Source organism: Pseudomonas sp. GW822-FHT01E03 (assembly GCF_058802985.1).
Genome location: NZ_JBXAOQ010000003.1, coordinates 460086 through 517615, shown reverse-complemented (window position 1 = coordinate 517615; position 57530 = coordinate 460086). Strand labels below are relative to the sequence as shown.

51 protein-coding genes (2 of these 51 cut by a window edge) are annotated in these 57530 nt (G+C 59.8%); 29 read left to right on the top strand and 22 right to left on the bottom strand.

Annotated features, from left to right (window positions below):
• The 12 genes from AC1RP7_RS08385 to ureC all read left to right on the top strand — a co-directional run.
• On the top strand, window positions 1-651 hold the 3' portion of the coding sequence (locus AC1RP7_RS08385; protein ID WP_493181595.1) for a FecCD family ABC transporter permease. It extends 360 nt beyond the left edge of the window; only the last 651 of its 1011 coding nucleotides appear in the window; its start codon lies off the left edge, out of view; the stop codon is at window positions 649-651.
• Window positions 652-963: 312 nt separating this feature from the next.
• Complete coding sequence (gene urtA, locus AC1RP7_RS08380) at window positions 964-2229, top strand: urea ABC transporter substrate-binding protein (RefSeq protein ID WP_057712186.1); 1266 nt, start codon at window positions 964-966, stop codon at window positions 2227-2229.
• Between the two features lie 163 nt (window positions 2230-2392).
• The gene (gene urtB / locus AC1RP7_RS08375) at window positions 2393-3895 is read left to right on the top strand and encodes an urea ABC transporter permease subunit UrtB (protein ID WP_493181594.1); all 1503 of its coding nucleotides are present in this window, start codon (window positions 2393-2395) and stop codon (window positions 3893-3895) included.
• Entirely contained in the window at window positions 3895-4974 is a 1080-nt protein-coding gene (gene urtC, locus AC1RP7_RS08370) for an urea ABC transporter permease subunit UrtC (RefSeq protein ID WP_218495163.1), read from the top strand. The genes urtB and urtC overlap by 1 nt, the downstream gene beginning before the upstream one ends.
• Complete coding sequence (urtD, locus tag AC1RP7_RS08365) at window positions 4971-5843, top strand: urea ABC transporter ATP-binding protein UrtD (protein ID WP_493181593.1); 873 nt, start codon at window positions 4971-4973, stop codon at window positions 5841-5843. The genes urtC and urtD overlap by 4 nt, the downstream gene beginning before the upstream one ends.
• 134 nt (window positions 5844-5977) lie before the next feature.
• Window positions 5978-6676, top strand: coding sequence for an urea ABC transporter ATP-binding subunit UrtE (gene urtE, locus AC1RP7_RS08360; RefSeq protein WP_090452880.1), 699 nt, complete (start codon window positions 5978-5980; stop codon window positions 6674-6676).
• 161 nt (window positions 6677-6837) lie between these two features.
• Window positions 6838-7677: an urease accessory protein UreD gene (locus AC1RP7_RS08355; RefSeq protein WP_493181592.1), complete on the top strand. Its 840-nt coding sequence runs from the start codon at window positions 6838-6840 to the stop codon at window positions 7675-7677.
• 156 nt (window positions 7678-7833) lie between these two features.
• On the top strand, window positions 7834-8136 hold the full coding sequence (locus AC1RP7_RS08350) for an urease subunit gamma (RefSeq protein WP_057712192.1): 303 nt from the start codon (window positions 7834-7836) through the stop codon (window positions 8134-8136).
• Window positions 8137-8145: 9 nt separating this feature from the next.
• Complete coding sequence (locus AC1RP7_RS08345) at window positions 8146-8679, top strand: GNAT family N-acetyltransferase (RefSeq protein ID WP_057712193.1); 534 nt, start codon at window positions 8146-8148, stop codon at window positions 8677-8679.
• A gap of 6 nt (window positions 8680-8685) precedes the next feature.
• Window positions 8686-9219 carry a GNAT family N-acetyltransferase gene (locus AC1RP7_RS08340; RefSeq protein ID WP_090452874.1) on the top strand — a complete coding sequence of 178 codons (534 nt, stop codon included), beginning with the start codon at window positions 8686-8688 and terminating at the stop codon, window positions 9217-9219.
• Complete coding sequence (locus AC1RP7_RS08335; RefSeq protein WP_493181591.1) at window positions 9219-9524, top strand: urease subunit beta; 306 nt, start codon at window positions 9219-9221, stop codon at window positions 9522-9524. The genes AC1RP7_RS08340 and AC1RP7_RS08335 overlap by 1 nt, the downstream gene beginning before the upstream one ends.
• A 139-nt stretch (window positions 9525-9663) precedes the next feature.
• On the top strand, window positions 9664-11364 hold the full coding sequence (ureC, locus tag AC1RP7_RS08330) for an urease subunit alpha (protein WP_407514971.1): 1701 nt from the start codon (window positions 9664-9666) through the stop codon (window positions 11362-11364).
• A gap of 66 nt (window positions 11365-11430) precedes the next feature.
• Here ureC and AC1RP7_RS08325 read toward each other — a convergent pair whose 3' ends face one another.
• On the bottom strand, window positions 11431-16689 hold the full coding sequence (locus AC1RP7_RS08325) for an NEL-type E3 ubiquitin ligase domain-containing protein (RefSeq protein WP_493181590.1): 5259 nt from the start codon (window positions 16687-16689) through the stop codon (window positions 11431-11433).
• Between the two features lie 246 nt (window positions 16690-16935).
• Here AC1RP7_RS08325 and AC1RP7_RS08320 point away from each other — a divergent pair, with 246 nt between their 5' ends.
• Window positions 16936-18063, top strand: a complete 1128-nt coding sequence (locus AC1RP7_RS08320; RefSeq protein WP_493181589.1) for a sensor histidine kinase — start codon at window positions 16936-16938, stop codon at window positions 18061-18063.
• 182 nt (window positions 18064-18245) lie between these two features.
• Here the strand turns inward: AC1RP7_RS08320 and AC1RP7_RS08315 are convergent, their stop codons facing one another.
• Both AC1RP7_RS08315 and AC1RP7_RS08310 read right to left on the bottom strand, forming a co-directional pair.
• Window positions 18246-18551 (bottom strand): chaperone modulator CbpM, encoded by a 306-nt coding sequence (locus AC1RP7_RS08315; RefSeq protein ID WP_489847471.1) that lies wholly within the window; start codon window positions 18549-18551, stop codon window positions 18246-18248.
• Window positions 18552-18578: 27 nt separating this feature from the next.
• Window positions 18579-19526 carry a DnaJ C-terminal domain-containing protein gene (locus AC1RP7_RS08310; protein ID WP_057712200.1) on the bottom strand — a complete coding sequence of 316 codons (948 nt, stop codon included), beginning with the start codon at window positions 19524-19526 and terminating at the stop codon, window positions 18579-18581.
• A gap of 298 nt (window positions 19527-19824) precedes the next feature.
• Between AC1RP7_RS08310 and AC1RP7_RS08305 the strand changes: the two genes are divergently transcribed.
• Window positions 19825-21099, top strand: a complete 1275-nt coding sequence (locus AC1RP7_RS08305) for an Hsp70 family protein (RefSeq protein WP_057712201.1) — start codon at window positions 19825-19827, stop codon at window positions 21097-21099.
• A gap of 124 nt (window positions 21100-21223) precedes the next feature.
• Here AC1RP7_RS08305 and AC1RP7_RS08300 read toward each other — a convergent pair whose 3' ends face one another.
• From AC1RP7_RS08300 to AC1RP7_RS08285, 4 genes are all read right to left on the bottom strand, one after another.
• Entirely contained in the window at window positions 21224-22237 is a 1014-nt protein-coding gene (locus AC1RP7_RS08300; RefSeq protein ID WP_056725372.1) for an AI-2E family transporter, read from the bottom strand.
• A gap of 249 nt (window positions 22238-22486) precedes the next feature.
• Window positions 22487-22795: a PsiF family protein gene (locus AC1RP7_RS08295; protein ID WP_340312286.1), complete on the bottom strand. Its 309-nt coding sequence runs from the start codon at window positions 22793-22795 to the stop codon at window positions 22487-22489.
• Between the two features lie 90 nt (window positions 22796-22885).
• The gene (locus AC1RP7_RS08290) at window positions 22886-27313 is read right to left on the bottom strand and encodes a dermonecrotic toxin domain-containing protein (RefSeq protein ID WP_493183966.1); all 4428 of its coding nucleotides are present in this window, start codon (window positions 27311-27313) and stop codon (window positions 22886-22888) included.
• 102 nt (window positions 27314-27415) lie between these two features.
• Window positions 27416-28198: an AraC family transcriptional regulator gene (locus tag AC1RP7_RS08285; RefSeq protein WP_057712203.1), complete on the bottom strand. Its 783-nt coding sequence runs from the start codon at window positions 28196-28198 to the stop codon at window positions 27416-27418.
• Between the two features lie 97 nt (window positions 28199-28295).
• On the opposite strand from AC1RP7_RS08285, the gene AC1RP7_RS08280 reads away from it, so the two are divergent.
• Window positions 28296-29183 (top strand): DMT family transporter, encoded by an 888-nt coding sequence (locus tag AC1RP7_RS08280; protein WP_493181587.1) that lies wholly within the window; start codon window positions 28296-28298, stop codon window positions 29181-29183.
• 113 nt (window positions 29184-29296) lie between these two features.
• Here AC1RP7_RS08280 and AC1RP7_RS08275 read toward each other — a convergent pair whose 3' ends face one another.
• The 3 genes from AC1RP7_RS08275 to AC1RP7_RS08265 form a co-directional block, all read right to left on the bottom strand.
• A complete protein-coding gene (locus tag AC1RP7_RS08275; RefSeq protein WP_340312290.1) occupies window positions 29297-30187 on the bottom strand; it encodes an alpha/beta fold hydrolase in 891 nt (296 codons plus the stop codon).
• 96 nt (window positions 30188-30283) lie between these two features.
• Window positions 30284-30589 carry a DMT family transporter gene (locus AC1RP7_RS08270; protein WP_046039891.1) on the bottom strand — a complete coding sequence of 102 codons (306 nt, stop codon included), beginning with the start codon at window positions 30587-30589 and terminating at the stop codon, window positions 30284-30286.
• Window positions 30590-31228 (bottom strand): FMN-dependent NADH-azoreductase, encoded by a 639-nt coding sequence (locus tag AC1RP7_RS08265; RefSeq protein ID WP_493181586.1) that lies wholly within the window; start codon window positions 31226-31228, stop codon window positions 30590-30592.
• Window positions 31229-31337: 109 nt separating this feature from the next.
• Between AC1RP7_RS08265 and AC1RP7_RS08260 the strand changes: the two genes are divergently transcribed.
• The 3 genes from AC1RP7_RS08260 to AC1RP7_RS08250 all read left to right on the top strand — a co-directional run bounded on the left by AC1RP7_RS08260 (window position 31338) and on the right by AC1RP7_RS08250 (window position 33997).
• Window positions 31338-32252 carry a LysR substrate-binding domain-containing protein gene (locus tag AC1RP7_RS08260; RefSeq protein WP_167362848.1) on the top strand — a complete coding sequence of 305 codons (915 nt, stop codon included), beginning with the start codon at window positions 31338-31340 and terminating at the stop codon, window positions 32250-32252.
• 205 nt (window positions 32253-32457) lie between these two features.
• Window positions 32458-33228: a hypothetical protein gene (locus AC1RP7_RS08255; protein WP_218495173.1), complete on the top strand. Its 771-nt coding sequence runs from the start codon at window positions 32458-32460 to the stop codon at window positions 33226-33228.
• Between the two features lie 79 nt (window positions 33229-33307).
• Entirely contained in the window at window positions 33308-33997 is a 690-nt protein-coding gene (locus AC1RP7_RS08250; RefSeq protein ID WP_493181585.1) for a hypothetical protein, read from the top strand.
• Window positions 33998-34067: 70 nt separating this feature from the next.
• Here the strand turns inward: AC1RP7_RS08250 and AC1RP7_RS08245 are convergent, their stop codons facing one another.
• Entirely contained in the window at window positions 34068-36137 is a 2070-nt protein-coding gene (locus AC1RP7_RS08245; RefSeq protein WP_493181584.1) for an AsmA family protein, read from the bottom strand.
• 387 nt (window positions 36138-36524) lie between these two features.
• On the opposite strand from AC1RP7_RS08245, the gene AC1RP7_RS08240 reads away from it, so the two are divergent.
• The 7 genes from AC1RP7_RS08240 to AC1RP7_RS08210 all read left to right on the top strand — a co-directional run bounded on the left by AC1RP7_RS08240 (window position 36525) and on the right by AC1RP7_RS08210 (window position 41804).
• Window positions 36525-36995: a hypothetical protein gene (locus AC1RP7_RS08240; protein WP_057712211.1), complete on the top strand. Its 471-nt coding sequence runs from the start codon at window positions 36525-36527 to the stop codon at window positions 36993-36995.
• 172 nt (window positions 36996-37167) lie between these two features.
• Window positions 37168-37800 carry a TetR family transcriptional regulator gene (locus AC1RP7_RS08235; protein ID WP_057712212.1) on the top strand — a complete coding sequence of 211 codons (633 nt, stop codon included), beginning with the start codon at window positions 37168-37170 and terminating at the stop codon, window positions 37798-37800.
• A 285-nt stretch (window positions 37801-38085) separates the two neighbouring features.
• The gene (gene ureE, locus AC1RP7_RS08230) at window positions 38086-38586 is read left to right on the top strand and encodes an urease accessory protein UreE (RefSeq protein ID WP_057712213.1); all 501 of its coding nucleotides are present in this window, start codon (window positions 38086-38088) and stop codon (window positions 38584-38586) included.
• Window positions 38583-39257, top strand: a complete 675-nt coding sequence (locus AC1RP7_RS08225; RefSeq protein ID WP_090452852.1) for an urease accessory protein UreF — start codon at window positions 38583-38585, stop codon at window positions 39255-39257. Before ureE ends, AC1RP7_RS08225 begins: the two co-directional genes overlap by 4 nt.
• A gap of 23 nt (window positions 39258-39280) precedes the next feature.
• Window positions 39281-39895 carry an urease accessory protein UreG gene (gene ureG / locus AC1RP7_RS08220; RefSeq protein ID WP_090452850.1) on the top strand — a complete coding sequence of 205 codons (615 nt, stop codon included), beginning with the start codon at window positions 39281-39283 and terminating at the stop codon, window positions 39893-39895.
• A 29-nt stretch (window positions 39896-39924) separates the two neighbouring features.
• On the top strand, window positions 39925-40497 hold the full coding sequence (locus tag AC1RP7_RS08215; RefSeq protein ID WP_493181583.1) for a HupE/UreJ family protein: 573 nt from the start codon (window positions 39925-39927) through the stop codon (window positions 40495-40497).
• A gap of 173 nt (window positions 40498-40670) precedes the next feature.
• Window positions 40671-41804 (top strand): AGE family epimerase/isomerase, encoded by a 1134-nt coding sequence (locus tag AC1RP7_RS08210; protein WP_493181582.1) that lies wholly within the window; start codon window positions 40671-40673, stop codon window positions 41802-41804.
• Window positions 41805-41903: 99 nt separating this feature from the next.
• Here the strand turns inward: AC1RP7_RS08210 and AC1RP7_RS08205 are convergent, their stop codons facing one another.
• The 10 genes from AC1RP7_RS08205 to amaB form a co-directional block, all read right to left on the bottom strand.
• Entirely contained in the window at window positions 41904-42809 is a 906-nt protein-coding gene (locus AC1RP7_RS08205) for a cation diffusion facilitator family transporter (protein ID WP_154861115.1), read from the bottom strand.
• Window positions 42810-42981: 172 nt separating this feature from the next.
• On the bottom strand, window positions 42982-43752 hold the full coding sequence (locus tag AC1RP7_RS08200) for an SDR family oxidoreductase (RefSeq protein WP_150813602.1): 771 nt from the start codon (window positions 43750-43752) through the stop codon (window positions 42982-42984).
• Between the two features lie 297 nt (window positions 43753-44049).
• Window positions 44050-44298 carry a hypothetical protein gene (locus tag AC1RP7_RS08195; protein WP_057712219.1) on the bottom strand — a complete coding sequence of 83 codons (249 nt, stop codon included), beginning with the start codon at window positions 44296-44298 and terminating at the stop codon, window positions 44050-44052.
• 293 nt (window positions 44299-44591) lie between these two features.
• Window positions 44592-45308: an ABC transporter ATP-binding protein gene (locus AC1RP7_RS08190; RefSeq protein ID WP_057712220.1), complete on the bottom strand. Its 717-nt coding sequence runs from the start codon at window positions 45306-45308 to the stop codon at window positions 44592-44594.
• Entirely contained in the window at window positions 45305-46177 is an 873-nt protein-coding gene (locus AC1RP7_RS08185; protein WP_095945441.1) for an ABC transporter ATP-binding protein, read from the bottom strand. Before AC1RP7_RS08185 ends, AC1RP7_RS08190 begins: the two co-directional genes overlap by 4 nt.
• The gene (gene livM / locus AC1RP7_RS08180) at window positions 46174-47457 is read right to left on the bottom strand and encodes a high-affinity branched-chain amino acid ABC transporter permease LivM (protein ID WP_218495179.1); all 1284 of its coding nucleotides are present in this window, start codon (window positions 47455-47457) and stop codon (window positions 46174-46176) included. Before livM ends, AC1RP7_RS08185 begins: the two co-directional genes overlap by 4 nt.
• 3 nt (window positions 47458-47460) lie before the next feature.
• A complete protein-coding gene (locus tag AC1RP7_RS08175; protein WP_007979705.1) occupies window positions 47461-48375 on the bottom strand; it encodes an ABC transporter permease subunit in 915 nt (304 codons plus the stop codon).
• Between the two features lie 240 nt (window positions 48376-48615).
• Window positions 48616-49749, bottom strand: a complete 1134-nt coding sequence (locus AC1RP7_RS08170; RefSeq protein ID WP_008048115.1) for an ABC transporter substrate-binding protein — start codon at window positions 49747-49749, stop codon at window positions 48616-48618.
• Window positions 49750-50111: 362 nt separating this feature from the next.
• Window positions 50112-51395 carry an L-pipecolate oxidase gene (gene amaA / locus AC1RP7_RS08165; RefSeq protein ID WP_057712223.1) on the bottom strand — a complete coding sequence of 428 codons (1284 nt, stop codon included), beginning with the start codon at window positions 51393-51395 and terminating at the stop codon, window positions 50112-50114.
• Window positions 51396-51550: 155 nt separating this feature from the next.
• The gene (gene amaB / locus AC1RP7_RS08160) at window positions 51551-53041 is read right to left on the bottom strand and encodes an L-piperidine-6-carboxylate dehydrogenase (RefSeq protein WP_493181581.1); all 1491 of its coding nucleotides are present in this window, start codon (window positions 53039-53041) and stop codon (window positions 51551-51553) included.
• A 174-nt stretch (window positions 53042-53215) separates the two neighbouring features.
• On the opposite strand from amaB, the gene AC1RP7_RS08155 reads away from it, so the two are divergent.
• From AC1RP7_RS08155 to nadE, 3 genes are all read left to right on the top strand, one after another.
• Entirely contained in the window at window positions 53216-54127 is a 912-nt protein-coding gene (locus AC1RP7_RS08155) for a LysR family transcriptional regulator (RefSeq protein ID WP_057712225.1), read from the top strand.
• Between the two features lie 206 nt (window positions 54128-54333).
• Window positions 54334-55560 carry a nicotinate phosphoribosyltransferase gene (gene pncB, locus AC1RP7_RS08150; protein ID WP_057712226.1) on the top strand — a complete coding sequence of 409 codons (1227 nt, stop codon included), beginning with the start codon at window positions 54334-54336 and terminating at the stop codon, window positions 55558-55560.
• Window positions 55561-55564: 4 nt separating this feature from the next.
• On the top strand, window positions 55565-56392 hold the full coding sequence (nadE, locus tag AC1RP7_RS08145) for an NAD(+) synthase (RefSeq protein WP_090452833.1): 828 nt from the start codon (window positions 55565-55567) through the stop codon (window positions 56390-56392).
• A gap of 176 nt (window positions 56393-56568) precedes the next feature.
• On the opposite strand, the gene azu is transcribed toward nadE, so the two are convergent.
• Window positions 56569-57015, bottom strand: coding sequence for an azurin (azu, locus tag AC1RP7_RS08140; protein WP_223502848.1), 447 nt, complete (start codon window positions 57013-57015; stop codon window positions 56569-56571).
• Window positions 57016-57359: 344 nt separating this feature from the next.
• Between azu and AC1RP7_RS08135 the strand changes: the two genes are divergently transcribed.
• Window positions 57360-57530, top strand: partial view of a cytokinin riboside 5'-monophosphate phosphoribohydrolase gene (locus tag AC1RP7_RS08135; RefSeq protein ID WP_057397746.1) — the 5' end (the start) only. The gene runs 417 nt beyond the window's last position; 171 of the gene's 588 nt are visible here — the first part of the coding sequence; the start codon lies at window positions 57360-57362; the stop codon falls past the right edge of the window.

Here is a 57530-nt window from a genome sequence, read left to right as displayed (position 1 = left end):
ATTGGCCTGTTGACCTTGCCGATCGCGGCATTCATCGGGGCATTGCTGAGCATGCTGGTGGTGCTGATGATTGCCAGTCGTCATGGACGCCTGGACAGTGACCGCTTGCTGCTGTGCGGCGTGGCGGTGTCGTTCGTGATGATGGCGATTGCCAATTTGCTGCTGTTCATGGGCGACCATCGAGCCAGTTCGGCGGTGATGTTCTGGATGCTCGGCGGGCTCGGGTTGGCACGCTGGGAATTGCTGGCGGTACCGACAGCCAGTGTGTTGTTCGGGCTGATATTGCTGCTGGGTATGGCGCGACCGCTGAATGCACTGATGGCCGGTGAACAGACAGCGGTGACCCTGGGCCTGAATGCACGCACCGTGCGCCTGCGGGTGTTTTTGATTGCCTCGTTGATGACCGGAGTGCTGGTGTCGATCAGCGGCTCGATTGGTTTTGTCGGGTTGATGGTGCCGCATATTGCGCGGCGCCTGGTCGGGGCTGAACACCGACGATTGCTGCCGGTGTGCGTGTTGCTTGGCAGCGTGTTTCTGGTTTGGGTCGACGTCGCCGCCCGAACCATGATCGCCCCGGAAGATCTTCCCATCGGCGTCGCAACCGCCGCGATTGGCGGACTGTTCTTCATCGGCCTGATGCGCCGTCGCTGATCCCTGTGGGAGCGAGCTTGCTCGCGATGGCGGCGGCACATCCAACATGACGGTGTCTGACCCACCGCTATCGCGAGCAAGCTCGCTCCCACAGTTGATTGGGGTTGCCCACAAGATCTGCGCTCCAATCTGGCGCACCTCTTCGCACCAACACGCCTGTCGCGATCCTTCATGGTGCGCCATCAAACCGCACGACCGCTCTAAACCGACATTTCCCTGCCTTTGCCGACCGGGCACAGCCCTTGCAAAACACACCTTCAGTAGTCCGCATCTGCCAACCAAGAAAACTCATAAGTTCATGGAGATCGCACAATGAAGCGTCGCAGTTTGATCAAGGCTTTCACACTCTCGGCATCCATTGCCGCGATGGGCATGACCTGGACTGTCCAGGCCGCCGAGACCATCAAGGTCGGTATTCTGCATTCGTTGTCCGGAACCATGGCGATCTCCGAAACGTCGTTGAAAGACATGGCGCTGATGACCATCGACGAGATCAACGCCAAGGGCGGCGTGAACGGCAAGATGCTCGAGCCGGTAGTGGTCGACCCTGCCTCGAACTGGCCGCTGTTCGCCGAGAAGGGTCGTCAATTGCTGACCCAGGACAAGGTCGCCGTGGTGTTCGGTTGCTGGACCTCGGTGTCGCGTAAATCGGTGCTGCCGGTGTTCGAAGAACTCAACGGCTTGCTGTTCTACCCGGTGCAATACGAAGGCGAAGAGATGTCGCCGAACGTCTTCTACACCGGCGCTGCGCCGAACCAGCAGGCGATCCCTGCCGTTGAATACCTGATGAGCGAAGAAGGCGGCAGCGCCAAGCGCTACTTCCTGCTCGGCACCGACTACGTCTACCCGCGAACCACCAACAAGATCCTGCGTTCGTTCCTGCACTCCAAAGGCGTGGCCGACAAGGACATCGAAGAGGTCTACACCCCGTTCGGTCACAGCGACTACCAGACCATCGTCGCCAACATCAAGAAGTTCTCGGCAGGCGGCAAGACGGCGGTCATCTCCACCGTCAACGGCGACTCCAACGTGCCGTTCTATAAAGAACTGGCCAACCAGGGCCTGAAGGCTACCGACGTGCCGGTCGTGGCGTTCTCGGTGGGCGAAGAAGAACTACGTGGCATCGACACCAAGCCATTGGTGGGCAACCTCGCGGCGTGGAACTACTTCGAGTCGGTTGAGAACCCGGCGAACAAGAAATTCGTCGCCGACTGGAAAGCCTACGCGAAGAAACACAACCTGCCGGGCGCCGACAAAGCGGTGACCAACGATCCGATGGAAGCCACCTACGTCGGCATCCACATGTGGGCGCAAGCGGCTGAAAAAGCCAAGTCCACCGACGTCGACAAAGTTCGCGAAGCCCTGGGCGGCCAGACCTTTGCCGCGCCGTCCGGATACACCCTGACCATGGACAAGACCAACCACCACCTGCACAAGCCGGTGATGATCGGCGAGATCCAGGCCGACGGTCAGTTCAATGTGGTGTGGCAGACCGAAGGCCCGATCCGCGCCCAGCCGTGGAGCCCGTTCATTCCGGGTAACGACAAGAAACCGGACTACGCGATGAAGAGCAACTAAGCCACTGGATGTCGGCGCCAGGCTCAGTGCCTGAGGCCGACACAACTCCCTGTGGGAGCGAGCTTGCTCGCGATGAGGTCGGCACATTCGACATCTCTTTGACTGGGCCACCGCTATCGCGAGCAAGCCCGCTCCCACAATGTCCGCGTCAAGGCGACTCTCTATGCCCACCGCCCTTTACCGCATCATTTTCGCCATTGCACTCTTGCTGCCGATGGCCACTTTCGCCGGCGACGCCGAAGACTTCGTCGCCGCCAATCCCGTGCAGCAAGCCAGGCTGCTGGAAGCCTGGGCCGCGCAGCCCGATCCGGCCCGCATCGAATTGATCAACGCCCTGCAACAAGGCGAACTGACCGTCGACGGCCAGCCGAAAACCTTGCGCCTGAACAATCGCTTGCGGGGCTTGATCGACACCGCCCTGGCCAGCCACCAACTGCTCGCCGCCGACGCCAAACTGCGTCTGGCCGCTGCGCAGCAACTACAGAAAAGTGCCAAACCGGCGCAGTTAAAATTCCTCGACCAGCAGCTGGCGGGCGAAAAGGACGAAGGCGTCCACAGTGCCCTGAGTCTCGCCCTGGCCAACCTGCAATTGGTCGACAGCGACCCGGCCGTGCGCCTCGCAGCCGTCCGCCTGCTCGGTGAAACCGGTGACCCGCTGGCCCACACCCGTCTCGAAGGCTTGCTCGAGCCTGGCGTTGAAATCGATGCCACCGTACGTACTGCGGCTGAAACCAGCCTCGCTCAAGTCAAACGCAAACTGCTGGTCGGCGAGATGCTCGGCCAGGCATTCAGCGGCATGTCCCTGGGCTCGATTCTGCTGCTCGCGGCCCTGGGACTTGCGATCACCTTCGGCCTGCTCGGCGTGATCAACATGGCCCACGGCGAGATGCTGATGCTCGGCGCCTACTCGACCTACGTCGTGCAACTGATGTTCCAGCGCTTCGCCCCGCAGGCCATCGAGTTCTATCCGCTGATGGCGCTACCGGTGGCGTTTTTCGTCACCGCGGCCATCGGCATGGCGCTGGAGCGCACGGTGATTCGCCACCTCTATGGCCGCCCACTGGAAACCCTGCTCGCCACCTGGGGCATCAGCCTCATGCTGATTCAACTGGTTCGTCTGGTGTTCGGCGCGCAGAACGTCGAAGTGGCCAACCCCGCGTGGCTGTCGGGCGGCATTCAAGTGCTGCCGAACCTGGTGCTGCCGTACAACCGCATCGTCATCATTGCCTTTGCGCTGTTTGTGGTGGTGCTGACCTGGCTGCTGCTGAACAAGACTCGCCTGGGCCTGAATGTTCGCGCCGTCACCCAGAACCGCAACATGGCCGCCTGCTGCGGCGTGCCCACCGGACGCGTGGACATGCTCGCCTTCGGTCTCGGTTCGGGCATCGCCGGCCTTGGCGGCGTGGCCCTGAGCCAGATCGGCAACGTCGGCCCGGACCTCGGCCAGAGCTACATCATCGACTCGTTCCTGGTGGTGGTGCTCGGCGGTGTCGGTCAGTTGGCCGGTAGCGTGCTGGCGGCGTTTGGCCTGGGGATCGCCAACAAGATTCTCGAACCGCAGATCGGTGCCGTACTCGGCAAGATCCTCATCCTCGCGCTGATCATTCTGTTCATCCAGAAACGTCCGCAAGGCCTCTTCGCACTCAAAGGACGGGTGATCGACTGATGAACCAGCCCCTGCTCGTTACCGCGACCCAAAAAGCCGGCCCTAAAGCCTCGATTGCCGTCGGTGCAGTGATTCTCGCTCTGCTGTTGGCGCTGCCGCTCCTGTCGTTGTTACCGGTGGACAGCACGCTGCATGTTTCAGCCTATACGCTGACGCTGGTGGGCAAGATTCTTTGCTACGCCATCGTCGCACTGGCGCTGGATCTGGTGTGGGGTTACGCCGGCCTGCTGTCCTTGGGGCACGGCCTGTTCTTCGCCCTCGGCGGCTATGCCATGGGTATGTACCTGATGCGCCAGGCCGCGGGTGATGGCTTGCCGGCCTTCATGACGTTCCTGTCATGGACCGAAATGCCGTGGTTCTGGACCGGTACCAGCAGCTTCCTCTGGACCCTGTGCCTGGTGGTTTTGGCGCCGGGGTTGCTGGCCTTGGTGTTCGGCTTCTTTGCCTTCCGCTCGCGGATCAAGGGCGTGTATTTCTCGATCATGACCCAGGCCCTGACCTTCGCCGGGATGCTGCTGTTTTTCCGCAACGAAACCGGCTTCGGCGGCAACAACGGCTTCACCAACTTCCGCACGATTCTCGGCTTCGGCATCACCGAGCCGGGCACCCGCGCGGTGCTGTTTTTCGCCACGGTGCTGTTGCTGGTGGCGAGCCTGTTTATCGGCTGGCGCCTGGCGCAAAGCAAATTCGGACGGGTACTGACTGCGCTGCGCGATGCAGAAAACCGCCTGATGTTCTGTGGCTACGACCCGCGCGGGTTCAAGTTGTTTGTCTGGGTATTGAGCGCGGTGTTGTGTGGCCTGGCCGGTGCGCTGTACGTGCCGCAAGTGGGGATCATCAACCCGAGTGAGATGTCGCCGACCAACTCTATCGAAGCAGCGGTGTGGGTGGCCCTTGGCGGTCGCGGCACCTTGATCGGTCCGTTGCTCGGTGCCGGTGTGGTCAACGGCATGAAGAGCTGGTTCACCGTGGCATTCCCCGAATACTGGCTGTTCTTCCTTGGTGCGCTGTTCATCGTCGTGACCCTGTACCTGCCCAAGGGCGTGATCGGTCTGTTGAAGAAAAGAGGTGAGCAATGAGGGTCACTGCAACCGCTGCATTCATGCTCGAACCGGCGTTCTTTCCGCCACTGGAACCCAACCGCGACGCCGGCAGCAGCCGCGATGCCATCGGTCTCGGCCAACGTGCCGGCAAAGGGCTGAACACGCGCCACGGCACCATCCTGACCCTGGAAGACATCAGCGTCAGCTTCGATGGCTTCCGCGCGTTGAACAATCTGAACCTGTACATCGGCGTCGGCGAACTGCGCTGCATCATCGGCCCCAACGGCGCGGGCAAGACCACCCTGATGGACGTGATCACCGGCAAGACCCGCCCCAGTCACGGCAAGGCCTGGTTCGGCGAAACCCTGGACCTGACGCAAATGAGCGAAGTACAGATCGCCCAGGCCGGTATCGGCCGCAAGTTCCAGAAGCCCACGGTGTTCGAAGCCTTGAGCGTGTTTGAAAACCTTGAGCTGGCGCAGAAAACCGACAAATCCGTTTGGGCCAGCCTGCGGGCGCGCTTGAGCGGCGAGCAGAAAGACCGCATCGCCCAAGTACTGGATACCATTCGCCTGACCTCGTCGGTCAATCGCCCGGCCGGCCTGTTGTCCCACGGCCAGAAACAATTCCTGGAGATCGGCATGCTGCTGATGCAGGACCCGCAATTGCTGCTGCTCGACGAACCGGTCGCGGGCATGACCGACGCCGAAACCGAATTCACCGCCGAGCTGTTCAAGAGCCTGGCCGGCAAGCACTCGCTGATGGTGGTGGAACACGACATGGGCTTCGTCGGCTCGATTGCCGACCACGTCACGGTGTTGCATCAGGGCAGCGTGCTGGCCGAAGGGTCGCTGGAGCAGGTGCAGGACAACGAGCGGGTGATCGAGGTGTATCTCGGTCGCTAAACCTGCAAACACCTATCCAACTGTGGGAGCGAGCTTGCTCGCGATAGCGGTGTATCAGTCAACAACAATATTGAGTGTGCCGACGCCATCGCGAGCAAGCTCGCTCCCACAGGGGATCTGAGGAGAATCTGGAAATGCTGCAAGTCGAAAAGCTGCACCAGTACTACGGCGGAAGCCACATCCTGCGCGGCCTGACGTTTGACGTGAAGGTCGGCGAAGTCACCTGCCTGCTCGGCCGAAATGGCGTGGGCAAGACCACCCTGCTCAAATGCCTGATGGGTCTGCTGCCAGCGAAGGAAGGCTCCGTGAACTGGGAAGGCAAGCCGATCACCACGTTCAAGCCACACCAGCGTGTGCATGCCGGCATCGCCTACGTGCCACAGGGCCGGGAAATCTTCGGCCGCCTCACCGTGGAAGAGAACCTGCTGATGGGCCTGTCGCGGTTTCCCGGCAGCGAAGCGAAGGAAGTGCCGGCGTTCATCTACGAGCTGTTCCCGGTACTGCTGCAAATGAAACAACGCCGAGGGGGTGACCTGTCCGGAGGCCAGCAACAACAACTGGCCATCGGCCGTGCACTGGCCAGCCGCCCTCGCCTGCTGATCCTCGATGAGCCCACCGAAGGCATCCAACCCTCGGTGATCAAGGAGATCGGTGCCGTGATCAAAAAACTCGCGGCCCGGGGCGACATGGCGATTCTACTGGTCGAGCAGTTCTACGATTTCGCCGCCGAACTGGCCGATCAATACCTGGTGATGTCCCGGGGCGAAATCGTGCAACAGGGTCGCGGCGAGAATATGGAAGCTGAAGGGGTGCGCGGGCTGGTCACGATCTGAGCTTCTGTCCACAGCGGGCTCGAAGCACCATTTTGTCGCACCATCTTCCACGCCGCGCCCTCAACTGGTGCGCGGCGACGTTCAACGGCGCTCTCCTTCCAGTGATGCCCTGCGGCACAGCCTTTGCAACCCTCCTGAGGACCTCTCGATAAGCACTGACCATGACTCTTCCTGCATCCGGCGTTTTGTTTACCCCCAGTTGGCATGCCGAACTGGAACTGGGCTACGCCCGATTCGACAACACCACCCGCCCGGTCCAGCGCCGTCACAAAGGTCCGTTGCGGGTGCAAAAGCACCTGTATGCAGAGGGGCCAGAGGTCTGCCAGCACATCATCGTCCACCCTCCCGGCGGAATAGCCGGCGGTGATCGGCTGGACATTTCGGCCAGCGTCGAGCGTGATGCCTGGGCACAAATCACCAGCCCCGGCGCGGCCAAGTGGTATCGCGCCGCTGGCCCCGCCTATCAGCAGCTGAAGTTGAAGGTGGCGGCCGGTGCGACACTGGAATGGTTGCCCCAGGAGACGATCATTTTCAGTGCGGCGCAGGCTGAACTCAGCACCGGGATTGAGCTTGAAGGCGATGCCCGTTTGTTCTACTGGGACGTCGTGGCCCTGGGCCGTCCGGCCAGTGGCGAACGCTTCGACCTCGGGCATTTTCAGGCACAACTGGATATCCGCCGCGACGGCCAGTTGCTCTGGCACGAACGCCAGCGCATTGTCGGGGCGGACGGTTTGCTCGATTCGCCGATTGGGATGGATGGGCAACCGGTGTTTGCGACATTGCTGGTGACGGGTGAAATTGATAGCGAACTGCTGGAGCGCTGCCGCTCGCTGAGCCATGACGTGCGCGGGGATCTGACGCAGTTGCCGGGGTTGTTGGTTGCCCGATGCCTGGCCAGTGAGGCGCTGTTGGCGCGAGGGTGGTTGATTGAACTCTGGAAGTTGTTGCGTCCAGTCTTGCTTGGCCGTGAAGCCTTGCCACCCAGAATATGGAACACCTGAATTGCTTTTCTGTAGGAGCGAGCCTGCTCGCGATAGCGGTGTATCAGGCGCCATTTATGTTGAATGTGCCGACGCCATCGCGAGCAGGCTCGCTCCTACAGGGGTTCTGTGCAAGCAGATCCCACTCTTTTTAATCTGCCCGGATGGATGTCTACGATGGACCTGACCCCACGCGAAAAAGACAAGTTGCTGATCTTCACCGCCGGCCTGGTGGCCGAGCGACGTTTGGCTCGAGGCGTGAAACTCAATTACCCGGAGGCCATGGCCTACATTTCCGCCGCGCTGCTTGAAGGCGCCCGCGATGGCCAGACCGTGGCCGACCTGATGCACCTGGGCACCACCCTGCTGAGCCGCGAACAAGTGATGGAAGGCATCCCGGAAATGATCCCGGAAATCCAGGTCGAGGCCACGTTCCCCGACGGCACCAAACTGGTCACCGTCCACCAACCCATCGCCTGAGGCCGCGCCATGACCTACCACATCCGCGATGCCGTGCATGCAGACCTGCCAGCCATCCGTGACATTTACAACGACGCGGTACTCAACACCACGGCGATCTGGAACGAGCAGGCGGTCGACCTCGGCAACCGCCAGGCCTGGTTCAGCGCCCGGCAATCCCAGGCTTATCCGATTCTGGTGATTGTCGATGCCGACGACACAGTGCTCGGGTACGCCTCGTTCGGCGACTGGCGCCCGTTCGACGGCTTCCGCCACACCGTCGAGCATTCGGTCTACGTGCGCAGCGATCAACGCGGCAATGGCCTCGGTCCAAAGCTGATGGACGTGCTGATCGAGCGCGCCAGAGACTGTGGCAAACACGTCATGGTCGCGGCCATCGAAAGTGGCAACGCCGCCTCGATTCGCCTGCATGAGCGCATCGGTTTTATTACCACCGGGCAGATGCCACAGGTGGGCACCAAGTTCGGTCGCTGGCTGGACCTGACCTTCATGCAACTGACCCTCAATCCTGGCGCACAGCCACCTGCCGCCAACAAGGAGTGATTGCCCATGAACCCCGCCCAACTGCGACGCGTCAATGTAGAAAGTTTCGCGCACTACCGTCAGGGCCTGATTGATCTGCTACTCGACGCCGTCGGCTATGGCGCTAGCGTTGGCTTCATGGCCGATCTCGATGCGACGCAGGCACACGCCTATTTCGATGAGGTTCAGGACAATCTGATCAAGGGCAATGTGTTGCTGTGGGTAGTGGTCAAGGACGAACAGGTGCAAGCCAGCGTGCAATTGGGGTTGTGCCGCAAAGCCAACGGTTTGAACCGCGCCGAAGTGCAGAAACTGCTGGTGCGCGAGCATGCCCGGCGGCGTGGTCTAGGCCAACAGTTGATGAGTGCGCTGGAACAGGCCGCCCTGCAACACAAGCGCGGCATGCTCTTCCTCGATACTGAAGCAGGCTCGCCCGCCGAAGATTTCTACAAAGCCCTGGGTTACACCCGCGCCGGGGAAATTCCCGATTACGCCTGCGACCCGAGCGGCCGCTACAAGCCCACTGCCTTCTTCTACAAGATTCTCCAAGGAGCCCATTGATGATTCCCGGTGAATACCAGATCCAGCCCGGCGACATCGAACTTAACGTCGGCCGCCGCACGATCAGCCTGACGGTGGCCAACAGCGGTGACCGGCCGATCCAGGTCGGTTCGCATTACCACTTTTTCGAAACCAATGACGCCCTGAACTTCGACCGCGCCGCCAGCCGCGGCATGCGCCTGAACATCCCCGCCGGCACCGCCGTGCGTTTCGAGCCGGGGCAGAGTCGCCAGGTCGAACTGGTCGATCTGGAGGGGCATCGTCGGGTGTTCGGGTTTGCCGGGCGGATCATGGGCGATCTCTGATTAATGCGTTGTCAGTACCGCCCCCATCGCGAACAAGCTCGCTCCCACAGGGGAACGCGATCAACTGTGGGAGCGAGCCTGCTCGCGAAAGTGAGCGCAGCGAACGGTTTCAAATTCAATTGAATCTCAAGGCGAACACATGAAGATTTCCCGTCAAGCCTACGCCGACATGTTCGGTCCCACCGTCGGCGACAAGGTGCGCCTGGCAGACACCGAGTTGTGGATCGAAGTGGAACAGGACTTCACCACCTACGGCGAAGAAGTGAAATTCGGCGGCGGCAAAGTCATCCGTGACGGCCAGGGCCAAAGCCAGCTGCTCGCCGCCGAAGTGGTCGACACGGTGATTACCAACGCACTGATCATCGATCACTGGGGCATCGTCAAAGCTGACGTCGGCCTCAAGGACGGACGGGTCGCCGGCATCGGCAAGGCGGGCAATCCGGACGTGCAACCGAACGTGACCATCGCCATTGGCGCCAGCACCGAAGTCATCGCTGGCGAAGGCATGATCCTCACCGCCGGCGGCATCGACACCCACATCCACTTCATTTGCCCGCAGCAGATCGAAGAGGCATTGATGAGCGGCGTCACCACCATGATCGGTGGCGGCACCGGACCGGCCACCGGCACCAATGCGACCACATGCACCTCCGGACCATGGCACCTGGCGCGCATGCTCCAGGCCGCCGATGCCTTCCCAATGAACATCGGCCTCACCGGCAAAGGTAACGCCAGCCTGCCCGAACCGTTAATCGAACAGGTCAAGGCCGGTGCCATCGGCCTCAAGTTGCATGAGGACTGGGGCACCACGCCGGCGAGTATCGACAACTGCCTGAGCGTGGCCGACCGGTTCGACGTGCAGGTGGCGATCCACACCGACACCCTCAACGAATCCGGTTTCGTCGAGACCACCATTGCCGCCTTCAAGGGCCGCACCATTCACACCTATCACACCGAAGGTGCCGGTGGCGGTCACGCGCCGGACATCATCAAGGCCTGCGGTCTTGCCAACGTGCTGCCAAGCTCCACCAACCCGACCCGGCCGTTCACCCGCAACACTATTGATGAACACCTCGACATGCTGATGGTCTGCCATCACCTTGACCCGAGCATTGCCGAGGATGTGGCCTTCGCCGAAAGCCGAATCCGCCGCGAGACGATTGCCGCCGAAGACATCCTCCACGACCTCGGTGCGTTCTCGATGATCAGCTCAGACAGCCAGGCCATGGGGCGGGTCGGCGAAGTCATCACCCGCACCTGGCAGACTGCCGACAAGATGAAAAGACAACGCGGGCCGCTACCCGGCGATGGTGCAGGCAACGACAACTTCCGAGCCAAACGCTACATCGCCAAGTACACCATCAACCCGGCGATCACCCACGGCATCAGCCATGAAGTGGGCTCGGTCGAAGTGGGTAAATGGGCCGACCTGGTGCTCTGGCGCCCGGCGTTTTTTGGCGTGAAACCGACGCTGATTCTCAAGGGTGGTGCCATCGCGGCCAGCCTGATGGGCGACGCCAATGCCTCGATCCCGACGCCACAACCGGTGCACTACCGCCCGATGTTCGCCAGCTACGGAGGTTCGCTGCACGCCACCAGCCTGACCTTCATCAGCCAGGCGGCGCAGGATGCAGGCTTGCCCGAAGCCCTGGGTTTGAAAAAGAAAATCGCAGTGGTCAAAGGTTGCCGCGACGTGCAGAAAACCGACCTGATCCACAACGACTACCTGCCGAACATCGACGTCGATCCGCAGACCTATCAGGTCAAGGCCGACGGTGTGTTGCTGTGGTGTGAGCCAGCGCAAACCTTGCCGATGGCCCAGCGTTACTTCCTGTTCTGAGCCGTTTGTTGCACCCCACACAAAGGCCTCGCACCCAGGGTGTCGAGGCCTTTGTTTTTTCCGTGATTATTGATCGGCCCCAATCCGCAGCCGGTCCAGCCTGGCCCGCGTCATCGCTTCTCGGGTCAGGTTTTTCAGCTGCTGCGTGATCTGTCGGTCGATGTCATTCAAGGCTTGACCATACGCCTCTTCAGTCATCAGCCGGCCATCCGCAAAGTCAGTTTCAGGTTTGTCCAATTCGCTGCACAGCCCCTTGATTTCCAACTCCACTGCAGCCTTTTCCTCGGTGGTGAGCCGCGTACCTTCAGCCCTGCGCTGCAACGCGTCCTGCAAATCGGTGGTGGCGTCGATCCGGCGTTTCAAGCCATTCAATTCCTCGCGGTAAGTCGACTCCAGCCAGGACTTCCAGAGCGGTTGCTCAAAGACCCGGTCGATCAGCAGATCACCCTCCTCCAGCGCCTTGATCCGCTGGAGCGCTGCCTCGATCATCTCTTTGCTGACCTCGGCGATGCTGCGAAACTGCATGCCCCGTGCCTGCCACGGCAAATCCAGGCGCTGCGCCAGATCGGTCATGTAGGCCAGGTGTACTTCCACTTCATCGATAGTGCCGGTCACTTCGCCATCGGCACCGGTCCGACGGAGCTGTTCTCCCTTCGCCAATCGCTCAGACACCCGGTGACGGGCGATGGCGCCGAGTTCATCGAGCCGGGATTTACCCAGGGCCAGCTCAAGCAATTGCGTCTCGATCAGATCCGCGCGCACGAGGGCGTAGGCCTCGTGAACCATCACCTGCACGCCCATGGCATTGAACAGTTGCGTCCCGCCATCCACGCATTCGGTGGGGGTTGCGGCTTCGTTGAACAACTTGATGCGCAGTTCAGTGTCGCTGGCCATGGCCTCAAGCATGCGCCAGACCTTGGCCGTCAGTTCCGTCTGATAGGTATCGCCGGCCTTGAAGTCGGCGGATTGGGTGAGTTTGCGGACTTCGTTGAAAAACGGCACCGAATCGAATTCATCCTCGACCGCGTTCCAGACTTCCTGTTTTTCCTGCCATTGCCGCTCGGTCATGCCCGCCGCCCATTCCGAGCTGTCGAGCAGGCCTCGGGGTGGGTAAGGGCGGTCCGGGTCCATGCCGACCGACTCGATGTAAAACTTGAGGGTGTCGAGGTTTTCCGGCGAGATCCAGTGCGGCCCCCGACTGATCACCGTGCGCGCCAGCAACTCGGCGCGAAACGATCCGGGTGCGACTTCCGGTATCCGGCTGATCGGATTGCGGCTCAGATCAATGAAAATACTGCGAGGCCGCGATTGGGAAAACAGTCCGACAGGCCAACTGTCCAGACCGGCGTCACTCAGCATCAGCACCTGCAAATGCGGCATCCGGCTGACATCAGGAATGAGCTTCAGCGGGTTGCCGCGCAGCCCCAACGACCTCAAGCGTGTCAGATTCTTCAGGCGATCCACCGCCAGCACATCCATCTCAATGCGGTTGTCGTTGAGGAACAGGTCGGTGAGATGACGCATGTCCTTCAGCCCTTGCGGAATGGCCGTCAGCAGATTGTCTTGCAGATTGAGGTAGCGCACCTGATGGAACGAGTCGAGGAACGACATGTTCCCGGAACGCAACTGCCCACCGCGCAGGCTCAGGCTGGTGACATGATCGAAGTTGGCCTCGAGCCTCGGCAGGGTTTCAAGCAGCTGGCTCAACTTGGGAATGTTGTCCAGTTTCAACGCTTGGGGCCGCACGATGCCGGAAGCCTCGATTCCCTCCGGCCCGGTGCGCTGCCAGCATTGCCTGAGCGCTTTGTAGATGTTGTTTCGCGCATGCCACTGCGCCACGCCCGCCGGGCTAAAACGAAAGGACTCGGTCGGCGAGTTCATCCAGCGTTGCATGGCGCGGTTCAACTGATTGAGCTCGGCCTCCAGCGCGGCCAGGCCTTCATGGACCGAACCACCGTTTTGGCTGAACCCGGTCAACAGCGTTTCGATTTCCTCCGGGGTGAAGGCCGGATACAGCGAGCGAGCCCGCCGGCGCAACCCCATGCCGCGCGGGACCTGTTGCGCATAACCCGGCATGCCGCCGCGCAAGCGCATGACGGTCGGGTCGTAGGACGGTTTGAGCACCGGGTTGTCGCGCAGGATCGGCTCGAGCACAGCTCGATCCAGTGGCTTTGTCTTTACTGCCTGCTCAAGGCCTGCCGCGTCATGAATTTCAAAACCCAGGGCGACACGCTGGGAGTCGGGCAATGCGTGCAGCACGGCGGCATACAAATTGTCCAACCCGTGCAGGTGTTGATCGTCCGCGTCCCGTGCTTCATATCGGAGATCCGAACTCTGGATCAACACTCTGCGGATGGGCGCGTCCTGCGGGCCGAGGCTGTCTAGCAGCGTCCCTGAAAAAGAACGTTCACGGATTTCCAGGCGCAGGTCCGAGGGCCAGCCCGGCAGGGCTGCCAGTGAGTGCAGCTCCAGGCGCTCGGTGTCGGTGTTGTGCAGCTCGCCGAGGTACAGGCCTTCATACGCTCGCGCCACTCGCAGCTGGTGCGCCGCTTCCCAGGCCTGTTGGGACAACCTCAAGGGCACGCGCTGTTTCTCGGCCCAATGTTGCAGGTCCGAGGGGTGTGCGTGTTCCACAAGCGCTTGCGCCACACTGGTCGAAAGCGACGACTCGTGCCCCTTGAGCAAGCTCACACGGGGATCGTCTGCACGCTCCCGACGCTCGTACAACTTGTCGAACAAACGCCTTTTGCTGCCCCGCGCCTGCTCGGCCAGGCGATCGCGCAAGGCCTTGGTGCGCGCCGTTTTGTCTCCGGAAAACCACTGCCCCAGCATCTCGCGAAGGGCCTGTTCATCCAGGAACCCGACCACACGTGCAGGCAGCGCACCGGCGAGCAAATCCTGCCAGGTCATCTGCAAGGTATCGGCGGGCAACGCGCCGGCATAGCCCTCCTTGAACGCCGCCCCCGACAGGCCCGGCCCCTGGAACACTTCGATGGCCTTGCCCTCGGGCCAGCCCGGCAACTCAGTCATGAAGCGCACGGCAAGATCGGCCCACTCCTGGCCGACCCGGTCGGCCAGGATCTGCTCTGCGCAAGCTTCGGCGTCGGCGTACGCCTTGAAGCGCTTGAGGGTATCGGTCAGCAGCGCGGGTGGGGTTTCGTGCTCCACGTGGAGCCGGCGCAACGCATTTTCGTTAACGCCACTGACGGTCAGGATCTGCTCCAGTGTTTCATCGCTGAACCCATCCACCGAGGCGCCCAGACGCTGGAGCAATTGACGCCGATCCCATTCCAGCGGTTGATCGAGTTCAGTTTTCCACAGGCCGGTGCCGTTGTGCTCCAGCAAGGGCTGATAGGCATCGGCTCGCGAGGGGTGTTGCAGGCGATGCTGGCCAGTGTTCGGGTCCTGTTTGACTTCGTAGCATTTGTCGTCGAGATGCAGCAGGTCCTGATCCTGGTGCCGGTACAAGCCTTTTTCACCGACGACGCCATCCCTGGGCAAGGTGACCGATTGTTGATATGACGTCAGGTCCGGATTCCACAAACGCTGCTTGCCGGCGACCTCCACAGGCTTGAGCCCTTCGACAAAGGGCGAGACCTTGATCAGCGTCAGCTGGCCGCCTGGCAACCCGTGACCGGCGCCCATGAGCGCCAACTGCGCAAAGTTGATCAGCACGCCATTGAAATAGGCAGAGGCCTCTTCCTTGTCGCCTTTGCTCCAGTCTTCGATGCCTTCGGCAACCTCGGCGAGCATCTGCGCAATCATGATGCCCAGCATCGCTTCGCCCAGACCGGGCACCAGCATCGCGGCGAAATTGAACAGGTTCCAGCCAATGCTCAGGTAACTGGTCAGGCGCGTGAAGCGGGCGCTGGCGTCCTCGTCGCCGGTCGGCACCGCGATGCGTCGGGCATCGGCGATGGCCTTGTCGCGGCGTTCAACGAACAATGTCGCCCACAGGTCGCCCGTGATCTGATTGGTAATGGGCTCTGCATCGGGATTCTCAACCGCTGTTTCACGCCACCATGGCCCCATGTCCAATGGCTCGCGTTGCTGCCAGGTAAACGTCTTCAGACGTTCGTTGACCCGGCTGAAAAACAGCCCCTTGTCCTTTTGCGCCACGAACCGGCTGAAAAACGCCTGGTATTGCGTGTCTCGCAGCTGACCGATCAGGGTTTTCATGAACGCGGCCAGCGAAGGGTATTCCTTGAGCGGATGTTGCGGATCATCCGGTACATAGGCGATCACGTGGCCGGACAAACGACTCTGATGGTAGATGTCGTCGCGGCGCAAAAGCTCATCGTTGAGCCCCTGCGGCCCATTGGCGAAAAACGCCTGCAGCAATTTGAACCGCTCGTACTCCGCACCAGGCAATATCGAGAGGCGCTGCGACCATTCGCTCCAGAACTTCACCGAGTCGGGGGTCAAGGCATCGATCGCCTGCTTGATCTGCGACGGATCGCTGACGGCACTGAACAGCACGATGCCCGTCAAACGAAAGCCCATCAGCGACAATCGATGACCATGCAGCGGCCGGTCGTACAGCGTGGTATCGGCCTGGCTCTCGCGTATCTGCCCGAGTTTGCCGTAGGCATGGTCGCTGATATCGCCTTTCAATCGGGCGACCAGTGACGCCACCTGGAAAGCGGCTTTTTCACTGGCCACCGACTCGTCCTCCAAGGCGCGTCGCGCTTCTGCTGTGGACGGCAGCAGGATGGATTTGATATGCCGCTGGTACTGTCCGCCAATGTCGAGGCTGCGGCACATCGATGCAAACCTGGGCAAGGAAATCGCGGTCTCAAGCGCAAGGCTGCCGCGCTCATCCTTGCGATAGATACCGGAGCTGCTGCGCCAGGCGTCTTCGGTAGTTTCTGCCTCCTCGAAATTGTGCAACGCCGCTTCCAGCAACGTGGACTGTCGAACGCGACTGGCCCCGGTATCAATGACAAAGGCAATTTTACTGGGTACTTCAAGTTGCACGCTGAGTGCGTCGAAGTTCTCCACAGTATTGAAGTTCGCCTGCATCGACGCACTGAGTAGCGGTTTGGCGAAGGCATTGATGTCGTGTTGCAAGTTGCCCAGGGTCTTGTCCAGAGTGCCTTGCAAGCGTCCCTGCTCTTCAATCAACTCCTTCAGGTATTGACGGTCGATTTCCCGTGCAGCGCTGTACCACTCGGGGATCTCGGGCCTTAGTGTTTCGAGGGTTTTCATTCTCGACATCGACGCCTTTTTTATCGCGTCGGGTATGGCGCCCAGTACACGCTCGTAATGAACGCCGTTGTTTGGGGCGGGCGTTTCCAGCGAGTTGCTTCCATGCAAATCAGACACTGTTTTTTCACCTTGATGGCTGGGTTGGAGCTAACAGACTTATCCACCCGCGCCTGAAACAAAAGTCCAAATTACTGTTGGGCCAAGGCTGAAAAAAGGCCCGCAAGGTTCGAAAATCAAGGAGCCATCGATAGATATGTACCACCAGAAATGCCTGCGGTTATGCCGCTGCATGAGCGGTCGTGTTTTTTCCGGCAAAGGGACTACTATTCGAATCGCTGTCCCCGATTTGCTCAGGTAACCGCCATGCGTCTTTCCGAATTCATCGTGTTACATGTTGATCGCATCGTCGATGAGTGGGAGCAGTTCGCCATGACCATCACCCCGGCCGCCGAAACCATGGACAGCGCTGCCTTGCGCGACCATGCCCGGTCGATCCTGCTGGCCTCGGCGCGGGACATGTGCAAGCCCCAGACACCTGCCGAACAGGCGGCCAAGTCGCGCGGCGAAGGACCGGAGAAAACCCCCAGCCTCGACGTGGCCGGTGCCAGCCACGGCGAACTGCGCCATACCGTGGGTTTTGATCTGGTGCAAATGACCAGTGAGTTCCGTCACTTGCGCGCCTGTGTCATCCGCCTGTGGGTCAACAGCCTGCAATCGCCTGACCTGACCTACTTCCAGGACATGATCCGCTTCAACGAAGCCATCGACGAAGCCCTGGCGGAGTCCACGGCCACTTATGCCGAGCAGGTCAATCGCTCTCGGGACATTTTTCTGGCGATCCTCGGCCACGACCTGCGCGCGCCCCTGCAGGCGGTGAGCATGTCCACCGAACTACTGCTGCGCAAAGCCGTGCTCGAAGGTGATGCGCTCAAGTGCGCGGTCAATATCCAGCGCAGTACCGGGCACCTGGCGGTGATGGTCGGGGACTTGCTTGAACTGGTGCGCAGCCGCCTGGGCAAGCGTCTGCCGATCGAGCCGGCGCCCATGGACCTGGCCGAAGCGGCGCGCGAAGCGATTGCCCGGGCCAGTGCCGGTCAACCGGAATGCGAACCGACCCTGGATGTACAGGGTGACACACGTGGCACCTGGGACCTGCGCCGGCTCGATCAGATGCTGCAGAACCTGATCGGCAATGCCTTGCAGCATGGTTCAAGCAAACGCGAGGTGAAGTTGACTCTCAAGGGTGAGACCGACAGTGTCCGACTGACAGTGCACAACGACGGAGACCCGATCCCCTCCGATGCGATCCCGACCATTTTCGACCCGCTGGTGCGCAGCGCCTGTGAAGAGCTCGGCGAGCCTACTACCAGCCTTGGGTTGGGGTTGTTTATCGTCAAGGAAGTGGTCGACGCCCATGAGGGGACGATTGAAGTCAGCTCCCATGAGCTTGATGGCACGACGTTTACCGTGGTGTTGCCTAGAAAGGTCTGATGCTTTTGTGGCGAGGGGGCTTGCCCCCGTTCGAGCGCGAAGCGGTCGCAGAATCGGCGAATGCAGTGTGTCAGGCAATTGGCCGTGATTGGCTTTTGGGGCTGCTTCGCAACCCAACGGGGCGGTGCGGCGGTCCGACAAGCCCCCTCGCCACAAAATCAGTGTTTGTCCTTAGTTGGAAATCATTCGACCACCAAGCGCCCCAATCGCTGCTTGAGCATGCGGTTCTCGGACCGCAGTTGCTGAACCTCTTCCAACAGGTCCAACGCCAGGGCAACACCTTCCCATTCCAGGTCCAGATCGCGCCGCAGCTTGGCGGCGCGCTTGGCCAGGGTCAGCTCGTAGTCGTTGAAAACCCAGTCCTTGGGCTGAGCGCCCTGAGGTTCGAGGATGCCGTGCTCGACGATTTCGATCACGTAGACGTCCGACAACTCGGTCGCCTCACAGAATTCGGCCATGTCCAGTTGAACGATCAGGGGACTGCTCATAGTCAGTGACTCCTCGGTTCCAAGGGATCAGAAATGCTCTCGCGGGTCGAACGCGGCTTTTTTCGCCAGCTCCTGCCACAGGGCCTTGATGTCATCGTCGGATTTCTTCGGCATCACAGCCTTCAACTGCACGAACAGGTAACCGCGCTCACCGGCCTTGTTCATCAGGCCATGGCCCTTGGCGCGCATGCGCTGGCCGTTCTGGCTGCCGGCCGGGACCTTGAGGTTGATCTTGCCGGTCAGGGTCGGCACGGCGACTTCGGCGCCCAGCGCCAGCTCCCACGGTGCCAGTGGCAAGGTGATGATCAGGTTCTCGCCTTCGACGTCGAACTTCGGGTGCGGCGCAAAACGGATCGTCAGGTACAGGTCGCCATTGGCCCCGCCACCCACGCCCGGAGCACCCTGCCCCTTGAGGCGAATGCGCTCACCGTCGCTCACACCGGCCGGAATCTTCACGTTCAGGCTTTTGCTGGTGTTGCTCACATGCTGGCCGGCCGCGTTGTACTGAGGTACCTGGAAGGTCACCTTCTTCGACTCGGTCGACAGCGTTTCTTCGAGAAAGACACCAAGCTCCATTTCCACGTCCTGCCCTCGACGTCCGGTGCTGCGACGCGACTGTCCACCACCACCAAAACCTGGCCCACGGTTACCGAAGATCGAACTGAAGAAGTCCGAGAAATCGCCCGTGTCCTGGCCACCGCCACCGAAGCCACCACGGCTCTGCCAGCCCGGAGGTCCCTGGAACGGTTGGCCGTGCTGGCCATAGCGACGCAAGTCATCATATTCGGCACGTTTGTCGGCGCTTTTCAGCGCTTCATAGGCTTCCGAGGCATCCTTGAACCTGGACTCGGCATCCTTTTCCTTGCTGACGTCGGGGTGGTATTTGCGCGCCAGCTTGCGATAGGCGGCCTTGATCGCCTTGTCGTCTGCGGTCGGCTCCACACCGAGAATCTTGTAATAGTCTTTGAAGTCCATCGAGGGAATCACCATCCGTTATCAGAATCGCGCCACAGGCCACAGCATGCGCTTGTTTGCAGCCATTGGTTTGACCGATCTCAAGTTTGTGACCGGGTGGCGCAGCAGAAGTTTATCGGCAGCAGGCGGGGCTTCTTGCGAGCACTCCCGCGGCTGTCCGGTTGATGCAGGGTAGTTTGGGGGGGATGCCCCATCTTTCAAGGCATTGTCTGCGAAGAATTAGCAGATAACCGGCCTTCGAATCTGGCGCGCTCTGACATACACTGCGCGGCCGTTTTTTAACCGGAACCTGAAAGACATGAACAACGCATCTCCAGCCCGTGCCTTGGGTATCGACTTTGGCACGTCCAACTCCACTGTCGGCTGGCTGCGCCCCGGCGTGGAAACGCTGATCGCGCTGGAGGACGACAAGATCACCCTGCCGTCGGTGGTCTTCTTCAACATCGAAGAACGTCGCCCGGTGTACGGCCGGCTGGCGCTGCACGAGTACCTGGAAGGCTACGAAGGCCGCCTGATGCGCTCGCTCAAGAGCCTGCTGGGTTCCAAGCTGATCAAGCACGACACCAGCGTCTTGGGCACGGCGATGCCGTTCAAGGACCTGCTCGGGCTGTTCATCGGTCAACTCAAGAGCCGCGCCGAAGCCGCCGCTGGTCGGGAATTCGAAGAGGTGGTACTGGGTCGGCCAGTGTTCTTCGTCGACGATGACCCGATGGCCGACAAAGAAGCCGAAGACACCCTGGTAGACGTGGCGCGCAAGATCGGCTTCAAGGAAGTCTCGTTCCAGTACGAACCGATTGCCGCCGCGTTCGACTACGAGTCGACCATCGAGAAAGAAGAGCTTGTCCTGATTGTGGACATCGGCGGTGGTACATCAGACTTCTCGCTGGTGCGTCTGTCGCCGGAGCGTCGGGGTGTGGATAACCGCCACGAGGACATCCTCGCCACCGGCGGTGTGCACATCGGCGGAACCGACTTCGACAAACAGCTCAGCCTGCAAGGCCTGATGCCGCTGTTCGGCTACGGCAGCCGCATGAAGAGCGGCGCCTACATGCCGACCAGTCACCACATGAACCTGGCGACCTGGCACACCATCAACTCGGTGTACTCGCAAAAGTCGCAACTGGCCCTGGGCAGCATGCGCTATGACATCGAGGACACCGGCGGCATCGATCGCCTGTTCAAGTTGATCGAACAGCGCGCCGGACACTGGCTGGCCATGGAAGTGGAAGAAACCAAGATCCAGCTGACCCACGCCGACAATCGCCACGTGCCGCTGGATCGCATTGAAGCGGGCTTGAGCGTGGACCTGAGCCGTGCGCTGTTCGAGTCAGCCATCGAGAGCTTGCTGGAGCGGGTGCGCAACAGCGTCACCCAACTGCTGGCAGACGCCGATGTGCGGGTCGATCAGGTCGATACGGTGTTTTTCACCGGTGGCTCGAGCGGGATTCCGGCACTGCGCAACAGTGTTTCGGCGATGTTGCCGAATGCACGGCATGTGGAAGGGAACATCTTTGGCAGTATCGGTAGCGGTCTGGCGATTGAAGCGGCCAAGCGTTACGGCTCTATGGACTGATCCAAAACCGAGGCGCCTCTATCGCGAGCAAGCTCGCTCCCACATTAGTCCTGCGAGCACAGGTCCATTGTGGGAGCGAGCTTGCTCGCGATGGGGCCAGATCAGCCAACAAAGATCCAGCGGATCAAACCATCCCCACCTGCTTCAACTCACTCTTCAGATACGCGTAGTAAATCGGCCCCGCCACCACCCCCGGCAGGCCGAACGCGGCCTCGAACACCAGCATCGCCAGCAGCAACTCCCACGACTTGGCACTGATCTGCCCGCCAACGATGCGCGCGTTGAGGAAATATTCGAGCTTGTGGATAACAATCAGGTAACCCAGCGCCGCCACAGCGACCCAGATCGACAACGACAAACCGACGATGGTGATCAGGGTGTTCGACATCAGGTTGCCGATCACCGGCAGCAGGCCGAGCAGGAACGTCAGCACGATCAGGGTTTTGGTCAGCGGCAGCTTGATACCGAACATCGGCAAGATTACCGCCAGGAAAATCCCGGTGAAGACGGTGTTGAGCAGGGAAATCTTGATCTGAGCGAACACGATGTTGCGAAACGCCTGAACCAGCAGGTGCAGACGTTCGAACAACGCCGCGGCCAGCGGTTTGCGCTTGGTCAGGTCCGGAACGCGCTGCAAGGCAATGATCGCCCCCAGCACCATGCCGATCAGCAAGGTCACGAACATGTGCGCCGCGTCCTTGCCCACCAGTTGCAAATCACTGAGGTGTTTGCTGACCCATTCGCCAATCGCCACGCGGAACTCCGCGGCACTGGCCGGCAGATAGGCGTCGATGAACGGCGGCAATTGCCCGCGCGCGCGGTCGACCACTCCCATGAACTTGTCGAGGGACGCGCCGGGGTTTTCCGCCTCGTGCAGCAGGAAGCTGAAGGCACCGGCAAAGATCAGCGACAGCACGCTGACAATCAGAGTCCCCAGCAACGCCACCGCCAGCCAGCGCGCACGCCGGCCTTCGATCAGCCGTTGCAGTTGCGGGGTGAGCATGTTGACCAGTTCGAACACGAGCAACCCGGCGAGCAGACTGGGCAGCAACCGCAGCGGCAGGACCAGCAGCAGTCCGCCAAAAATGATGACCCAGCTGATGACCAGCAAGACTTGACGCTGAGAAAACGTTGGCATACAGCCTCAAAAACGAACGGCGTAAAAAGGATTGGCAGTCTGCCAGCGATCCGGTGCGAGCACTAGGGATTGTGTGGGGCGACCTTAGTGGTGGTTCAGGATTTCTTGCAGCGCCTTCTGCGGCCCCATCGTCGGAGCGCCGCCCGGAGCAAGCTCGCTCCCACAGTGGAACTGAGTACACCGGACAAATGTGGGAGCGAGCCTGCTCGCGATGGAGCCAGCACAGCCACCACTGTCCTTGAGCCGATCTTATTTCTTCTTCAGGCAATCACTCATGAATGCCTTGCGCTCGTCACCCTTGAGGGCTTTGGTGGCGGCGTCGGCGTTGCAGGTCTTCATCTTCTCTTGCTGTGGGGTCAAGGCTTTGCCGGCATCGTTGGCCGCCGGGGTGGCCTTGAGGCAATTGCTCATGAAGGCTTTGCGCTCATCGCCCTTGAGGGTTTTTGCAGTCGCCTCGGCGTTGCAGGTGGTCATCTTGTTCTGTTGGTCTGTGGCGGCGAAGCTTTGGGAACAGAGCAGCAAACCGATCATCAACAAAGGGGCACGCATTATCTTCATGGAGTTTTCTCCGTGTCGCCGCATCGAGAGATGCGGCCTCCACGAGGAGTGTAGTCAAGCCTTGTTACACCTTCCTCCAGCCACAGATGATCATTCGCCCGGTGAGGTACCAGCGGACTGTTGCTCCAGCAGGTTCTTGAAGGCGTGTTGATAGTCTCGCCAGGCTGACAGGCGCTTTTCGATCACGGAACCCGGCAACCGCTCAAACGACACCCAGGCTTCCCCAGGCACACTGTATCGTGTCGCCAACGTCTTCAATGACGTGAATTGAGCATAAGCCCCCGACTGGTACAGTTTGTTTATGGTTATCTGCCTGATGGTGTTGTCCCGGGAAACCTCCGGCAGCATCGCCGGGCCTGCAGGCACATCGTTGATAAAGGCAAAATCCGCGTTGGCGGGTCCCGGTTCAAGGGTTGCAATGGGGGGCAGTTCAAACTCGAAACGACCATTATCCGCCATATGGGCGGCAGGGAACTCCGGCCACGAATCGGCAACCACCAGTTGCTTGAGATCGGTCAAGTCATCGCCAATGACCACGTACTGATGATCGAATGCGGTGGCTCTGACGAGGTGGATCCGCGAGGTTCTCGGTTGGCTGGCCAGCAGCGCGAAGGTCACCTTGGAGTTTTCCGAACAATTGCCTCCCTTGATTTCAATGGCTTTACGCGCATGTTCGGCGAGAGACATCCGTGCTGTGAATTGACCTTCCTGCAGATCCAGTCCTCGCAGCCCCTTGATTTTCGCGATCGCTGAACCGCCGTTTTCCCAGATGCTCGGCAGCTGGTTGCCCGACAGAGGCAACAGCTCCTTGGATCGATGGATGGCACGCTGTGCCTGTCGCAGATTGGCCATGACCTGGGGTGTCACTTCAATTGGCTGCGCGGCCGTCGTGACGTCGCTTTCAAGGTCAGCGGCATACTTCTGCAACGGCACCCATCGGTCGCTGGACACCGGGAGGTTTTCCCTCACGGCGCGCTGCAGCGCCTGATATTCATCGAGACGCCCGGTTTGCTCGAGATCGCGCGCGCGGGCGCCCAGATTGCGCTCGGACTCCGTGAGCTCCACCAACCCCTGTACGGTGAACAACCGCTCGACCAATGCATCGAACTGCTCAGGCGACATCAGCTTTTGCAGATCGGGCAATACTTCAATACTTTGTACCGTTCGCAGATTGGCCTCGGAGCCCTCGGCATTCGCCTTCCTGAGCCCATACCAGAGTGCGCTCCAGCAATCGTCGGACAAGCTTTCGTCCATCAACTTGAGTCCGCGCAGATAGTTATATCGTTCAAACGAGGGGACGCTCGGATGGAATGCACCGTCGACAAAAGCCACGCTGCGTTGCTCGACGTCCTGCAGTTGCGCAATCTCACCGGTCACGGTAGGAGCCCCCCCACGCAGGCGCATGATCGCAGGATCAAACGTCGGAATTTTCAACTCCGGCAAACCGGAAAGAACACTTAACAGCCTGTAGGGTTTCAGGGCATGGTCGCGCAATGCAGCCTTCAGGACCGGGCCCTGACCGATATGAATCCGCAACGCATCACGCTCGGCATCGGGTAATGCCTGCAGGATCGAGGTAAACATATCACCGCCCGAATGCAGGGCATTGCCTTGCTCGTCGCAAGCCTGGAACACCCCGTTTTCGCTTAAGACGAGCGTACGCCGGATGGCGGCATCCTCGGGGCCGATGCTGTCCAGTTGTTGGCCATCGAAACGGTAGTGACGCAGCTCGATCCTCACATTGGCATTCCAGCCCGGCAGGTTTTCCAGGGAATGCAACGCCAGGGCGTCGAAGTCCGGATTGTCGACCGACTCCAGATAAAAACCCTCGTACGCACGGCTGATCCGCACGTCCCTGAGCGCCCAATCGGCGCACCCTTGCAGTCGCTCGGGAAGCCTGCGCAGCTTGAGCGCCTGCAACTCCTCCGGGCGCGCCAGCGCGACCAGCTCTTGTGCAACGACACCAGGCATTCCTGGAACCTCGCCCTGGATGAACCTTGCCTCGGCACTGACGGCTTGCCCGACATCTCGGTAACGTTTTTCGAACAACGAGGCCTTGCGCCGCTCTGCCAATTGCGCGAGTTGCCCCCTCAAACGCATGGCATTTTGTGTGCGGCTGCCGATCGGTGCATCAGGCTCATCACCCAGCAGTTGCCGGGTCTCGGCATCATCGAGAAACAACAGCAAGGTGTCGATCAGGTCGGTATCCGCCAGTTGGTTCACAGAGAAAGAGACAGGTTCGTCATCGACCCCGATGGCGTACAGCACTCGTCCATCGGCCCCCTTGAGTTCAATCGCTCTGCCGGGCCACAAGCCGTCCAGCAATTGAAACTGCCAGAGCGGGTCGGCCTGCAAATAATCCTGTGCACGGGCGCTGCCGATGTTTTGGATGAAGGTGTGGATATCCCGGTCGATCCGGAACCGGGTCACCGTATCGCTGAGCAAAGGGATCGCCCGCTCGTTATCGGCGTACATGCGTACCAGCGCACCGACATCGGCACGGCTGACAGTGCGAATGTCGCCGAACTTGTCGGTCAACCCCTCCACCGACGGACCGAGTCGCTTGATCAGCGCATCGGCATCCCAGGTGTGAGGTGTTTCACCCTCGATTACAAAAGCGCCAGTACCGTTACTCTCCGCCACCGGCTGATAGGCCTCGGGACGGGTCGGATGCTGAACCCGGTGTTTGCCGGTTTGCGAATCGAACTTGAGTTCGAAATGATCATCGTCCAAAGACAGAATCTGCCGGCCCTGATGCTGATGCAGACCGTAAAGGTCAGGTTTGGAATCCGTCGCCAGACGCAGGTTTTGTTGCAGGTACGGCTGCAGATTTTTCCCCCATAGCCGCTGCTCACCGTTTCGGAGCGTGACTTGACGGGCGCCTTCGAGGAAGGACGACAGCCTGGGCTTCACCACTTGAGTGGCGATAGCACCGCCCACGGCAAACGTGCCCAACTGAACCAGGTTTTCAGCGACGCCGACCAGATGCTCCGCCGCTTCAACGTACTCGCCCTGGGTGAGTTCAACGACACCTTCCACGACCCCGTCTACTAGTTGATAGGCGATATACCCCAGCATGAGCTCCCCGAGCACCGGGACAAAGGGGGTCGCGACGAGCAAGGCAACCTGCATGATGTCGGAGAGCATTTTTTCCAGGTTTTCGATCCACGCCCAACGTGCGGCACTGTCCGCATCGGCGGTGGTCACGGCCAGCGCGCGCCCGTCGGCAAAAATCTTGTCAACTTGCTGCTGATAGAGATAAACCCACGGATCGCCGTTATAACGGCTGACGGTATCGTTTTCGAACGATACCGCGGCTATCCGCAAATCGGGGCGATCTACTTGAGTTTCGCGCCAGGCAGGCAGATTGGAGCCCGGTTGTGTGCCGTGGTAAGTGATTTCCCACAGTTTCGCGTTGAGCGCGGCGAAGAAATGACCACGCTGGTAATGATCCACGAATCGACTGAAAAACGCCTGATAGCTGCGCCGGGTAGCGCCGGATGCCTGATCGTTGCCCCGTAGCTGGTGAGTCAGTTCGAGCGCGAACTCGGCCGTCGAGGCATACTCTTTCAGCGGATGCTCGGGGTCGTGCGGTACGTAGGCAATGACGCGCCGGACATTCGCACCGGGGATATCGAGATCGGCGGCGATCAGTACAATCCCGGTCAGACGGGTGTCGAGCATGCTCAAGTGGTAGAAACGCACGGGACCGCCATCCCACACCAGTCCCTTTTTACCCAGGACCATGTTCAACACGGTCAGGTAGGCCGCTGCCCCGATGTCCTTCTTCATCAATGCCAGATGTGCTGCAGCTTTCATGGCGCTTTTCTGACTGGCGACGATGCGGTGCTGCACCGCCTCCCGGACCATGGCACCTTCGGGAGCCAGATAACTTTCCAGATACTTTTTATATTGGGACCCAATATCCAGAGTTCGGCACAGCGTCTTGAACTGTTCGATCGTTATTCCCAACTTCTTTATTTCAAACCGCCCGATGTCGTCGGGCCTGGTGATAAATGCAGAGTCGCTGGTAAATACTTCGCCCTCGGCAAAATTTTGCAGAGACGCGTTAAGTAACGAGACAGTTCGACTGCCGACACCGCCGGTGACATTGAATGCCCAAGCGGATGTTTTAGCCGAAAAATACAACCGCAGAAAAATTTCACGAACATCGACCACTACACCGAATTGCTTCTTGAGGGCATTGGTCAGCAGTGGCAGGGCAAAGGATTCGGCATCTTGCAGCTTCCCGAGCATCCGGTCGACCTGGTTCTGCGCCTGCCAACTGACCTTTGTGGCTTCTTTCGCTGCCACATGCTCCGTATGGGACGCCGCTTTGCTCCAGGCGGGAATAACTTTGGGTGTGTTGCGTAAATCACCCACCCGCTGAAGCGAAGAATCGACAATCCAGTCGGGAATGGCGCTTTTGATAAAGTTGTAGTGAGTACTGTGCTCTTGGTTTATATCGAAATAATCTTGGCTACTCGCAGACTTCAACAACAAATTTTTCACAATCATTACTCGCAAACTTAGAGAGAGGATCGAAGCCTACAGCGCCCCAATTCTGTTCCCATGAAGTTTGTTTCGGATAATGCTGTATGAAAATTCTTAACGAGTGCGTTAAAACTTCTTGTTGCGTCGATAGTAGTCGGGCGTGCACCCGGCCTGACGCTGGAACATCGCGATAAACGCCGAACCGGTGCTGTAGCCCATGTCGAAGGCGATTTCCTGAATGCTGCGATGGCTGTCCAGTGCTTCAATCGCGGCCAGGAATCGCAGACGCTGACGCCACTCACCAAAACTCATGCCCAACTCGCGGACAAACTGCCGCGCCAGGGTCCGTTCACTGACGTGAACCTGCGCCGCCCAATGCGCCAAGGGCCGGTTGTCACCGGGTTCGGCTTGCAGGGCCTCGCATATGCCCAGCAGTCCCGGTGTGCTGGCATAGGGCAGGTAACACTCATGCACCGGCGCCTGTTGCAACTGATCCACCAGAACCTGAGCCAGGCGTTTATCCGCGGCCTGCTCGGGAATCTTGACGTCACGGACGGCGAAGTCCTTGAGGATCGCCTTGAGGATGTCACTGATGGCGAGCGTGCAGGCCTGTTGTGGCAGATCCTCGCAGACCGCCGGCGCCAGGCAAACGGCACGGTAGTTGATCGGCTGGTGGCTGTAGAAACTGTGCTCGATTTCGGGGGGCACCCACACCGCGTATTGCGGCGGCGAGAGGAAACGGCTGCCGTCGACATCCATGTGCAACACCCCGTGGGCCGCATACTCCAGAGTGCCCCACGGATGACGGTGCGCAGCGGCGAATTCGTGGGTATTGAAATCGGCGTAGCGGAAGTACACCGCCGAAGGCAATTCGCTGAAATCCAGCAGATCGATGTGTTTACTGCGCATGCTGTCCGTCATCAGGGGCCGGTTGTCTGGATCGAAGTATAGGCTTGCATCCAGACAAGCGGATAATTGCCCTTCATTAACGTTCTGGTTTTTCCCGATGCAATACGCTTATCCCCTGCTGGCCATTTTTATCTGGGCCGGCAACACCGTGATCACCAAAATGTCGGCCGGGGCGATCTTCCCCGCCGAGATCGGTTTCTACCGCTGGCTGCTGGCCGGGATGCTGTTCACGCCCTTCATGCTCAAACCGGTGCTCGCCCATTGGTCGCAGATCCGCCCGAAACTGGGCAAGATCTTTGTCCTCGGTGTGCTCGGCATGGCGGTCTATCAAAGCCTGGCGTACTTCGCCGCGAGCCTGACCTCGGCCACCAACATGGGCATCATCCTGTCGCTGATGCCACTGATGTCGCTCGCCATGGCGATCATCAGCCTCGGCCAGCGCCTGACCATGGGTGCCCTGGCCGGTGCGGTGCTGTCGTTTGCAGGTGTACTGGTGGTGGTGTCGTCCGGCAGCCTTGGCGCACTGCTCGAACACGGGGTCAACCTGGGCGATGCGATGATGCTGATCGCCACCCTGGCCTACGCGGTCTACAGCACCCTGTTGAAAAAGTGGCAACTGAAACTGCCGCCGCTGGTGCTTCTGTATCTGCAGGTGCTGGTGGCCGTGGTGGTGCTGTTCCCGCTGTTCATCGCCTCACCGAAAGTCGGCCCGACCCTGCAGAACATTCCACTGGTGCTGTACGCCTGCCTGCTGGCTTCGATGGTCGCGCCGCTGGCGTGGATGCAGGCCGTGGTGCGTTTGGGACCGAGCCGGACCACGCAGTTTTTCAATTTGCTGCCGCTGATTACCGCATTGATTGCGGCGGTGGTGCTGCATGAGCAACTGGCGATGTATCACCTGGTGGGCGGGGTGTTGACCTTGGGCGGGGTGATCGTTTCCGAGCGTTGGACGACGGTGTTGGGGCGCAAGGTCAGTGTTGCCTGATCTGACGCCATCGCGAGCAAGCTCGCTCCCACAGGTGTTGTGTCGAACCCGTCTGTTGCGAACGACCGAAAACCTGTGGGAGCGGGCTTGCCCGCGATGAACGATAACTCGGTCTAAAGCCCCGCCGCATTCAACCGCGCCGCATGCTCGACAAATAACCGGATCGGCTCAGCCCCCTTGCCCACCAGCCCCAGCGACTGGTTGACGATATCGAAGTGATCCAGCGGATACTCATCGCCAATCACCGTGCCCAAGTGCGAGCTGTAGCGCCCGACCATGCCGTCGCAATGCCCGGCTTCGCGGACGAAGGTTTTAGCGAATAACCGACAGCTGCGGTTGGTGCCATCCAGCAAGTTGCGCCCGCGATCGGTAATGCCCGGTTGCAAGGTGCCGGACCAGGAGTAATAGCGCACGCCGTTGACCTCTTCCGGCCCATGACCGCCCCAGGTGTCGGGCAGCCCCTGTGGATAACGCTGGTTGAACAGCGCGACGCCAGCGCTGGTGAGGGAGTGATGGGACGCATGGATATCCACCGGCAGCTTCGGCCCGCGGTAACCGGTATCCAGCCACCCCATCAGCGCGCCGACGATCCGCAGCAAAAAGCACAGCAGACGACCACGGACGCTCTCGTGGGGATAATGTTCGTGCAGGTAATCGGCGAGCTCCGAACCGTGGTTCGGCCCCGCCACCGAGGTCACCGATGCAACCAGGTCCGGGCGCTTGGCCGCTGCATAACGGGCGGTCAGCGAGCCCTGGCTATGGCCGATCAGGTTGACCTTGTCGGCCCCGGTTTCCCGCAGGATTTCTTCGATACGCGCCAGCAATTGCTCGCCCCGCACTTCGTTCGAGTTAAGCGGCGAGACCTGCACCGCGAACACCACCGCACCGCCATGGCGCAACGCCTCGACGATCCCGTACCAATACGGATAAAGCACCAACCGGATGAACCCGAGCATCCCCGGGACCAACACCAGCGGGTAGCGCGGGGCAGAACCTTGCGACATGGGCGGACATCCTTGTGGTCGGGCGGTGACGCAAGGCTGGATGCAAGACATCCGCCAAGCATCACCAGCGAAGATGACAAGTCTATGTCATCCGCCCTACTTCAACCCTACCACGCCCGCCACGATCAGCCCGACCGAGACCAGTTTGATCACGGTCAGGCTTTCACCCAGCAGCGCGAAACCGAGAAACACCGTGCCCAGCGAACCGATGGCGGTCCAGATCGGGTACGCAATGCTCACCGGCAGCTCGCGCATGGCCAGGGTCAGAAAATAGATCCCGCCCACAGCGGCCACTACGGTGACCAGCGAAGGCCAGAGCCGGGTGAAGCCCTCGGCGTACTTCATGCCCATGGCGAAGGTGACTTCGAACCCGGCGGCGACCAGCAGAAACAGCCAGGCCATCTAGAACTCTCCGGCCAGCGCCAACAAGCGCTGCTCAGCCTCGGCGGCAGAGATTTGAAAGCTGCGCTCGGCGGACTCCTCGCCCTCGGCAGCCACCACGGTGACGTCCGTGATGCCAATGAATCCAAGCACCGTACGCAGTAGCGTGTCGGCATGGTTCATGGCTTCCAGCTCGCCGCCCGGGCCAAAACCGAAGCCGCCACGGCTGGTGATGATCAGGGCTTTTTTGCCCTGCACCAAAGGTTGGTACTGGGCCACGCCATTGTCCAGGGTGTGATCGAAGGTCACCCCCACCCGCACGATCTGATCGATCCAGGCTTTCAAGCCGCTGGGGACGCTGAAGTTGTGCATCGGCGTGGAAATCACCAGCACATCATGGCCAAGCAGTTCGCCGACCAGTTCGTCGCTGAACGCCAGATCGGCCTGCATCGACAGCGGCCGAGCGGCGGGCTCGGGGTAAAACGCGGCGGCCACGAATGCCTCGTTGACCGGCGGAATCAGCGCCCGACCGACTTCGCGTCGGGTCAGTTGCGCGTGTGGATGACGGGCCTGCCAGGCCGCCAGAAACACTTCGGCCAAACGGCGGGAGTGCGAACGATCACCACGGGGGCTGGCATGAACAGCAAGAATTCTACTCATCTGTCTCTCCTCAGGGCTAAACTCAAACGGCTTGTGGCTTGCAGCTTGAGGCTCACTACCGTCCTCGCTCAAATGAGCAGAAATCAGTCTGGATGAATCTATTTCATCCATGGAGTGTTCAATGTTCGCCTCGTTGCCGCTGACCGCCCTGCGCGCTTTTGAATCAGCCTCACGCCTGCTGAGCTTCAAGGCTGCTGCCGAAGAACTCTCGGTGACGCCGACGGCGGTGTCCCACCAGATCCGCTCACTGGAAAGTTGGCTCGGCGTGCCATTGTTCGAGCGTCTGCCACGCCAGGTGCGCCTGACCGAATGCGGCGAACGGCTGTTCCAGAGCCTGCATGGGGCTTTTCTGGAAGTGGCGCAAAGTGTCGATACACTGCGTCCGCAACGCAGTGGCGCCAGCCTGACGGTCTCCACTACCGCCGCCTTCGCCGCCCTGTGGCTGGTGCCAAGGTTGGGACGTTTCTACGCCCGACACCCGAACATCAACGTGCGCCTCGATACCCACTGCGAAGTCATCGATCTGCATCAGGACGCCAGTGTCGACCTGGTGCTGCGCTACAGCCTCGATGATTACCCCAACCTTTACGGCCAGTGCCTGTTCGATGAGTCCTTTGGTGTCTACGGTTCGCCTGAACAAGTGGCCCTGGCGTCGAGTCGCGCTCCGACGCTGATCAGCGTGCGCTGGCACAACTCCAAACTCTATGCCCACGGCTGGGAGGCCTGGTGCGCTCGCTCCGGCGAAACCTGGCTGGGCGGTCGGCCGGCCGTGCGCGAATACGACGAAGAGCATTACGCCCTGCAAGCGGCGATTGCCGGCCAAGGCCTGGTGCTGGCAAGCAATATTCTGGTGTCGGAAAGCGTGGCCAGTGGTCTGTTGTTGCCGTACCGGGGGGAAATCCAGGTCGATGGAGCCGGCTACAGCGCACTGTGCGTGCCGGGGCGTGAGCGACATCCACCGGTTCGGGCTTTTTTTGCGTGGTTGCGTGAGGAGGCATTGTTGTCCGGGCATGCGGTGCGCTGATCAGCGCCTCGACAACAGTTCAAGTGTTTCAAGTTTAACGACTGCTTAAGTTCACCACTACGAATTAGAACAATCACAAACGCCGAATAACAAACACAACTAAAACCTGAAGTTACAAACCAAAACTAGACTTTTAAATCTATAAACCTACTCTAACAACCACAGCCAGCCGGCTGCTCACACCAATAAGTAAAGGATTACTTTCATGCTACTTGAACAACGACTCGAATTTATTGATTCCCTGCCAGCATTACCTATCATCACGCAGCGCTCGGCACCTGTATTTTCTACGCTCTCGAGCAAACCTGAACATGATATCGACAAACCAACCGCCAGCGTCATGCCTGATACTATCAATGCCTTCCTGCCCGGCGTTTCGCAGGAAATCATCGACGACGTCAATTTGTGCAAACTGGTCATGCAAAACGCCGCCACCAAACTCTTCCCCAAAGATGAGCAACTCTTCGAATGGTATCGCTACTATGTTGACGGCCTGAGCAAACTGGGCTGGGTGACTCAAAACCGGAACATCCAGGAGGTCACAGTCAAGAGAGTTGGCCTGACAATGGATCAGGTTGCCCTGGAAGTGGCTGCAGGATTGATTGGTAGTAATGCGGCTAAAATCCTGGCTGATGTTGCGAAAAAGGCCGTTGAGGCGGTGCAGAAAAGTCCCGATGCCATTAAGATTTTTGATCGTAACTCTAAGCTGGGCACCCAGGCAAAATTCGATATCGCACCGATCTGGCTTGATAACGGTGGGCAACCAAACATGGTCCTCAACTGCATCTCCCTGGATGCAAGGGAGAGCACCCGCGGTATTCTGTTCTGGAAATCGACCCGCCAGTCCACCACGATGAAAACGGGTGCTGTGCGCACTTACCTGGACACTAAAACGTTTTCAGGCCTGCGTGGCGACCTGTACAGGAAATTTAGCGAAAGCGGTAAAAAATTCATTGATGAATTGCCTGATTTCTAACAACCAATGAAATGTTTAAATCGGCCATAGCAGGCCGATTTAAACAACTTCTTGCGCCCACCTGCGCGTAGGTAAAAATATGAAAAAAACAACAATTGATACTTGGTTGGTTAATGGCAACATAACGATCTTCTACGGTCTGCACACTGACAGCTTTAAAAAAGATATTCTAGCGTCTAGCCTGCTAGGCGAACTGGTGGCAGCACAAAAAAGCAGAAACCGTGAGATTTCCTGGCCAACCTATACTGATACCGTTCAAAAAATTGGCTGGACGGTCAATAGCCGGGCGACCCAGCAATTCGAATTTAAACACAGTAGCCTATTTAATATTATTGAACAAAGCGCCGGGAGTGCCCTGCCACAAGATGAACGGCAAGCGCTAGCTATCGCATTTGCTCAACTGGCAAAACTCCAGCCTGACTCACCGGCGATCAGGGTAATCGTCGAGCAACTTCAAAGAAACGCTATTGTGAGCAACACCACCACGGACATATTGGTTTCAACGGCTGTTCTGCTGACGATTATTCGCAACGATAAAACCGTGGTAACTCTGCAAGTGGCGTTCGAAACAGCCCAAAAGATTGCAATAGATATTCTCGACCAGCCGGTTTTGAATAGCACCAACGAACACAAGACCAACATTTGGCTAATGAGTAGTTTGCTGGATGGGCGCCAATACAATCGCGTAAGAGATGACGTCCTCAAGAAACTGGGTAACAGGATGGAAACGGAGTTATTGCAAATCCATGCGCCCACCGGCTTGAGTTGAATAATCTAGCCTCGCCGGACGTTCAAGCGACCCGGAGTCGGGGGCGCTTGAACACTGCTCACCAACATATTCAGTTTTTTACGGTCTTCGGCGCCTTGCCCGCCTTCATCTGCTCCAGCAACGGCGCGCACTGGTTCGGCTCGCCGCCACTCGGCGCTATCAGCGCCAACAACCCTGCCGCCGGTGCGGCGATCACGCCTAACGCGACCATCCCGGCTCCACGCAACATCAACGGCACGGCCTTGACCCCCGCATCGGGCTTGATGAACTTGCCCCGCACGTACAGCGGCGAACGCAACGAAATCAAACGCCAGCCCTTTGATTCCGGGGTGATGGTCAGGTCCAGTTGTTCGGTCGCCATGTTCGCCGTGCCATCGATGTAAACAATGGCGTTCTCGGTGTCGAACACAAACAAGCGGGTACTCGCCAGGCCGGACTGGATGCCGAAGTCGGCGGCGGCGCAGTTGATCTTCACTTCCTTGTCGCCAAAGATCTTGCCGACCACGTAGTTGCCGACGTTCAGCCCGGCCAACTCCATCAATTCGCGACTGATAGCACCATCGTTGATCAGCATTTTCAGATTGCCATTGGCGCTGCCCAGCAGTTTAGCCACCGAATTGCCGTGCCCGCTGATATCACCGTCGCCGTTGAGTTCGCCGAAACTGGTTTTCATCGGTTCAAAGCCGGGGAACAACTGCTTGAGCTTGAAGCCTCGCGCCGTGAGTTTGGCATGGCCCTCCAGCGGATCGGTGTGGCCGTTCAGGCGAATCTGCGCATCCAGCTTGCCGCCGGCCACGCCGAAACGCAGCGGCTCGAGGCTGAGCACGCCATCGGTGAGTACCAGATGGGTATAGAGATCGTTGAACGGCAGTTTTTCGCTGTGCACGATGCGCTTGCCGGTGAACTCGACATCGGCGTCCATATCGCGCCAGCGATCGGTCTTGAACTCTTCGACCGGCAGCACTTTGTCCGCCGGTTGTTTGCTGTCACCGCCTCGGGCCTTCTGCTCGGCGTTGGAGTCGGCACCAATCAGCGGTGCCAGGTCAGCGAACAGCAATTGATTGGATAACAGCGAACCGCTGAGCTTTGGCCGTGGCTGGCTGGCCACGTAGGTCAGGTTGCCATGGATGTCACTTTCACCGATCTTGCCGTTGAATTCTTCATAGTGGAATACCGCGCCACCCGGCTCGTGTAACTTGGCGATCAGATGGCCGTCGGTGGCATAGGGTGGCGTGTCCGGCAGGATCACGCCGGTCAGCGGGTAGAGATTGCCCAGACTGGTACCGGCCAATTTCAGGCGCAGGTCCAGGGCGCCGAGGTTCAGCGGATCGGTCAGGGTGCCGGCCAGTTCGACGCTGGAATCGGCGATTTTTACCTGTGCCTGAAGCGGAAACGGCCGTGCCGCGTCCTGCAACGCCAACAGCCCGCCAATCTTGCCCTGGCCCGCGAGTTTCTGGCCGTGGTACTGGCCGTTGACCTTGAGGGCGAATGCATAGTCCTGGGGTGACGAACCCTTCTCCTGCGCGGCTTTCGCCGCTTTGTCGCCGACGATATCGCTGAACGGAATCGGCTTGCCCAATGGATCGATCAGTACGTCGAGTTGGGTCTTCAGGTTCTGGTCGTCGAGGGTGACATGCCCCTTGTCAAAGCCGATCGCTCCGATATCCACCACCCAGCTCGAAGGCTCGGCGCTCGGGCCCTTTGGGTCGAGTTTGAAGGTCCAGTTGGCGCGCCCGTCAGCCAGGCGTTGCAGGTGGGCATTGGGCTCGGTGAGATCGATACGCGGGATCACCACCCGCTGCGCCAGCAATGCCAGGGGTGAAATACGCAGCTCCACCCGTTTGAGGGTGACCATCTGTGGCTGTTTCGACCAATCGGGATTGCCCAGGCTCAAGTCTTCGGCCACCACATGAGGCCACGGTACCCAGGCGCGCCAGCCGCCTTCATCGGGCTCGGGTTGCCAGACCACCGACAGATTGCCGTTGATGGCGAAAGCGCGGTGCAGCTCTTCGGAAACTTTGGCGTTGAGCGGCGCTTTGATCCGGTTCCAGTCGAAGAACACGATGATCAGCACCAGCATCACCAACAAGGTAAGGAAAGTGGAAAGGGTCCAGACCAACGTCTTTTGAGTGCGCGTCATTGCACAGGGCTCCTGATACGACCGGGCGCCCCGACTGCGACGCACATGTGAAACGGTGAGCCGCAAACGGCTCGCCATGCAAATTACGACTGATAAAAACCCGACAGGTTTAATCGGTAGACCGATTTCGCCGATTTCGCCCAGTCCAATACTGACCAGCCGGTCGACCTGCGTTACCGGACCTGCACTTTTGCACAACACAGGTGGGTCGAAAACACCCACAAAAGTGCAAGACAACTCGCCGGAAACGCCCGGCCTAGGGCCTCCGCAGCAAACAATCAATTCCGTTGATTATTACCATTGCGTTTATGAACTTTCATATCGATTTATCGAGAGTAGCATTGCTCTCGTGCCCACTTATTCGCACCCCCACGGAGCAAAACAATCATGAAACGCCAACTACTGCTTAGCCTTACACTTTCGATGCTGGCCAGCACTGCCTTTGCCCTGCCAGCGGCTGACCAGGCCACCCCACAAGTGAAACAAGACCACTCGGTGTTCAGCCAGACCGTCGCCGCCGATGGTTCCGACCGCACCCCACAAGGCCAGACCCTTGCCGAAGGCGGTAATGATCGCCTGAAAGAAAAAGGCCTGATTACTCAGGATGGCTCGGACCGTACTCCACAGGGCCAAACCCTGGCTGCCGATGGTTCCGATCGTACCCCACAAGGCCAGACCCTTGCCGCTGACGGTTCGGATCGCACCCCACAAGGTCAAACCCTGGCTGCTGATGGTTCCGACCGTACTCCACAAGGTCAGACCCTTGCCGCCGACGGTTCGGATCGCACTCCACAAGGTCAAACCCTTGCTGAAGGCGGTGGTGACCGCGTGATCGAACGCAACAGCGCCGTGAGCTAAGCTCCATGGCCGCCTTGAAAAAAAGCCCAATCCCCGGATTGGGCTTTTGAATTTTCATAGGCCCGCTCGATAGATGCCACACATCCCCGCGTGATCCCCCCACAGTCGTTCGACGCCGACAAAGCCGATTTGCTAGAGTGCGCCGCGTCCCTGTCCAGAAAACGCCCTTGCGATGCTGCCCCGCGCCGAACAGAAACAACAAACCCGTAACGCCCTGATGGACGCTGCCCGGCGCCTGATGGATGGCGGCCGAGGATTCGGCAGCCTGAGCCTGCGCGAAGTCGCGAAAACCGCCGGCATCGTACCGACCGGTTTCTACCGCCATTTTGCCGATATGGATGAATTGGGCCTGGTACTGGTCAGCGAAGTCGGCCAGACATTCCGCGAAACCATTCGCCTGGTACGACACAACGAATTCGTAATGGGCGGCATCATCGATGCCTCGGTGCGGATCTTTCTTGATGTGGTTAGCGCCAACCGTTCGCAGTTCCTGTTTCTTGCCCGTGAGCAGTACGGCGGTTCAGTGCCGGTGCGCCAGGCCATCGGCCGTTTGCGTGAAAACATCAGCTCGGACCTGGCGGCGGATTTGTCACTGATGCCGAAACTGCAGCATCTGGACATCGCCGACCTGAGCGTCATGGCGGATCTGATCGTCAAGAGCGTGTTCGCCACCCTGCCGGACATCATCGATCCGCCAGCCGAAGCCTTGCCAGAGCACCTCACGCCCCAGGCGAAAATCACCCAGCAGTTGCGGTTTATCTTTATCGGCCTCAAGCATTGGCAAGGGCTCGGCAGCACTGAGTAACTTTCTGTGGATGAAATCCCTGTGGGAGCGAGCTTGCTCGCGATGAGGGCATGACATCCACCATCTATGTGACAGTTCCACCGCCATCGCGAGCAAGCTCGCTCCCACATTAAACCTCGCCGCTTTAACTTGGTGCGCAAACCAAAAACAACGCACCAACTTCAACCAAAATACTCACTCCATCGATACCAGTCCCACGCCTCCGTCAGGCATTTCCTACACATCATGTCGATTGGCAAGCCCCTTGCTCTAGCCTGAACATTGTCCATTGCTGGAAGCCTTCCGATGCTGGTGATTCATCGCAGAATCGACCCTCAACCCGTTTGGGCCGCCGAACTGCACCTGACGTTCGAAGCCCGCAGCAAAAGCCGATTGCGCTGTTTCAGTGCCGAGGGTGAAGACGTCGGGTTGTTTTTGGAGCGCGGCCAGCCGCCGTTGCGTGACGGCGAATGCCTGCAAGCCGAAGATGGGCGAATCGTGCGCGTCTGCGCCCGTCCCGAACAACTGCTGCATGTCACCTGCGCCAATGCCTTCGAACTGACCCGCGCGGCCTATCACCTGGGCAACCGCCATGTCGCCCTGCAAGTCGGCGACGGCTGGTTGCGCCTGCTCGACGACTACGTGCTCAAGGCCATGCTCGAACAACTCGGTGCCGTTGCCGTGAACATCGAGGCGCCGTTCCAGCCGGAACATGGCGCCTACGGCGGTGGTCATCATCATTCGCGTCACGGCGATGAAGACTTCAACTACGCGCCGAAACTGCACCAGTTCGGCGTACGCACATGAACCCGGCCTGGGCGCTGTTGCGCCTGGCCAGTCCGCAGTTGCCGATTGGCGGCTACAGCTACTCCCAGGGCCTTGAAATGGCTGTGGATAACGGCCGTGTTCACGACCCCGACAGTGCGCGACGCTGGATCAGCGATCAGTTGCTGCTGAATCTGGCACGCTTCGAAGCACCCTTGCTGCTCGCCCATTGCGTGGCCGCCAGCGAGGAAAACTGGGACGAATTGCTGCAACGCTGCGAGGAACACCGCGCCAGCCGCGAAACCCGCGAGCTGCATCAGGAGAGCCGGCAGATGGGCTATTCGTTGCAGCAATTGCTCAATGGCTTGCCGGAGCTCGACGCCCCCGCCCGCGCCTTCCTCGAACAGCGCAGCGAGCCACATCTGGCCCTGGGTTGGGCGTTGGCCGCGCGCGCCTGGCAGATCAGCCCGCAGGACGCTCTGGCCGCATGGCTCTGGAGCTGGCTGGAAAACCAGTTGGCGGTGCTGATGAAGACCCTGCCCCTGGGTCAGCAAGCCGCCCAACGCCTGACCAGCGAACTGTTGCCGCTGCTTCAACAGGCTCAACAGAACGCCACTCGAATCGATCCCGATCATTACGGCAGCGCCGCTTTCGGCCTGTCCCTGGCGTGTATGGCCCACGAGCGCCAGTACAGCCGTCTGTTCCGTTCCTAGGGCCATTTATTTTGGAGAATCACATGAACGCACAACCCCTGCGCGTCGGTATCGGCGGCCCGGTCGGCTCCGGCAAAACCGCCCTGACCCTGGCCCTGTGCCTGGCCCTGCGCGAGCGTTACAACCTGGCCGTCGTGACCAACGACATCTACACCCGCGAAGACGCAGATTTTCTGGTGCGCAACGAAGCCCTTGCACCGGAGCGCATCATCGGCGTGGAAACCGGTGGCTGCCCGCACACGGCCATCCGCGAAGACGCCTCGATCAACCTCGAAGCCGTGGATCAGCTCAACCGCCGTTTTCCGGGGCTGGACCTGATTCTCGTGGAGTCCGGTGGCGACAACCTCTCCGCGACCTTCAGCCCGGAACTGTCCGACCTGACCATCTACGTGATCGACGTCTCGGCCGGCGACAAGCTGCCACGCAAGGGCGGGCCGGGAATCTGCAAATCCGACCTGCTGGTGATCAACAAGATCGACCTGGCACCTCTGGTCGGCGCCTCGCTGGAGATGATGAACAGCGACACCCAACGCATGCGCAACGGCAAGCCCTTTGTCTTCAGCAATCAGAAAACCGGCCTGGGCCTGGAAGAGATCATTGCCTTCATCGAACGCCAGGGTTTGCTGACCGCGGCCTGATCCCGACTTATCAACAAGGAAGCTTATCCATGACACTCAAACGTATTCTCGGCGCCCTGGCCCTGCTACTGACTCCGACCCTCGCCTTTGCCCATCCGGGACACGGCGACAACGGCTTGATCGCCGGTATCAGCCACCCACTTGGCGGTCTCGATCACTTGCTGGCAATGCTCGCGGTCGGCCTGTGGGCAGCACAGCAGCAAGGCGCCGCACGCTGGGCGCTGCCATGTGCCTTTGTCGGCACTATGTTGATTGGCGGGCTGTTGGGTTTTGAAGGATTGAACCTGCCGGCACTGGAGAGCGGGATTGCCGCTTCCGTGTTGGCTTTGGGGCTGGCGGTTGCCCTGGCAGTGCGTCCACCGTTGGTGATGGCGGTGGGTGCGACTGCGTTGTTTGCGCTGTTTCATGGTGTCGCGCACGGGCTGGAACTGCCGGAAATGTTGAGCCCCTGGACCTACGCCGCAGGCTTTGTTGCGGCGACGGCGGTGTTGCACGCGGCGGGTTATGCGCTGGTGCGGGTGTTGCCGCAGGCCGCAGCGCCCCTGGTGCGACTGGCGGGCGCGGCTTCGGCGGCGACTGGCGTGTGGTTGCTGGCAGGTTGACTCTCTAGTGTCTGACCCGGCCTCTTCGCGGGCAAGCCCGCTCCCACATTGGAATGCGTACACCTGTGGGAGCGGGCTTGCCCGCGAAGGCGGCCTGACAGACACAGCCTCTCTCAGGCCAGCCTCTCTGCTAACATGTCGCGCAATCGCCCCTGCCGTGACGACGCCAGCCAATGCCGCCTGTTTCCCGCTCTGCCTCTCAGCCTGAATTGACCGCCCTGTTCGCCTCGGTGCAACAGCATTTCCTGAACGTCATCGTGCCGCTCTGGCAAGGTCCGGGCTGGAACGCCGATATGGCGTTGCCCTACGAGGCGCTGGATGCCGCACACCAACCACTGCCACCGCAACGCTACCGGGCCATGGCCTGTGCGCGGCAGTTGTATCTGTTTGCCAGCCTGATCGGTCAGATACCGGGCGCCGAAGAGCGTGCCGCCGCGTTGTTCCGCTCCTTGCAGCGGCACTTCCACGATGCCGAGCACGGCGGCTGGTTCTACAGTGTCGATGCACAAGGTGCGCCGCTGGATCAGCGCAAGGATCTCTACACCCACGCCTTCATCCTGTTCGCCTGCGCCCATTACTGGGACAAGGTCCGCGAGCCGCTGGTGGAGTCGGTGCTCAACGCCTCGCTGGAAGTGGTCGCGCAGCGTTTCGCCACGGACGACGGTCTGTACGAAGCCACGCTCGACCGCGACTGGGCATCGCTGGACAGCGGCCCTTTGCAAAACCCGCTCATGCACCTGGCCGAAGCTTTCCTCGCCACCCTGTCGGTGCGTGAAGGCCTCGACGTGCAACAGGCGCTCGTCGGGTTATGCACAGCCATGCACGCGCGCTTCATCGATCCACAGCACGGCGTGTTGATGGAAAAACCGCTGGGGTCTGTGGATAACTGGTTTGAACCGGGGCATCAGTTCGAGTGGTATTTCCTGTTGGAATCCTCGGCGCTGTTGCGCAATTCGACGCTGCATGCCGATCTGGAGCGGGCCTTCGCCTTTACCGAGCAAGTGGGCGTTGATCAGCAGACTGGCGCCGTGCGGGCGATGCTCGATTTCGCAGCCGATGGCGGCGTCCGGGACGCCACGCAACGCATCTGGGCCCAGGCCGAGTACCTACGCGCATTAACGCTGCGCCCGGACAGCGGAGCGGCTGTACTGCGTCAATTGCAGGCATTGCAGCAGCGCTCGCTGCATGCCGGCGGCTGGTACGAATGCCGTGACGAGCACGGAGAAGTCAGCCGCCGCGATATGCCGTCGACCACGCCTTATCACCTGGCGACCTGTTATCGCGGGTTGGCGGAATATCTCGGCTGACTGTTCGGCCGCTTTCGCGAGCAAGCCCGCTCCCACAGGTTGCATACAATCCCTGTGGGAGCGGGCTTGCTCGCGAATGACCTCGAAGAGGTCGCCTTGTCACTCAATCCACTTGCGGTCCCCGGTAAAGCTGATGGTCAGCCATCGCGCAGCATCCGGCTCGCCAAGCTTTGTGGAAATTTCTTCACGCAAACTGTCCAGTTGCCCCACACCGTCCAGCCAGTAATCCTTCGGCAATACGATGTGAATCTCGATAAAACAGGCCCTGCCGTGTTTCTGCACGTAGGAAATGTAATCGTCGAAACCATGCTCGGCCTTCGCCACTTCCATCACCTGACGCACCTTGTCGTCCAGTTGATCCGGGACGATCCCCAGCACATCGCGCAAGGCCGGCCCGAGGATTTTGAACGCTGGGGGGAGCATGCCCAAGGCCAGCAGAATCAGGATCATCGGGTCGACATACACCGCCCACTTGTCGTAACCCTGAGTCTTGAGCAGCAGTGCGATCAGGAAACTCACCAGCAGTCCCGCCGACAGCATCGCGTCCACCAGCCAACTGATGTTGTCGAACTGGATCAGCGATGAGTTGAGCGTGCGATTGCGTTGGCGGACGTAGAAGAAATAAATGAGCTCAACGACAGTGAAGAAGGCCGCGTAGAAAATCACCAGACCGAGTTCGACTTCCCGGCCACCACTGATGATGCCGAACACACCGTTGAGAAAGGCATAAACGGCCACCAGGAATATGAAACTGCCTTCGATCACCAGCACCATGGGCTCCAGGTGCCAGGAACCGAACTGAAAGCGCTGGTTGCTTTCCTTGGCGATCAGCCGGGCGGTGATCAGCATCAGGACCTTGATGAAGGCCGCGATCAACGAAAAGAAGCCATCGAACAGAATGGATTGGGCGCCCGAAACAAAACCGGTGATGATCCCGGCGAATGTCACGGCGAGCATCAGGAAGGTCGATTGTTTGAGCAGCGCCTGCTCGCCTCGATTACTCACTTGATCTCCTCAGATACCTCTAGACCGCCGGGTGCGACGGATTGCTTGAGGGAGGAGTCTAGCTGATGTCCGGATTTATCCGCTCCGGCCCCTTCGCGAGCAAGCCCGCTCCCACATTGGATCGCGGTCTAATGTGGGAGCGGGCTTGCTCGCGAAGAACGATGACTCGGTATTAAGCCTTGCCACCACTGCGATCAATAGCAAACCCAGCCCAGGTCTGGCTCACCGGCATCAGCTCCAGGCTGTTGATGTTGATGTGCGCCGGGGCATTGAGCACCCAGAAGATTGTCTCGGCGATGTCTTGCGGCTGAATCGGCTCGGCGCCAGCGTAAGTGGCGTTGTAGCGCTCCTGGTCACCGGCAAAACGCACCAGCGAGAACTCGCTCTCGCACAGGCCCGGCTCGATGTTGCTGACCCGCACGCCCGTGCCTTGCAGGTCGCAGCGCAGGTTCACGGAGAACTGTTTGACGAACGCCTTGGTCGCGCCATACACATGGCTGCCCGGGTACGGGTAGTTGCCGGCGATGGACCCCAGGTTGACGATACCGGCACCTCGACCGTGGGCAATCAGGCGCGGCAACAGCAGACGGGTGCTGTACATCAGGCCTTTGACGTTGGTATCGACCATGGTGTCCCAATCGTCCAGGTCGCACTTGGGCGCCGGATCAACCCCCAGGGCCAGCCCGGCGTTGTTGATCAACCCGCGCAGTTTTGCAAAGGATGGCGGCAGATTGGCAATCGCCTCCTCCATGGCCTTGCGATCACGCACATCGAGCACCAGGCCATGGACTTCGGTCTGCTTCGACAGCTCGGCGCACAACGCATTGAGGCGCTCTTCACGACGGCCAGTCAGCACCAGTTTCCAGCCGGCCTCGGCAAAACGACGGGCACAGGCTTCACCAAAACCGGAGGTCGCGCCGGTAATAAACAGGGTGTTGGACATCGTGTTCTCCTTGCTTCGGCTGATCGCCAGCCATTGGAATAGAAAATCAGCAGGCAGCATGCCCGGCCTTGTTCACAGCGGCAACCACCGTTCAATCTGTTCAAAAAACGCTCAATCCCGGCAACCCCTTGAACAGCGTGGCCTACAGCCATGTGCGCGCACGTTATCCACAGGCCGGTCCACAGTCTTTGGGGGCAAGTGGAAAAGCTGCAAGCCGCTATCCACAAGGCTTTGCGCGGAGTTTTGAAACTTTTTTGCTTGACCCTCAACCGCCTGCTGTGTAGCCCTTGGCCATTTTCATGACTGACGGGTCAAACCGGCGATGGCGCCAAGCCAGTAACCACGGCCTTCAGCCGAGTCTTTCCAGAGTTTAGTCACAGACTTATCCACAGGCTTGTCCACGCCGATTCCATGCATTTTCATCCCGAACAAAAAGGTTGACAAAGACGCCTGCAAGCTGCGCAAAAACACCTGATCAAAAAACAACCACACCTCTGCAAGCCACGGTTTAAAAGGCCTGCAGCCAGCTACTCCCACGTTATTCACAGCCGGTTCCACAGCAAACGGGGACAAGTCAAAACCGTGGCAAAACAACTATTTGCAGCGTCTTTATGTCGCGCTTTGCGAGCTTTGGAATATTGTTTTCCACAATTTCCCAGAGGCATGCCAAAAACCTGTGGGAGCGAGCTTGCTCGCGATGACTGCGGCACAACTTGCATCGTGGAGACTGACACACCTCTATCGCGCGCAAGCTCGCTCCCACAGGGTTCAGTGGTGTTTTGAAGATGTAAAAAAGCCCCGGCGATTGCGCGCCGGGGCTTGTGCATAACAAAGCAGACTCAGTGCCCGCCGAGATAGGCGCTACGCACATCCTCGTTGACCAACAACTCCTTGCCGGTGCCGGTCATGCGGATTTCGCCGTTGACCATCACGTAAGCCCGGTCAGACAACCGCAGGGCGTGGTTGGCGTTTTGCTCCACCAGGAAGATGGTCATGCCGGTCTTGGCCAGTTCACGCAGGGTGGCGAAGATCTGCTTCACCACGATCGGCGCCAGGCCCAGGCTTGGCTCATCGAGCAGCAACAACTTGGGCCGGCTCATCAGAGCCCGGGCGATGGCGAGCATCTGCTGCTCGCCGCCGGACATGGTCATCGCCCGCTGGGTACGCCGCTCTTCAAGCCTGGGGAACAGCTCGAACATGCGCTGCATATCCTCCTTGGCGTACTTGTCACCGATAGGGATGGTGCCCATCAGCAGGTTCTCCTCGACAGTCATGTCGGGGAACACCCGCCGCCCTTCCGGCGATTGCGCAATGCCGTTGGAGGCGATGTAGTGGGACGACTTGTGGGTAATATCCACGCCCTGATAGAGGATCTGCCCGTCCGCCGCCCTTGGCTGGCCGAAGATCGACATCAGCAGGGTCGACTTGCCGGCACCATTGGAGCCGATCAGGCTGACGGTTTCCCCTTCGTTGATGTGCAGCGAGACACCTTTAAGGGCCTGGATCGGCCCGTAAAACACGTCCAGTTCCTTGAGCTCGAGGATGGGTTTACTCATACCACCTCCTCTTCTTCCGCGCCCAGATAAGCGGCGATCACTTTCGGGTCGTTGCGGATGTCGTCGGGGCCACCCTCGGCGATGACGATGCCGTGGTCCAGCACCACAATGTGGTCGGAGATACTCATAACCATGCCCATGTCGTGTTCGATCAGCACCACGGTCAGATCGTGCTCGTCGCGCAGCAGCCGGATCATCGCGCTCAGCGCTTCGGTTTCCTGAGGGTTGAGGCCGGCGGCCGGTTCGTCGAGGCAGATGATCTGCGGACGGGTGCACATGGCCCGGGCGATTTCCAGGCGGCGTTGCTGACCGTAGGACAGCTCACCGGCCAGGCGGTTGGCGCAGTCCACCAGATCCACCACTTCCAGCCAGTAGAACGCGTGGTCCAGCGCATCGCTTTCGGCCTTGCGATAGCCCTTGGTGTTGAGGATGCCGGCGAGCATGCTGCGATTGACCCACATGTGCTGAGCCACCAGCAGGTTTTCCAGCACCGACATTTCCTTGAACAGGCGAATGTTCTGGAAGGTCCGCGCCAGGCCGGCGCGGTTCACCAGGTGAGTGCCGCCGAACGCCTTGTAGAACAGCCGACTGGCGAAGGATTTCGGCGAAACGAAATCGGTTGGCTTGAACGACTCACCCAGCAACTTGATGACGTTGGTCTGTTGCCCACGAATGTTGAGTTCGATCTTGCCGCCGGAGGCTTTGTAGAAACCGGTCAGGCAGTTGAACACCGTGGTCTTGCCGGCGCCGTTAGGACCGATCAGGGCGAAGATCGAGTTGCGGTGTACTTTCAGGCTGACATCGCTCAACGCCTTGATGCCGCCGAAGTGCATCATCAGCTTTTCTACACTGAGTACGACTTCGCTCATGGCGCTACTCCTTTACGCGGGGTCACACCGGTACGGCTGATCCGAATCAGGCCGCGCGGTCGCCAGATCATCATCAACACCATCAGGATGCCGAACAGCAGCACGCGGTACTCGGCGAAGCCACGCAGCAGTTCCGGGGCGACGGTCAGCACGAACGCTGCAATCACCACGCCTATGGTCGAACCCATGCCACCGAGTACCACGATGGCGAGGATCAGCGCCGATTCGAAGAAGGTGAACGAGGTCGGGTTGACGAAGCCCTGGTAGGTGGCGAAGAACACCCCGGCCAGACCGGCCGTCGAGGCGCCGATGGTGAACGCCGAGAGCTTGACCAGCACGTGGTTCAGACCCATGGAGCGGCAGGCGATTTCGTCTTCGCGCAGGGCTTCCCAGGCGCGGCCGACCGGCATGCGGGTCAGGCGATGCTTGATGTGCAGCACGGCCAGGACCACCAGGAACAACACGGCGTAGATGAAGTAGTACTTCACGTCAGGGTTGTAGGCGATGCCGAAGAACTCATGGAACGGCACCCCGCCCTCTTTCGCCCTTTTTCCGAACTCGATGCCGAAGAAAGTGGGCAACGGCGCTGCCATGCCATTCGGGCCGCCGGTCAGGGACAGCCAGTTATTGAGGATCAACCGAATGATTTCACCGAAGCCCAGGGTCACGATCGCCAGGTAGTCACCGTGCAGGCGCAGCACCGGGAAACCGAGGATGCAACCGGCCAGTCCGGCGGTAATCGCCGCCAACGGCAACACCGTCCAGAAGCCCAGCCCAAGATATTGATAACCGAGCGCCAGGCCATAGGCACCGATGGCGTAGAACGCCACGTAACCAAGGTCGAGCAGGCCGGCCAGGCCGACCACGATGTTCAGCCCCAGCCCCAGCAGCACGTAGATCAGCCCGAGGATGACCACGCCCAACAGGTACGAGTTGGAGAAAAACGGGAACACCACCGCGATAACAATCATCAGCGGGATGATCCAGCGCAGCCGGGATTTGTAATCAGGCGGCAGTACATGGACCCCGGACCCGGTGGTTTCAAAACCCTCGAGGATTCTCAGGCCCTTGGGGGTTTGCAGGAACAGGCTAAGGGCAAAGCGACCGGCCATGACGATGGCGACAATCCAGGCCACCCGGCTCGTTTCCATATTGAAGCCATAGCCATCGAGGACTACGCCGACAATCGGGCCGAACACAATCAGGGCCACCAGGCCGGCAAGAATCGCGTCAACCAGGCTTCTTTTGAGATCAATGGTTTTTTTAGTGGTTGAAGACATCGCTTACACCTTCGACACAAGAGGACGGCCGAGCAGGCCTTGGGGCCGAAAGACCAGAACGAGAACGAGCAGCGAGAAGCTGAAAACGTCTTTGTAGTCCGAGTTCACCAGACCGGAAAACAGCGACTCGGAAATCCCGAGAATGATCCCGCCGAGCATCGCGCCGGGCAGTGAACCAATCCCGCCGAGCACCGCGGCAGTGAACGCCTTGATCCCGATGATGAAGCCGGCATAGAAGTCGAATGTGCCGTAGTTCATGGTGATCAGCACGCCGGCCAGGGCCGCCATCGCTGCACCGATGATGAACACGTAGGAAATCACCCGATCGGTGTTGATCCCCAGGATCGAAGCCATCTTGCGGTCTTGCTGGGTTGCACGGCACATGCGGCCGAGCTTGGTGTACTTGATGACGTAGGTCAGCAGGCCCATCCCGACGAACGCTGCGACCAGAATGAAGACCTTGGTGTAGGTCAACTGAACGAAACCGGTACCGATATCAACGCGCCAGGCACCCGAGAGCAAAGTCGGAACGCCTTGTTGCTTCGCGCCCTGGGAGATCTGTGCGTAGTTTTGCAGGATCAGAGAGATACCGATCGCACTGATCAGCGGTGCGAGTCGAGTGGAGTTACGCAGGGGTTTGTAGGCGACACGCTCGATGACCCAGCCATACACCGCCGTGACGACGATGGTGAAGATCAGTGTGCCAAGCATCAGCAGCGGGAAAGATTCGATACCGAAGTAAGCCAGCAGAGCCAGACTGATTGCCGCGAGGTAAGCGGAAATCATGTAAACCTCGCCGTGGGCGAAGTTGATCATGCCGATGATGCCATAGACCATTGTGTAGCCGATGGCGATCAGGCCATAGACCGACCCGAGGGTCAGGCCGTTGACCAGTTGCTGCAGGAAAATACCATCCATAACGCAATCTCACGCAATGAGAACCTGCACATGTGGCTGTGCGGTTCCTCTAAGGAAAATACAGATATACGTCGGAGCAATGTCAGCCACGATCAGGCAGGCCACCACGGCCCCCTGTAGGAGCGAGCTTGCTCGCGATTGCGGTTTAACATTCAACGAATGAGTTGCCTGCCGGTCCGTCATCGCGAGCAAGCTCGCTCCCACAGGGGAACCGTGGGGTTCACCCAATTGAGTCAGCCCTTACTTCTGTTTTTCCAGCTGGTGGTATTTGCCATCCTTGTCCCACTGGTAAACCACGTAGTCGGAGATTTTCAGGTCGCCCTTGCTGTCCCAGGTCTTCTCGCCCATGACGGTCTTGACCGGGTTTTTCTTCAGCCATGCAGCCGCTTCTTCGCCCTTGTTGGACTTGGCGCCGTTGAAGGCTGCTGCCAGGGTCTGGACCGAAGCGTAGGCGTACAGGGTGTAGCCTTCAGGCTCGGTACCGGCCTTGCGGAAGGCGTCTACCACGGTCTTGCTGTCTGGCAGCAGGCGTGGGTCGGCGCCGAAGGTCATCAGCACGCCGTCAACGAATTGCGGGCCGCCAGCGGTGGTCACCAGCTCGTCGGTCACGATGCCGTCGTCGGACATGAACTTGACGTCCTTGAGGCCTTGTTCACGCAATTGACGCACCAGAGGACCGGCTTCCGGGTGCAGACCACCAAAGTAGACGACGTCAGCGCCGGCGCCGCGGATTTTGGTCACGATGGTGCTGAAGTCTTTCTCGCCACGGGTCAGGCCTTCATACAGCACAGGCGTTACGCCGCGCTTGACCAGTTGAGCCTTGGTAGCATCCGCCAGGCCCTGGCCGTAGGTGTCCTTGTCGTGCAGCACGACAACTTTCTTGCCCTTGAGCACGTCGACGATGTAGTCGCCGGCCACGATGCCTTGCTGGTCGTCACGCCCGCACATACGGAACATGGCGCTCAGGCCGCGCTCGGTAACGGCCGGGTTGGTGGAACCCGGGGTGATGGCGATGATGCCCGCTTCGTCGTAGATCTCGGAGGCCGGAATGGTCGAGGAAGAGCAGAAGTGACCGACTACGCCGGCGACTTTCTGGTTGGTCAGATCCTTGGCGACCGTCACAGCTTGTTTCGGCTCGCAGGCGTCATCGCCCTTGACCAGTACGATTTTTTCCCCGTTAACCCCGCCAGCCGCGTTGACCGCATCGGCCGCGGCCTGTGCACCCTTCATGTACTGTTCGCCAAATGCCGCGTTGGCGCCCGTCATTGGTCCCGCTACGCCGATCTTGATGTCAGCCTGAGCAAACGCAGAAACACCCAGCGCAGTTGCCACTGCGAGGGCCAGAAAGCCTTTCTTGTAAAACGTCTGGGACATGAGGTGGTGCTCCATGGTTTTTTTAATTGGCACTGCGACTTCACTGAATGCTCAGAGCAAGGGCCGTGCCATCGGTTTTTTATTCTGAAAAAAGTCGCTGCTTTCTTGTTATTTCGACTGTTTCGATCCCATTTTCATTGGGCGTGCAACCGTCTAAACCGCGGAAGGTAAAACCATTTTTTATTTGAGGCGCAACCCGACTGCGCCATCATTGCAACCGCGGCTTTAAACAACGTGCAACCAGCCTGTAACAACGTGCGTCACCGAAGTGCACACTGCTGGTGCGGAACTGCTACAACCCGCACCACTACAGGCTAGCTGCAGATCGAAAAAGCGCCGCCTCCCACTGCAAAAATCAACATTCAGATCACGATCCGCAGGCACTGGCCCGCGTGATACAGCGAGAATCCCGCCTCATACAGACAGCTGCGCAACCCCACCCCGGCCAATGGCTGCATGGGTGCAAAGGGAATCGGTAGCGCTTGAGGATTTCCGTTACACAGGTAATCGGCAAAGGCCTTGCCGACCACCGTACCCGTGGTCACGCCCCGGCCGTTGTAACCGGTGACTGCCACCAAACCGGGCGCCGGTTCGAACAGGCGCATCAAATGATCGGGGGTGAAGGCGATGCAACCGGTCCAGGTGCACTCCCATTCCACCGGTTTGAGGTACGGGAAATAGTGTTGCTGCACGCGGTCGGCCCAGGCCTTGAGGAACCAGGCCGGTTTCTGATTGCCATTACCGAGACTGCCAAGCAGCAGGCGACCGTCTTTGTCTCGACGGATACTGCTGAGCACTTGGCGGGTGTCCCAGGAACCCTGGCCACCGGGCAGAATTTGTCGGGCGGCTTCTTCGGTCAGCGGCACCGAGGCCACCTGATAGTAATAACCGGGGAAGAAATTGCGCCGCAGCTCCGTCCAGTCGCCTTCGGTGTAGGCATTGGAGGCAATCACCACTTTCTCGGCCATGACCGAGCCCTGGGCAGTCTGTACTGACCAGCGCTGACCCTGACGTTCGAGTCGGGTGACCGGGGAATGATCGAACAATTGACCGCCCAGGCCGATGGCCGCTTTGGCCAGCCCCGTGGTGTAGGCCATCGGGTTGAGTGTGCCGGCGCGGCGATCGAGCAATGCCGCGGCGATCTTTTTCGTGCCGGTGGCTTGCTCGCAAGCCTGACCGGTGAGCAGCTCTACGGGCGCACCGCGACGCTTCCATTGTTCTTCACGACTGCGCAAGTCGGCCTCGCCACGGGCGTTATGCGCCATGTGCAGCGTACCTTCGCGGCGCAACTGGCAATCGATGTTGTACTTGTCCACTAGGCTGAACACCAGGGAAGGCGCCGCCCCCAGCATGCGGTTGAGCTGGCTGCCAACCGCCTCGCCAAACCCGGCTTCGATCTCGTCCGGGGGAATCCACATCCCGGCATTGACCAGCCCGACGTTGCGCCCGGAACCACCATGGCCGGCGCGATGGGCCTCCAGCACGCAAACAGTCTTGCCTTGCTCCAGCAGATGCACCGCCGCCGACAAACCGGTAAACCCGGCGCCGATGACGCAGACATCCACCGTGACCTCACCCTTGAGGGCCGAATTGTCCGGCCTTTGCGGCGTCAGTTTTTCCCACAGACACTCTTCGCGTAACGGCATTGCCAGACTCCAAGCAGAAACCTAACAAACACATACTTCAAATGTGGGAGCGGGCTTGCTCGCGAATGCGTCGGCACATCCAGCATCAATGTGACTGATAAACCGCTTTCGCGAGCAAGCCCGCTCCCACAGGGGATCACTGTTCGACACGAGACTTAGTCGAACGTAATACCCTGCGCCAACGGCAACTCCAGCGAATAGTTCACGGTGTTGGTCTGGCGGCGCATGTAGCCGCGCCATGCATCGGAGCCGGACTCACGACCGCCGCCGGTTTCTTTCTCGCCACCAAACGCGCCGCCGATTTCCGCGCCGCTCGGGCCGATGTTGACGTTGGCAATGCCGCAGTCGCTGCCCACCGCCGACATGAACTGCTCGGCTTCACGCACGTCGGTGGTAAAGATGCACGAGGACAGGCCTTGTGGCACGGCGTTGTTCAGGCGCAGGGCTTCCTGGAAATCGCTGTAGCCAACCACGTACAGGATGGGAGCGAAGGTTTCGTGGCAGACCACATCGCTTTGCTCCGGCATTTCGACGATAGCCGGCGACACGTAGTAGGCATTCGGGAACTTGTCTTGCAGCTGACGCTCACCGCCAAACACCCGGCCGCCCTCACTCAAGGCCTGCTCCAGCGCATCCCGCATGTTGTCGAAACTTTGCTTGTCGATCAGCGGGCCGATCAGGTTGCCTTCCAGCGGATGGCCGATACGCACTTTCGAGTACGCGGCTTTCAGGCGGGTGACGATTTCTTCTTTCACCGACTCATGGGCAATCAGGCGACGCAACGTGGTGCAACGCTGACCGGCAGTGCCGACGGCGCTGAACAGGATGGCTCGTACGGCCATGTCCAGGTCGGCGCTTGGGCCGAGGATCATTGCGTTGTTGCCGCCCAGTTCGAGGATGCTGCGGGCAAAACGCGCGGCGATTTTCGGCGCCACTTCACGGCCCATGCGGGTGCTGCCAGTGGCGCTGACCAGCGCGACACGCGGATCATCGACCAAGGCTTCGCCGGCATCACGACCGCCAATAATCACCTGGCTCAGGTGCGGTGGCGCATCGCTGAAGTTTTTCAGCACGCGATCGAACAGCGCCTGGCAAGCCAGTGCTGTCAGTGGCGTCTTTTCCGACGGCTTCCAGATCACCGGGTTGCCGCAGACCAGCGCCAGCGTGGCGTTCCAGGCCCAGACCGCCACCGGGAAGTTGAACGCACTGATCACCCCGACAACGCCCAGCGGATGCCAGGTTTCGCGCATGTGGTGGCCAGGACGCTCGGAGGCGATGGTCAGACCGTACAACTGACGGGACAGGCCGACGGCGAAGTCGCAGATGTCGATCATTTCCTGAACTTCACCCAGGCCTTCCTGGGTGATCTTGCCGGCCTCCCAGGACACCAGCTCGCCGAGGTCGGCCTTGTATTCACGCAGGATGTCACCCAGTTGCCGCACCAGCTCGCCACGGCGCGGTGCCGGAACCTTGCGCCACAGTTCGAACGCATGATCTGCGCGACTGATGTGTTGCTCGACTTCAGCAGCGCCTTCCCAGTTGACGGCGGCGATCCTGCTGCCATCGATCGGCGAATGCACCGGCACTTTGCCGTTCTGGTACAGGGCCGGGTTCACACCTAGACGATCAAGCAATGCGGCAACCATGGGTCACTCCTCAAGCAAAAGACAGAACACGTGCAGCCGGAAAATCACGGCTGATCAGACCTGTAGTTTTAGCTGCCCGGAGGTTACTCAACAAACGACCTTTAAGAGAGATATCATTCCGTTTATTCATGCTGTGCATTGCTGGCAATAAGAAACAAGAACCAAGGACCGCCCATGCTGAATAAACGCTACTTGCCATCGATCGCTGCATTGCAGTGCTTCGAGGCCGTCACCCGGCATTTGAGCTTCACCCGGGCCGCCGAAGAGTTGAACCTGACCCAAAGCGCCGTGAGCAAACAGGTCGCGCAACTCGAAGAGCTGTTGCAGCACCTGCTGTTTCGCCGGGTGCGCCGCCGCCTGCAGATGACGCCGGCTGGCGATCTGTACCTGGTTGAGGTGCGAAAAATCCTCACGCAGGTCGAGATGTCGACCCATTACCTGCGTTCCTACGGTGGCGAAACGGAAGTCCTGCGGGTTTCGACGCCCCCCACTTTCGGTGCACGCTGGCTGGTGCCGCGCCTGAAAGGCTGGCGCCTGCGGCATCCGTCGATCCATCTGGACCTGTGCAGCGAGCAGGAAGCCGACGACCTGCTGCAAGGTCGCAGCGACCTGGCGTTCTACTTCGGCCAGGGCTCACGGCCCGGCACCGAATGCCTGAAGCTGTTCGGCGAAGAGCTGGTGCCGGTGTGCGCCCCGGGCAGCCTGCCGGACGCACCGTTTACCGATCCGACACAACTGACTGACCTGGTCCTGCTGCAAAACGCTTCCCGCCCCCAGGCCTGGCATGACTGGTTCGACCATCAGGGCTACCACACCGAGCACAGCTACCACGGACCGCGCTTCGAAACCTTTTACATGTGCATCCGCGCCGCCCAGGTCGGCTGCGGCGTGGCGCTGTTACCCCGTTTTCTGGTGGAAGAGGAACTGGCCGACGGCAAGCTGGTCATTCCCTGGCAGCATGCAATGCCCAGCACCGACGCCTACTACCTGGCGTACCCGGAACATTCGGCGGAAGTCCCCAAGGTGCGGGACTTTGTGAAGTGGATGCTGGAGCAGATCGATAGCCCGGATGTGATGCAACATTAAACCCTTGCACAATCCCTGTGGGAGCGAGCTTGCTCGCGATGGCGTCATCACATTCAACATTTATATCACCTGACAGGTTGCTATCGCGAGCAAGCTGGCTCCCACAGGGGAATTGCAGCGGTCAAAAAACTGCTGGCAATCCTGCCCAGTGATATGCGCCACTAGCGCCACTGATCAATACCGCTGCAACGCCGGAGATTCCCGTTATGAGCGAGAGTGTGTTTGCCGATCGCATCGTGCAGAACCTGCTCGACACCGACTTCTACAAACTGACGATGATGCAGGCGGTGCTGCATAACTACCCGAACGTCGAAGTCGAATGGGAGTTTCGTTGCCGTAACAGCGAGGACCTGCGCCCGTACCTGGCGGAAATCCGCTTCCAGATCGAGCGCCTGGCCGAACTGAGCCTGAGCGCCGACCAGTTGAGCTTTCTGGAACGCATCAGCTTCCTGAAGCCGGACTTCCTGCGCTTTCTCGGGTTGTTTCGCTTCAACCTGCGTTACATCCACACCGGCCTCGAAAACGGTGAATTGTTTATCCGCCTGCGGGGCCCCTGGCTGCATGTAATCCTGTTCGAAGTGCCGCTGCTGGCGCTGGTCAGCGAGGTGCGCAACCGCTATCGCTACCGCGAAGTCGTGTTGGAACAGGCCCGCGAGCAGCTCTACCGCAAGTTCGACTGGCTGAGCGCCAACGCCAGCAGCGACGAATTGTCCGAATTGCAGGTGGCCGATTTCGGCACCCGTCGTCGCTTTTCCTACCGCGTGCAGGAAGAAGTGGTGAATGTGCTCAAGCACGATTTCCCCGGACGCTTCGTCGGCACCAGCAACGTTCACCTGTCCCGGGAGCTGGACATGAAACCCCTGGGCACCATGGCCCACGAATGGATCATGGCGCACCAGCAACTTGGCCCGCGGCTGATCGACAGCCAGATCGCCGCACTCGATTGCTGGGTCCGTGAATACCGTGGCCTGCTGGGGATTGCCCTGACCGACTGCATCACCATTGATGCCTTCCTCGGCGATTTCGATCTGTTTTTCGCCAAGCTTTTCGACGGTTTGCGCCACGACTCAGGCGATCCGGTGGTTTGGGCGGAAAAAGCCATCGCCCACTATCACAGGCTCGGCATCGACCCGATGAGTAAGACGCTGACTTTCTCCGACAGCCTGACCCTGCCCAAGGCTCTGGAGATATTCCGGGCGCTGCGCGGTCGGATCAATGTCAGCTTCGGCATCGGTACCAACCTGACGTGTGATATTCCGGGTGTCGAACCGATGAGCATCGTGCTTAAAATGACCGCCTGCAACGGCCAGCCGGTGGCGAAGATCTCCGACGAGCCAGGCAAGACGCACTGTAAAGACCCGAATTTCGTCGCTTACCTGCGACACGTTTTCCAGGTTCCTGCCGCCCTTTCAAGTACATCAAGCAAGGAGTGAATTCATGCAAGCCGTACAGCGTGAGATTGCTGAACAGCTCAAGGTCCAGCCGCCATTCGCCGACGAAGCCGCCCTTGAGGCCGAAGTCGCCCGGCGGGTGACCTTCATTCAGGACTGCCTGGTCAATTCCGGGCTCAAGACCCTGGTACTGGGCATCAGTGGTGGTGTCGACTCCCTCACCGCCGGCCTGCTGGCCCAACGGGCCGTCCGTGAACTGCGCCAGCGCAGCGGTGATGCCGCCTACAAATTCATCGCCGTGCGCCTGCCCTACGAAACCCAGTTCGATGAACACGACGCCCAGGCTTCAGTGGATTTCATCAAGCCGGACGAGCGCCACACCGTGAACATCGGTCCGGCGGTCAAATCCCTGGCCAATGAAGTAGCGGCCTTCGAAGGCAAACATGCGGTGTCGGTGGACTTCGTGCTCGGCAACACCAAGGCGCGCATGCGCATGGTCGCCCAGTACACCATCGCCGGCGCGGCCCATGGCCTGGTGATCGGCACCGATCACGCGGCGGAAGCGGTGATGGGTTTCTTCACCAAGTTCGGTGACGGCGCCTGCGACCTGGCGCCACTGAGTGGCCTGGTGAAAAATCAGGTCCGCGCCATCGCCCGCAGCTTCGGCGCGCCGGAGTCGCTGGTGGAGAAAGTCCCGACCGCCGATCTGGAGGACCTGTCGCCCGGCAAACCGGACGAAGCGTCCCACGGCGTGACCTATGCCGAGATCGATGCGTTCCTGCACGGCAACCCGGTGCGTGAAGAGGCGTTCAAGATCATTGTTGATACCTACAACAAGACCCATCACAAGCGGGTGATGCCGTTTGCGCCTTGAGGCGTGAGTGAATGAAAAAGCCCGCTGAAGTGTTGAGCTTCAGCGGGCTTTTTCTTTGGCCAGAACAGGCATCGATGCTTCTGGCCCCTTCGCGGGCAAGCCCGCTCCCACAGGTACGGTGGCGGCCCTGTGGGAGCGTGGCTTGCCCGCGATGAACGATAACGCGGTGGTCAGTCTTACTTCAGAGTCACGGTGCCTTTCATCATCGAGATGTGGCCCGGGAACGAGCAGAAGAAACCGTACTTTTGAGCGGCATCGAGCTTGGACACATCGAAGGTCACCGAATCGGTTTCCTTGGCGCCGATGATCTTGGTGTGGGCGATCACGCGGGCATCGCCTTCCTTCAGGTAGTTCTTGTCGATACCGGCGCTCAGGCCGTCGGTGGCGATCGGCTGCATGTCGGCTTCTTTACTCAGCACCCAGTTATGGCCCATGACGTTCTTCGGCAAGCTGCCGGAATGCTTGAGTTCCACGGTAAACGTCTTGCAGCTCTTGTCGATTTCAATGGCCTTCGTGTCGAAAGACATCTGGTCGGTGGAGTCGACGGTGACTTTGCACTCTGCAGCCATCAATTGGCTGCTGGCCAGTGTCAACAGGGATACCGCAACAAGTTTGGCAAACATGGTGAATCTCCAAGGCAGGGTTAAGGAAATCGCGAATAAACAGAAGACTGCCTGAAAACTTCGCAAGTTCATATGACTTGAATCAAAAATTGTATACAACTTTCGCGCTATGGCACCGATGCGAAATATCTACCGGCCAAGTGTCTGGCCCGGGCCTATCATCAGGCCGTCCCCCTTCAATTGGAATGTCTGTCATGTCGATCAACAGCTTGTTGTGCAGTTTGCTGGCCGCCTACGCCTGCGGCGCCAGCGGCACGTACGAAACCCCGGAACACCAAGTCTAGCCCTTGGAGTGCCGTGCGCCTGCCTTTACTCTGTGGCCCTGATCGACCAAGGAGCAAGGCATGTCTTTAACATCCGTTTGTGTATTTTGTGGTGCCAGCACCGGCACCAACCCGGCTTACCGCGAAGCAGCCGTGGCCCTTGGCCGGGCGTTGGCCGAGCGCAAGCTGACCCTGGTGTATGGTGGTGGCGCCGTGGGCTTGATGGGCATCGTCGCCGATGCGGCCCTGGCG

What these genes read in the sequence shown, in the direction of transcription:
- urtA (WP_057712186.1), top strand. Translation starts at nt 964, where the DNA reads ATGAAGCGTCGCAGTTTGATCAAGGCTTTCACACTCTCGGCATCCATT.
- urtB (WP_493181594.1), top strand. Translation starts at nt 2,393, where the DNA reads ATGCCCACCGCCCTTTACCGCATCATTTTCGCCATTGCACTCTTGCTG.
- urtC (WP_218495163.1), top strand. Translation starts at nt 3,895, where the DNA reads ATGAACCAGCCCCTGCTCGTTACCGCGACCCAAAAAGCCGGCCCTAAA.
- urtD (WP_493181593.1), top strand. Translation starts at nt 4,971, where the DNA reads ATGAGGGTCACTGCAACCGCTGCATTCATGCTCGAACCGGCGTTCTTT.
- urtE (WP_090452880.1), top strand. Translation starts at nt 5,978, where the DNA reads ATGCTGCAAGTCGAAAAGCTGCACCAGTACTACGGCGGAAGCCACATC.
- AC1RP7_RS08355 (WP_493181592.1), top strand. Translation starts at nt 6,838, where the DNA reads ATGACTCTTCCTGCATCCGGCGTTTTGTTTACCCCCAGTTGGCATGCC.
- AC1RP7_RS08350 (WP_057712192.1), top strand. Translation starts at nt 7,834, where the DNA reads ATGGACCTGACCCCACGCGAAAAAGACAAGTTGCTGATCTTCACCGCC.
- AC1RP7_RS08345 (WP_057712193.1), top strand. Translation starts at nt 8,146, where the DNA reads ATGACCTACCACATCCGCGATGCCGTGCATGCAGACCTGCCAGCCATC.
- AC1RP7_RS08340 (WP_090452874.1), top strand. Translation starts at nt 8,686, where the DNA reads ATGAACCCCGCCCAACTGCGACGCGTCAATGTAGAAAGTTTCGCGCAC.
- AC1RP7_RS08335 (WP_493181591.1), top strand. Translation starts at nt 9,219, where the DNA reads ATGATTCCCGGTGAATACCAGATCCAGCCCGGCGACATCGAACTTAAC.
- ureC (WP_407514971.1), top strand. Translation starts at nt 9,664, where the DNA reads ATGAAGATTTCCCGTCAAGCCTACGCCGACATGTTCGGTCCCACCGTC.
- AC1RP7_RS08320 (WP_493181589.1), top strand. Translation starts at nt 16,936, where the DNA reads ATGCGTCTTTCCGAATTCATCGTGTTACATGTTGATCGCATCGTCGAT.
- AC1RP7_RS08315 (WP_489847471.1), bottom strand. Translation starts at nt 18,551, where the DNA reads ATGAGCAGTCCCCTGATCGTTCAACTGGACATGGCCGAATTCTGTGAG.
- AC1RP7_RS08310 (WP_057712200.1), bottom strand. Translation starts at nt 19,526, where the DNA reads ATGGACTTCAAAGACTATTACAAGATTCTCGGTGTGGAGCCGACCGCA.
- AC1RP7_RS08305 (WP_057712201.1), top strand. Translation starts at nt 19,825, where the DNA reads ATGAACAACGCATCTCCAGCCCGTGCCTTGGGTATCGACTTTGGCACG.
- AC1RP7_RS08300 (WP_056725372.1), bottom strand. Translation starts at nt 22,237, where the DNA reads ATGCCAACGTTTTCTCAGCGTCAAGTCTTGCTGGTCATCAGCTGGGTC.
- AC1RP7_RS08295 (WP_340312286.1), bottom strand. Translation starts at nt 22,795, where the DNA reads ATGAAGATAATGCGTGCCCCTTTGTTGATGATCGGTTTGCTGCTCTGT.
- AC1RP7_RS08290 (WP_493183966.1), bottom strand. Translation starts at nt 27,313, where the DNA reads ATGATTGTGAAAAATTTGTTGTTGAAGTCTGCGAGTAGCCAAGATTAT.
- AC1RP7_RS08285 (WP_057712203.1), bottom strand. Translation starts at nt 28,198, where the DNA reads ATGCGCAGTAAACACATCGATCTGCTGGATTTCAGCGAATTGCCTTCG.
- AC1RP7_RS08280 (WP_493181587.1), top strand. Translation starts at nt 28,296, where the DNA reads ATGCAATACGCTTATCCCCTGCTGGCCATTTTTATCTGGGCCGGCAAC.
- AC1RP7_RS08275 (WP_340312290.1), bottom strand. Translation starts at nt 30,187, where the DNA reads ATGTCGCAAGGTTCTGCCCCGCGCTACCCGCTGGTGTTGGTCCCGGGG.
- AC1RP7_RS08270 (WP_046039891.1), bottom strand. Translation starts at nt 30,589, where the DNA reads ATGGCCTGGCTGTTTCTGCTGGTCGCCGCCGGGTTCGAAGTCACCTTC.
- AC1RP7_RS08265 (WP_493181586.1), bottom strand. Translation starts at nt 31,228, where the DNA reads ATGAGTAGAATTCTTGCTGTTCATGCCAGCCCCCGTGGTGATCGTTCG.
- AC1RP7_RS08260 (WP_167362848.1), top strand. Translation starts at nt 31,338, where the DNA reads ATGGAGTGTTCAATGTTCGCCTCGTTGCCGCTGACCGCCCTGCGCGCT.
- AC1RP7_RS08255 (WP_218495173.1), top strand. Translation starts at nt 32,458, where the DNA reads ATGCTACTTGAACAACGACTCGAATTTATTGATTCCCTGCCAGCATTA.
- AC1RP7_RS08250 (WP_493181585.1), top strand. Translation starts at nt 33,308, where the DNA reads ATGAAAAAAACAACAATTGATACTTGGTTGGTTAATGGCAACATAACG.
- AC1RP7_RS08245 (WP_493181584.1), bottom strand. Translation starts at nt 36,137, where the DNA reads ATGACGCGCACTCAAAAGACGTTGGTCTGGACCCTTTCCACTTTCCTT.
- AC1RP7_RS08240 (WP_057712211.1), top strand. Translation starts at nt 36,525, where the DNA reads ATGAAACGCCAACTACTGCTTAGCCTTACACTTTCGATGCTGGCCAGC.
- AC1RP7_RS08235 (WP_057712212.1), top strand. Translation starts at nt 37,168, where the DNA reads ATGCTGCCCCGCGCCGAACAGAAACAACAAACCCGTAACGCCCTGATG.
- ureE (WP_057712213.1), top strand. Translation starts at nt 38,086, where the DNA reads ATGCTGGTGATTCATCGCAGAATCGACCCTCAACCCGTTTGGGCCGCC.
- AC1RP7_RS08225 (WP_090452852.1), top strand. Translation starts at nt 38,583, where the DNA reads ATGAACCCGGCCTGGGCGCTGTTGCGCCTGGCCAGTCCGCAGTTGCCG.
- ureG (WP_090452850.1), top strand. Translation starts at nt 39,281, where the DNA reads ATGAACGCACAACCCCTGCGCGTCGGTATCGGCGGCCCGGTCGGCTCC.
- AC1RP7_RS08215 (WP_493181583.1), top strand. Translation starts at nt 39,925, where the DNA reads ATGACACTCAAACGTATTCTCGGCGCCCTGGCCCTGCTACTGACTCCG.
- AC1RP7_RS08210 (WP_493181582.1), top strand. Translation starts at nt 40,671, where the DNA reads ATGCCGCCTGTTTCCCGCTCTGCCTCTCAGCCTGAATTGACCGCCCTG.
- AC1RP7_RS08200 (WP_150813602.1), bottom strand. Translation starts at nt 43,752, where the DNA reads ATGTCCAACACCCTGTTTATTACCGGCGCGACCTCCGGTTTTGGTGAA.
- AC1RP7_RS08190 (WP_057712220.1), bottom strand. Translation starts at nt 45,308, where the DNA reads ATGAGTAAACCCATCCTCGAGCTCAAGGAACTGGACGTGTTTTACGGG.
- AC1RP7_RS08185 (WP_095945441.1), bottom strand. Translation starts at nt 46,177, where the DNA reads ATGAGCGAAGTCGTACTCAGTGTAGAAAAGCTGATGATGCACTTCGGC.
- livM (WP_218495179.1), bottom strand. Translation starts at nt 47,457, where the DNA reads ATGTCTTCAACCACTAAAAAAACCATTGATCTCAAAAGAAGCCTGGTT.
- AC1RP7_RS08175 (WP_007979705.1), bottom strand. Translation starts at nt 48,375, where the DNA reads ATGGATGGTATTTTCCTGCAGCAACTGGTCAACGGCCTGACCCTCGGG.
- AC1RP7_RS08170 (WP_008048115.1), bottom strand. Translation starts at nt 49,749, where the DNA reads ATGTCCCAGACGTTTTACAAGAAAGGCTTTCTGGCCCTCGCAGTGGCA.
- amaA (WP_057712223.1), bottom strand. Translation starts at nt 51,395, where the DNA reads ATGCCGTTACGCGAAGAGTGTCTGTGGGAAAAACTGACGCCGCAAAGG.
- amaB (WP_493181581.1), bottom strand. Translation starts at nt 53,041, where the DNA reads ATGGTTGCCGCATTGCTTGATCGTCTAGGTGTGAACCCGGCCCTGTAC.
- AC1RP7_RS08155 (WP_057712225.1), top strand. Translation starts at nt 53,216, where the DNA reads ATGCTGAATAAACGCTACTTGCCATCGATCGCTGCATTGCAGTGCTTC.
- pncB (WP_057712226.1), top strand. Translation starts at nt 54,334, where the DNA reads ATGAGCGAGAGTGTGTTTGCCGATCGCATCGTGCAGAACCTGCTCGAC.
- nadE (WP_090452833.1), top strand. Translation starts at nt 55,565, where the DNA reads ATGCAAGCCGTACAGCGTGAGATTGCTGAACAGCTCAAGGTCCAGCCG.
- azu (WP_223502848.1), bottom strand. Translation starts at nt 57,015, where the DNA reads ATGTTTGCCAAACTTGTTGCGGTATCCCTGTTGACACTGGCCAGCAGC.